The sequence below is a fragment of the Piscibacillus sp. B03 genome (assembly GCF_052246295.1).
Classification (GTDB): Bacteria; Bacillota; Bacilli; order Bacillales; family Alkalibacillaceae; genus Piscibacillus.
In genome coordinates, this window is record NZ_JBQQCO010000019.1 from 1 (window position 1) to 56913 (window position 56913).

The 56913-nt window shown below is 38.8% G+C and carries 62 protein-coding genes and 2 riboswitches (1 of these 64 only partly in view); of the genes, 44 read left to right on the top strand and 18 right to left on the bottom strand.

Annotated elements, in window-relative coordinates:
- Window positions 1-147 precede the first annotated feature (147 nt).
- Window positions 148-1218 carry an NAD(P)H-dependent flavin oxidoreductase gene (locus ACTWQB_RS12510; protein WP_443139528.1) on the top strand — a complete coding sequence of 357 codons (1071 nt, stop codon included), beginning with the start codon at window positions 148-150 and terminating at the stop codon, window positions 1216-1218.
- A 141-nt stretch (window positions 1219-1359) separates the two neighbouring features.
- Here ACTWQB_RS12510 and ACTWQB_RS12515 read toward each other — a convergent pair whose 3' ends face one another.
- Complete coding sequence (locus ACTWQB_RS12515; protein WP_443139529.1) at window positions 1360-2394, bottom strand: nuclease-related domain-containing protein; 1035 nt, start codon at window positions 2392-2394, stop codon at window positions 1360-1362.
- A 289-nt stretch (window positions 2395-2683) separates the two neighbouring features.
- On the opposite strand from ACTWQB_RS12515, the gene panD reads away from it, so the two are divergent.
- Window positions 2684-3079 (top strand): aspartate 1-decarboxylase, encoded by a 396-nt coding sequence (gene panD / locus ACTWQB_RS12520; protein ID WP_443139530.1) that lies wholly within the window; start codon window positions 2684-2686, stop codon window positions 3077-3079.
- 44 nt (window positions 3080-3123) lie between these two features.
- Here panD and ACTWQB_RS12525 read toward each other — a convergent pair whose 3' ends face one another.
- Together ACTWQB_RS12525 and argH are read right to left on the bottom strand one after the other, a co-directional pair.
- Window positions 3124-5622 (bottom strand): NEW3 domain-containing protein, encoded by a 2499-nt coding sequence (locus ACTWQB_RS12525; RefSeq protein WP_443139531.1) that lies wholly within the window; start codon window positions 5620-5622, stop codon window positions 3124-3126.
- A gap of 161 nt (window positions 5623-5783) precedes the next feature.
- Window positions 5784-7199: an argininosuccinate lyase gene (argH, locus tag ACTWQB_RS12530; RefSeq protein ID WP_443139532.1), complete on the bottom strand. Its 1416-nt coding sequence runs from the start codon at window positions 7197-7199 to the stop codon at window positions 5784-5786.
- Window positions 7200-7409: 210 nt separating this feature from the next.
- Between argH and ACTWQB_RS12535 the strand changes: the two genes are divergently transcribed.
- The 6 genes from ACTWQB_RS12535 (at window position 7410) to nfsA (ending at window position 13368) form a co-directional block, all read left to right on the top strand.
- The gene (locus tag ACTWQB_RS12535) at window positions 7410-8576 is read left to right on the top strand and encodes an ROK family transcriptional regulator (protein WP_443139533.1); all 1167 of its coding nucleotides are present in this window, start codon (window positions 7410-7412) and stop codon (window positions 8574-8576) included.
- Between the two features lie 16 nt (window positions 8577-8592).
- Entirely contained in the window at window positions 8593-9897 is a 1305-nt protein-coding gene (locus ACTWQB_RS12540; protein WP_443139534.1) for an extracellular solute-binding protein, read from the top strand.
- A gap of 65 nt (window positions 9898-9962) precedes the next feature.
- The gene (locus ACTWQB_RS12545) at window positions 9963-10913 is read left to right on the top strand and encodes a carbohydrate ABC transporter permease (protein ID WP_443139535.1); all 951 of its coding nucleotides are present in this window, start codon (window positions 9963-9965) and stop codon (window positions 10911-10913) included.
- Window positions 10914-10929: 16 nt separating this feature from the next.
- Window positions 10930-11739, top strand: a complete 810-nt coding sequence (locus ACTWQB_RS12550; RefSeq protein WP_443139536.1) for a carbohydrate ABC transporter permease — start codon at window positions 10930-10932, stop codon at window positions 11737-11739.
- Window positions 11740-11758: 19 nt separating this feature from the next.
- Window positions 11759-12472 carry a glucosamine-6-phosphate deaminase gene (gene nagB, locus ACTWQB_RS12555; protein WP_443139537.1) on the top strand — a complete coding sequence of 238 codons (714 nt, stop codon included), beginning with the start codon at window positions 11759-11761 and terminating at the stop codon, window positions 12470-12472.
- A 158-nt stretch (window positions 12473-12630) separates the two neighbouring features.
- Window positions 12631-13368, top strand: coding sequence for an oxygen-insensitive NADPH nitroreductase (nfsA, locus tag ACTWQB_RS12560; protein WP_443139538.1), 738 nt, complete (start codon window positions 12631-12633; stop codon window positions 13366-13368).
- Here nfsA and ACTWQB_RS12565 read toward each other — a convergent pair.
- Window positions 13360-13566, bottom strand: coding sequence for a hypothetical protein (locus ACTWQB_RS12565; protein WP_443139539.1), 207 nt, complete (start codon window positions 13564-13566; stop codon window positions 13360-13362). The two genes, nfsA and ACTWQB_RS12565, sit on opposite strands and share 9 nt — an antisense overlap.
- A 281-nt stretch (window positions 13567-13847) precedes the next feature.
- Here ACTWQB_RS12565 and ACTWQB_RS12570 point away from each other — a divergent pair, with 281 nt between their 5' ends.
- The 11 genes from ACTWQB_RS12570 (at window position 13848) to ACTWQB_RS12620 (ending at window position 23779) form a co-directional block, all read left to right on the top strand.
- On the top strand, window positions 13848-14531 hold the full coding sequence (locus tag ACTWQB_RS12570; RefSeq protein WP_443139540.1) for a CoA transferase subunit A: 684 nt from the start codon (window positions 13848-13850) through the stop codon (window positions 14529-14531).
- Window positions 14521-15171: a 3-oxoacid CoA-transferase subunit B gene (locus tag ACTWQB_RS12575; RefSeq protein ID WP_443139541.1), complete on the top strand. Its 651-nt coding sequence runs from the start codon at window positions 14521-14523 to the stop codon at window positions 15169-15171. The genes ACTWQB_RS12570 and ACTWQB_RS12575 overlap by 11 nt, the downstream gene beginning before the upstream one ends.
- A 14-nt stretch (window positions 15172-15185) precedes the next feature.
- Window positions 15186-16031 carry a 3-hydroxyacyl-CoA dehydrogenase gene (locus ACTWQB_RS12580; protein WP_443139542.1) on the top strand — a complete coding sequence of 282 codons (846 nt, stop codon included), beginning with the start codon at window positions 15186-15188 and terminating at the stop codon, window positions 16029-16031.
- Window positions 16032-16043: 12 nt separating this feature from the next.
- Window positions 16044-16823: an enoyl-CoA hydratase/isomerase family protein gene (locus tag ACTWQB_RS12585; protein WP_443139543.1), complete on the top strand. Its 780-nt coding sequence runs from the start codon at window positions 16044-16046 to the stop codon at window positions 16821-16823.
- Window positions 16824-16837: 14 nt separating this feature from the next.
- Complete coding sequence (locus ACTWQB_RS12590) at window positions 16838-17989, top strand: acyl-CoA dehydrogenase family protein (protein WP_443139544.1); 1152 nt, start codon at window positions 16838-16840, stop codon at window positions 17987-17989.
- Window positions 17989-19191 (top strand): thiolase family protein, encoded by a 1203-nt coding sequence (locus ACTWQB_RS12595; protein WP_443139545.1) that lies wholly within the window; start codon window positions 17989-17991, stop codon window positions 19189-19191. Before ACTWQB_RS12590 ends, ACTWQB_RS12595 begins: the two co-directional genes overlap by 1 nt.
- A gap of 57 nt (window positions 19192-19248) precedes the next feature.
- Window positions 19249-20223, top strand: coding sequence for an NAD(P)-dependent oxidoreductase (locus ACTWQB_RS12600; RefSeq protein ID WP_443139546.1), 975 nt, complete (start codon window positions 19249-19251; stop codon window positions 20221-20223).
- A 14-nt stretch (window positions 20224-20237) separates the two neighbouring features.
- On the top strand, window positions 20238-20639 hold the full coding sequence (locus tag ACTWQB_RS12605) for a PaaI family thioesterase (RefSeq protein ID WP_443139547.1): 402 nt from the start codon (window positions 20238-20240) through the stop codon (window positions 20637-20639).
- Entirely contained in the window at window positions 20636-21604 is a 969-nt protein-coding gene (locus ACTWQB_RS12610) for an NAD(P)H-dependent flavin oxidoreductase (RefSeq protein ID WP_443139548.1), read from the top strand. Before ACTWQB_RS12605 ends, ACTWQB_RS12610 begins: the two co-directional genes overlap by 4 nt.
- A 145-nt stretch (window positions 21605-21749) precedes the next feature.
- Entirely contained in the window at window positions 21750-22958 is a 1209-nt protein-coding gene (locus ACTWQB_RS12615; RefSeq protein WP_443139549.1) for a hypothetical protein, read from the top strand.
- A 62-nt stretch (window positions 22959-23020) separates the two neighbouring features.
- Entirely contained in the window at window positions 23021-23779 is a 759-nt protein-coding gene (locus tag ACTWQB_RS12620) for an IclR family transcriptional regulator (RefSeq protein WP_443139550.1), read from the top strand.
- Between the two features lie 73 nt (window positions 23780-23852).
- On the opposite strand, the gene ACTWQB_RS12625 is transcribed toward ACTWQB_RS12620, so the two are convergent.
- The 3 genes from ACTWQB_RS12625 to ACTWQB_RS12635 form a co-directional block, all read right to left on the bottom strand.
- On the bottom strand, window positions 23853-24353 hold the full coding sequence (locus ACTWQB_RS12625; RefSeq protein WP_443139551.1) for a hypothetical protein: 501 nt from the start codon (window positions 24351-24353) through the stop codon (window positions 23853-23855).
- Between the two features lie 381 nt (window positions 24354-24734).
- The gene (locus ACTWQB_RS12630) at window positions 24735-26090 is read right to left on the bottom strand and encodes a hypothetical protein (protein ID WP_443139552.1); all 1356 of its coding nucleotides are present in this window, start codon (window positions 26088-26090) and stop codon (window positions 24735-24737) included.
- 66 nt (window positions 26091-26156) lie between these two features.
- A complete protein-coding gene (locus ACTWQB_RS12635; RefSeq protein ID WP_443139553.1) occupies window positions 26157-26885 on the bottom strand; it encodes a Crp/Fnr family transcriptional regulator in 729 nt (242 codons plus the stop codon).
- A gap of 93 nt (window positions 26886-26978) precedes the next feature.
- Window positions 26979-27066: riboswitch (cyclic di-GMP riboswitch) on the top strand.
- A gap of 1 nt (window position 27067) precedes the next feature.
- Between ACTWQB_RS12635 and ACTWQB_RS12640 the strand changes: the two genes are divergently transcribed.
- The 4 genes from ACTWQB_RS12640 to ACTWQB_RS12655 all read left to right on the top strand — a co-directional run bounded on the left by ACTWQB_RS12640 (window position 27068) and on the right by ACTWQB_RS12655 (window position 30515).
- Window positions 27068-27217 carry an anti-repressor SinI family protein gene (locus ACTWQB_RS12640; protein ID WP_443139554.1) on the top strand — a complete coding sequence of 50 codons (150 nt, stop codon included), beginning with the start codon at window positions 27068-27070 and terminating at the stop codon, window positions 27215-27217.
- Between the two features lie 83 nt (window positions 27218-27300).
- Window positions 27301-28245: a nucleoside hydrolase gene (locus ACTWQB_RS12645; RefSeq protein WP_443139555.1), complete on the top strand. Its 945-nt coding sequence runs from the start codon at window positions 27301-27303 to the stop codon at window positions 28243-28245.
- A gap of 71 nt (window positions 28246-28316) precedes the next feature.
- Window positions 28317-28838, top strand: coding sequence for a hypothetical protein (locus tag ACTWQB_RS12650; protein ID WP_443139556.1), 522 nt, complete (start codon window positions 28317-28319; stop codon window positions 28836-28838).
- A gap of 498 nt (window positions 28839-29336) precedes the next feature.
- Window positions 29337-30515 carry an MFS transporter gene (locus ACTWQB_RS12655; RefSeq protein WP_443139557.1) on the top strand — a complete coding sequence of 393 codons (1179 nt, stop codon included), beginning with the start codon at window positions 29337-29339 and terminating at the stop codon, window positions 30513-30515.
- Between the two features lie 397 nt (window positions 30516-30912).
- Here the strand turns inward: ACTWQB_RS12655 and ACTWQB_RS12660 are convergent, their stop codons facing one another.
- The gene (locus ACTWQB_RS12660) at window positions 30913-31173 is read right to left on the bottom strand and encodes a hypothetical protein (protein WP_443139558.1); all 261 of its coding nucleotides are present in this window, start codon (window positions 31171-31173) and stop codon (window positions 30913-30915) included.
- A complete protein-coding gene (locus ACTWQB_RS12665; protein WP_443139559.1) occupies window positions 31174-31827 on the bottom strand; it encodes a peroxiredoxin in 654 nt (217 codons plus the stop codon).
- 318 nt (window positions 31828-32145) lie between these two features.
- Here ACTWQB_RS12665 and ACTWQB_RS12670 point away from each other — a divergent pair, with 318 nt between their 5' ends.
- On the top strand, window positions 32146-32397 hold the full coding sequence (locus ACTWQB_RS12670) for a DUF2188 domain-containing protein (protein ID WP_443139560.1): 252 nt from the start codon (window positions 32146-32148) through the stop codon (window positions 32395-32397).
- 36 nt (window positions 32398-32433) lie between these two features.
- Here the strand turns inward: ACTWQB_RS12670 and ACTWQB_RS12675 are convergent, their stop codons facing one another.
- Together ACTWQB_RS12675 and ACTWQB_RS12680 are read right to left on the bottom strand one after the other, a co-directional pair.
- Window positions 32434-32637, bottom strand: a complete 204-nt coding sequence (locus ACTWQB_RS12675) for a zinc ribbon domain-containing protein (RefSeq protein WP_443139561.1) — start codon at window positions 32635-32637, stop codon at window positions 32434-32436.
- A 1-nt stretch (window position 32638) separates the two neighbouring features.
- A complete protein-coding gene (locus tag ACTWQB_RS12680; RefSeq protein ID WP_443139562.1) occupies window positions 32639-33475 on the bottom strand; it encodes a YitT family protein in 837 nt (278 codons plus the stop codon).
- A 100-nt stretch (window positions 33476-33575) separates the two neighbouring features.
- Between ACTWQB_RS12680 and ACTWQB_RS12685 the strand changes: the two genes are divergently transcribed.
- The 10 genes from ACTWQB_RS12685 to ACTWQB_RS12730 all read left to right on the top strand — a co-directional run bounded on the left by ACTWQB_RS12685 (window position 33576) and on the right by ACTWQB_RS12730 (window position 42755).
- On the top strand, window positions 33576-34025 hold the full coding sequence (locus tag ACTWQB_RS12685) for a DUF2188 domain-containing protein (RefSeq protein WP_443139563.1): 450 nt from the start codon (window positions 33576-33578) through the stop codon (window positions 34023-34025).
- A gap of 121 nt (window positions 34026-34146) precedes the next feature.
- Window positions 34147-35757, top strand: coding sequence for a gamma-glutamyltransferase family protein (locus ACTWQB_RS12690; protein ID WP_443139564.1), 1611 nt, complete (start codon window positions 34147-34149; stop codon window positions 35755-35757).
- A 256-nt stretch (window positions 35758-36013) separates the two neighbouring features.
- Window positions 36014-37012: a LacI family DNA-binding transcriptional regulator gene (locus ACTWQB_RS12695; protein WP_443139565.1), complete on the top strand. Its 999-nt coding sequence runs from the start codon at window positions 36014-36016 to the stop codon at window positions 37010-37012.
- 13 nt (window positions 37013-37025) lie between these two features.
- Window positions 37026-37703 carry a ribose-5-phosphate isomerase RpiA gene (gene rpiA, locus ACTWQB_RS12700; protein WP_443139566.1) on the top strand — a complete coding sequence of 226 codons (678 nt, stop codon included), beginning with the start codon at window positions 37026-37028 and terminating at the stop codon, window positions 37701-37703.
- A 36-nt stretch (window positions 37704-37739) separates the two neighbouring features.
- Window positions 37740-38705, top strand: coding sequence for a sugar kinase (locus ACTWQB_RS12705; RefSeq protein WP_443139567.1), 966 nt, complete (start codon window positions 37740-37742; stop codon window positions 38703-38705).
- An 18-nt stretch (window positions 38706-38723) separates the two neighbouring features.
- The gene (locus ACTWQB_RS12710) at window positions 38724-39716 is read left to right on the top strand and encodes a C-terminal binding protein (RefSeq protein ID WP_443139568.1); all 993 of its coding nucleotides are present in this window, start codon (window positions 38724-38726) and stop codon (window positions 39714-39716) included.
- 96 nt (window positions 39717-39812) lie between these two features.
- Entirely contained in the window at window positions 39813-40385 is a 573-nt protein-coding gene (locus ACTWQB_RS12715) for a chromate transporter (RefSeq protein ID WP_443139569.1), read from the top strand.
- The gene (locus tag ACTWQB_RS12720) at window positions 40382-40915 is read left to right on the top strand and encodes a chromate transporter (protein WP_443139570.1); all 534 of its coding nucleotides are present in this window, start codon (window positions 40382-40384) and stop codon (window positions 40913-40915) included. Before ACTWQB_RS12715 ends, ACTWQB_RS12720 begins: the two co-directional genes overlap by 4 nt.
- A gap of 144 nt (window positions 40916-41059) precedes the next feature.
- The gene (locus tag ACTWQB_RS12725; protein WP_443139571.1) at window positions 41060-41887 is read left to right on the top strand and encodes an aldo/keto reductase; all 828 of its coding nucleotides are present in this window, start codon (window positions 41060-41062) and stop codon (window positions 41885-41887) included.
- 22 nt (window positions 41888-41909) lie between these two features.
- Entirely contained in the window at window positions 41910-42755 is an 846-nt protein-coding gene (locus ACTWQB_RS12730; protein ID WP_443139572.1) for a fumarylacetoacetate hydrolase family protein, read from the top strand.
- Window positions 42756-42857: 102 nt separating this feature from the next.
- Here ACTWQB_RS12730 and ACTWQB_RS12735 read toward each other — a convergent pair whose 3' ends face one another.
- A complete protein-coding gene (locus ACTWQB_RS12735) occupies window positions 42858-43139 on the bottom strand; it encodes a hypothetical protein (RefSeq protein ID WP_443139573.1) in 282 nt (93 codons plus the stop codon).
- Between the two features lie 93 nt (window positions 43140-43232).
- Window positions 43233-43595 carry a response regulator gene (locus ACTWQB_RS12740; protein ID WP_443139574.1) on the bottom strand — a complete coding sequence of 121 codons (363 nt, stop codon included), beginning with the start codon at window positions 43593-43595 and terminating at the stop codon, window positions 43233-43235.
- 98 nt (window positions 43596-43693) lie between these two features.
- Window positions 43694-43785: riboswitch (cyclic di-GMP riboswitch) on the bottom strand.
- A 221-nt stretch (window positions 43786-44006) separates the two neighbouring features.
- On the opposite strand from ACTWQB_RS12740, the gene ACTWQB_RS12745 reads away from it, so the two are divergent.
- Window positions 44007-45071, top strand: coding sequence for an N-acetylmuramoyl-L-alanine amidase (locus ACTWQB_RS12745; RefSeq protein ID WP_443139575.1), 1065 nt, complete (start codon window positions 44007-44009; stop codon window positions 45069-45071).
- 272 nt (window positions 45072-45343) lie between these two features.
- Here ACTWQB_RS12745 and ACTWQB_RS12750 read toward each other — a convergent pair whose 3' ends face one another.
- Together ACTWQB_RS12750 and ACTWQB_RS12755 are read right to left on the bottom strand one after the other, a co-directional pair.
- Window positions 45344-46807, bottom strand: coding sequence for a gluconokinase (locus ACTWQB_RS12750; protein WP_443139576.1), 1464 nt, complete (start codon window positions 46805-46807; stop codon window positions 45344-45346).
- Between the two features lie 12 nt (window positions 46808-46819).
- Window positions 46820-47677, bottom strand: coding sequence for a MurR/RpiR family transcriptional regulator (locus ACTWQB_RS12755; protein ID WP_443139577.1), 858 nt, complete (start codon window positions 47675-47677; stop codon window positions 46820-46822).
- A 191-nt stretch (window positions 47678-47868) separates the two neighbouring features.
- Between ACTWQB_RS12755 and gnd the strand changes: the two genes are divergently transcribed.
- The 9 genes from gnd to ACTWQB_RS12800 all read left to right on the top strand — a co-directional run bounded on the left by gnd (window position 47869) and on the right by ACTWQB_RS12800 (window position 55434).
- A complete protein-coding gene (gnd, locus tag ACTWQB_RS12760; protein WP_443139578.1) occupies window positions 47869-48765 on the top strand; it encodes a phosphogluconate dehydrogenase (NAD(+)-dependent, decarboxylating) in 897 nt (298 codons plus the stop codon).
- A gap of 33 nt (window positions 48766-48798) precedes the next feature.
- Entirely contained in the window at window positions 48799-49857 is a 1059-nt protein-coding gene (locus ACTWQB_RS12765; RefSeq protein WP_443139579.1) for a DctP family TRAP transporter solute-binding subunit, read from the top strand.
- Window positions 49858-49969: 112 nt separating this feature from the next.
- Complete coding sequence (locus tag ACTWQB_RS12770; RefSeq protein WP_443139580.1) at window positions 49970-50530, top strand: TRAP transporter small permease; 561 nt, start codon at window positions 49970-49972, stop codon at window positions 50528-50530.
- The gene (locus ACTWQB_RS12775) at window positions 50505-51785 is read left to right on the top strand and encodes a TRAP transporter large permease (protein WP_443139581.1); all 1281 of its coding nucleotides are present in this window, start codon (window positions 50505-50507) and stop codon (window positions 51783-51785) included. Before ACTWQB_RS12770 ends, ACTWQB_RS12775 begins: the two co-directional genes overlap by 26 nt.
- Before the next feature lie 141 nt (window positions 51786-51926).
- Window positions 51927-52574, top strand: coding sequence for a bifunctional 4-hydroxy-2-oxoglutarate aldolase/2-dehydro-3-deoxy-phosphogluconate aldolase (locus tag ACTWQB_RS12780; protein WP_443139582.1), 648 nt, complete (start codon window positions 51927-51929; stop codon window positions 52572-52574).
- Window position 52575: 1 nt separating this feature from the next.
- A complete protein-coding gene (dgoD, locus tag ACTWQB_RS12785; RefSeq protein WP_443139583.1) occupies window positions 52576-53724 on the top strand; it encodes a galactonate dehydratase in 1149 nt (382 codons plus the stop codon).
- A gap of 24 nt (window positions 53725-53748) precedes the next feature.
- The gene (locus ACTWQB_RS12790; RefSeq protein WP_443139584.1) at window positions 53749-54009 is read left to right on the top strand and encodes an HPr family phosphocarrier protein; all 261 of its coding nucleotides are present in this window, start codon (window positions 53749-53751) and stop codon (window positions 54007-54009) included.
- Window positions 54010-54105: 96 nt separating this feature from the next.
- A complete protein-coding gene (locus ACTWQB_RS12795) occupies window positions 54106-55002 on the top strand; it encodes an AEC family transporter (RefSeq protein ID WP_443139585.1) in 897 nt (298 codons plus the stop codon).
- A 126-nt stretch (window positions 55003-55128) separates the two neighbouring features.
- Window positions 55129-55434: a cytochrome-c oxidase gene (locus ACTWQB_RS12800; protein ID WP_443139586.1), complete on the top strand. Its 306-nt coding sequence runs from the start codon at window positions 55129-55131 to the stop codon at window positions 55432-55434.
- Here the strand turns inward: ACTWQB_RS12800 and ACTWQB_RS12805 are convergent.
- The 3 genes from ACTWQB_RS12805 to ACTWQB_RS12815 form a co-directional block, all read right to left on the bottom strand.
- Complete coding sequence (locus ACTWQB_RS12805) at window positions 55418-55798, bottom strand: hypothetical protein (RefSeq protein ID WP_443139587.1); 381 nt, start codon at window positions 55796-55798, stop codon at window positions 55418-55420. The genes ACTWQB_RS12800 and ACTWQB_RS12805 overlap by 17 nt on opposite strands.
- 66 nt (window positions 55799-55864) lie before the next feature.
- Window positions 55865-56860, bottom strand: coding sequence for an ABC transporter permease (locus ACTWQB_RS12810; protein ID WP_443139588.1), 996 nt, complete (start codon window positions 56858-56860; stop codon window positions 55865-55867).
- On the bottom strand, window positions 56841-56913 hold the 3' end of the coding sequence (locus tag ACTWQB_RS12815) for an ABC transporter ATP-binding protein (protein WP_443139589.1). The gene runs 887 nt beyond the window's last position; the window shows 73 of its 960 coding nt (coding positions 888-960); the start codon falls outside the window, past its right edge; its stop codon occupies window positions 56841-56843. Before ACTWQB_RS12815 ends, ACTWQB_RS12810 begins: the two co-directional genes overlap by 20 nt.

Here is a 56913-nt window from a genome sequence, read left to right on the forward strand (position 1 = left end):
AAAAGATGCAAAATGCCTGGAACGCATCACCTTGATACATTGTGAACATAAGGGTAAGCCGTATGCCTTAATAGGGCACGTACGGTTTGATAAGGGGGAAGCTACGAAAGTAGTTTCCCTACTTTATACTTAGAAGGAGGTTTATTTATGATTCAGTTAAAAAATGAGCTTTGTGATAAGTTAGGAATTGAATATCCTGTCATTCAAGCAGGGATGGCAGGTGGTTCGACTACACCCGAGTTAGTTGCGGAAGTCTCAGAGTTCGGCGCGCTTGGAACACTTGGCGCTGCGTATATGGAACCAGAGGCGATTCGTGAAACAGTCCGAGAAATCCAACAGAAAACCGATAAACCGTTTGGTGTGAATGTGTTTTCGTTGAGTGGGTCAGCCGAGCAGTCATTTAAGACTAGTGAGGTTGATGCGTTAAATAAAGTTCGAGCAGAGGTTGGTTTAGAACCAGTTGAGGATGTAGACTTTATGTGGGTGAACCGGGTAACCGAGCAAGTAGAAGTTTTATTAGAAGAAAATGTTCCTGTTATTAGCACTGCATTCGGCGTATTACCTAAGGAATTAGTGGAGCGTGCTAAGGAGGCAGACGTGGTACTAATTACGATGGTGACCAATGTAGAAGAAGCGATTGAAGCTGAGAAAGCAGGAGTCGATGTGATTGTCGCTCAAGGCAGTGAAGCCGGTGGACATCGAGGAACATTTGATGTTGAAAAATATCCAAGTGGTGCGAATGTCGGGACTTTCTCGTTAGTGCCACAGGTGGCCTCGTCTGTTGGTGTACCCGTCGTTGCAGCAGGTGGCGTTATGGACGGAAAAGGATTAGTTGCCGCGATGGTCCTAGGTGCTTCTGGCGTTCAAATGGGAACACGCTTTTTGACAACTCGCGAATCAGGCGTGCCAGCTGAGTATAAACAAGCACTATTTGAAGGTGACGAAACGGATACTGTAATCACGAAAAATATCTCTGGACGTCCAGCACGTGCGCTTAAAAATAAACTCGTGCGCTCATTTGATGATCAGACGCGCTTTCCATACCCTTTTCAAAACATGGCGACCAAAGCCGTGAGAACCTCTGCAAAGGAACGGGGCGACGCTGAGTACTTGTCGTTGTATGCAGGGCAAGGTGTGCGGTCTGTGGTAGAAGAAGAGAGTGTGCGAGACGTGTTGGAGAGTGTCGTTTCGGAGGCGAAAGCAATCATGTCAAAGTAAGTAGGTTTCGCCAGAGTGAGATGATGTTTCGCCAAAAATGGGCCAGGTCTCGCCAAACTTAGGTTTACTTTCGCCAAAGTGGGATGAGGTTTCGCCAAAGTAGGGCGACGTTTCGCCAGAATAGCGCAAACTCTCGCCAATCTACCTTGAGCTTTCGCCAATAACAGGTTTCTTTTCGCCAAATCTCATCCTTTGATAATAATCTAGTAAGTATTTAGCTTCAGTTTGTAAGTCCGCATCAATAGTATAATAACGGTTGCTGGTTTCTCCATGCGAGGTGAAGCCAGCTCTTTTTAATAACTTCTGGACAGTATGGATCGACTGGATGTTCAACAAGTTACGTGCGGTGCTATTATTAATTGTCCGTGATGTTAGTAAGGCGTGTTCATAGAACGTTCGGATATGCGCTTCTGCCCGAGACGTCTCCTTGCAAGTTCCACAGAACCAACGACCGTGCTTTCGTTCCATGGGAAGACTAAGACAATGCGGACATATCACACCATTACGGAGCTCTTCTAAGTGAATGCCTAGGTGTTTTAGCATGTCCAGCTTGAGTGGTTTGTGCTGACTCAAAATTTTCTGGCTTAATGCATTGACCTTAATAGGATTCGATGATTCATACTTTCCTTTTAACTCGTCAAAGCGTTGTTTTAGTTGAAAACCGTAAATCACTCTACTATCGCGTTCCTCTGACAAAGAAGCCCGCTGATTAACAAAAACAATTAACGACTCAATTGGTATGTGAGACAACCCGAGATTATAAAGGAAAGATTTGAATTGGTGGGCTTGAGTGCTCACTTGAAGCAGAGGGTCTTGGTAGGATCGCTCTTCATGGTCCATATACTGATACAGTCTCCCCATATCATGATTAAAGCGTATGTTTCCAGTTAAATTTTTCACTTCAATGATCACGATAAAATTTGGAGTCAAAATAAGCGTGTCAATCTGAAAGTAATTATTCATAAAAGGTAAGCGAACGTCATGCAAGATAATATAATCCTTCTGGTCAATAAATTTAATAAAATAATCTAAAGCTAATTCACCCTTATAGCCTGAGTAATAGTTAGCAGCAAACTGGTGGCTCTTAGAACTCATAGGGTGAGAATTAGTTAATCTCAATATGATAACTATAATAGAGAGTAAATTATAAGGGATCTCATGTGATTTTAGGATCAAAAAGCTCACCTCCATAAAAAATATAAAATGAAACGAACATTTCATCAAAAACCGGAAAACAAATTTTTTTCGAAATATTAACGAAAATCTATTAAAATCTGATGAATTTAATAGAATAATAAATAAAAACTTCTAATTTTAAAGTTCTTAAATAAGAGGTCTCGCCAAAATGACTCGATGTTTGCCAAAGTAAGGAGATCTAGAGTAGGCACCATCCTAAGAACACTAATTTGTCTAATCTATAACACTGTTTTATACTAAACCTAACACGAAACAGGAGGGGAAAGAGATGCAACGCAAGATGTGTAAAGGGAAGATCCACCGCGCGACTGTGACTGAAGCGGATCTGGATTATGTAGGAAGTATCACGATAGATTATAAACTTATGAAAGAATCGAATATCAAGCCTTATGAAATGGTGCAAATTACGAATGTGCGTAACGCAACGCTTTGGAAAACATATGCGATTCCAGCGCCAGAAGGTTCGGGTAAGATTTGTCTAAATGGGCCGCCTGCACACCTTTTCTCACCTGGCGACCTCGTCATTATCTTAAGTATGGGATGGTATGATGAAGAAGAAATCAAAGACTTGAAGCCGAAAGTGGTCTTTGTTGACGGTGAAAACCAAATTACGAGTGTTGAAAAACACGATCTTCATTGGCCAGAAGAGGTTGAGGTGGAGTAATAATATTCAAAAAAACCAGCTACATCGCGTAGCTGGTTTTTCTCTTACTCGTGCCCGTAATATAATAGATTTGTAAAGATTCGATAACCTCCAGGCACTTGGTTATTTAGTTGACGATAGAATACTAAGTTTGTATAAATGTAGCTACCTTCACCATAGTCTGTGACTAAGATACCACCATCGAATGGTTCTTCTCCTGGGTCTGCCATAGAGACTAACGTTTCGTATTGATTGCTCCAATTCATTGGGAAGTATAGGCCTCTTTCTTGAACCCAATGATTCCAATCAGCATCTGTAATATTATTTGGATAGTTAAATACTTTGTGATCAGGTTGAGTCATAGTAACATCGGCCTCTTCATCAGTCACTCTCCACTCTATGGAAGGCTGACCAATTTCAAGGTAGTATGGCGCATGCGCATTAGGGTCCCAATTGTCCCATGGTTTATGGTATTGAGCGACTAAGTGCCCACCATTTTCGACATATTCCATTAAACGGTCGTAATTTGCTAGTAAATCGTCTCGTGAAAGGTTGGCTCTAATTCCAGTTACAATTGTGTCGTACTGAGATAGATTGCCACTTTCTAGGTCTTGTTCATCTAACTTTGTTACATTAAAACCAGTGTTCACTAGTTGGTCTGCAATCTCGTCGAAACCACTTTCTACATAACCAATTTCAAGGTTATCTGGTTTAAGTAGTTCAAAAGCTACACCTTTAACATTAGCAGGATAAATGTAGTAAGAGTCTTTAATATGTTCGTATGAAATTTCTTGTACTGTTCCGCTTATGATCTTACCCTTAGATTCTGCTAGTGCAGTAATATTAAATTCGCCTTCTTCAACTTGATCTGGTAACTCAACTTGGAATGTTACTTCTTTTTCCTCAAAGCGTTCAGAGAAACTCACTTCTTGATTAGTTGGTGAGCTAGACCAGCCATCCGGTATATCTAATGAAATTGATGCAACATTCTCGCCATTATAATAGTTTTTAGCTAATACTTTAACTTCTACCTGATCTTGTTGATCTGCTGTATTGACAGTTAGGTTCGAAGGAGAAGGGTTAACACTAACTTCAGGTAAAACAGAAACCGTGTTATCAAAGTTTAATACTTTTGAAGTTTCAAAACCACGTTCTTTAAACGTTACTTTACTTTGTAAAACTGGCTCATTGTATGGTTTGAAATGCTCAGCATCTTCAGCGACTTCTACGTTAAATGATACTTCTTTAGTTTCATTAGGTTTTAAGTGTTTGACTGAAATATTTTCTTCATGCTTCCAACCTTCAGGACTTAATAATTCAACCGTTACGTGATGTAGTTTGTTTGGTCCATTATTCGTTAGAGTTAATGTAACATTTGTTTCTTCACCTTGAGTTAAAACGTTGGATTGTATAGATTGTTCAACCTGCAAGCTAGAAGATACATAACTTACTTCTTGCAACTGTTCATCTTTCAATTCAAGTTTATGAGTCAACTCATTTTTAGTTGCTTCATCTAAGTTTAATTCTTTTACTAAAGATAATAGTTCTTGAGTTTGTTTAAGTGCTTGTTGTGATTTAGGTAAGATATCGCTTCGGTCTGGGTATAGTTCAATGATGTTATCAAGTTTGTTTTGGTAATTTCTCAATTCTTCTGAAAGTGTTTCATCTTCTACAACATTTGCCCATTCATTAAAGTCATAAGGCACACCTTTAAATAGGCTATCTTCTTCAAATTCTTCAACTGAATTGATTAGCTCTAAATTAAACCGTCTCGGTTCGACTGGGATGTCATTGCCCATACCTTGACTTTTGTGCATATAACGAGATTCTTCACCTAATTGTGGATATGTCATTCCATAAATAGGATCATAATCTCCAATTTCTAATGAGGTTGTTGCTTGTTTTTCAGAAGCAGTTAAGTACAATTTTTTGATTTGAAAAGGATTTAAACCGTCTTCTTCAATTTGATTAGGGTAGACATTAGGGTCTGCAGCATCTTCAAAAGCTTGCTTACTCAGGATGGTAATGGCTCTATGGTGTCCGTGCTGGGAAGGGACGTCTCTGAATGAAGGCATAACAATGTCTGGTTGGTAAGTTCGAATAAGTCTTATTAAACGTTCATAAGTAACGTCCTCACCCCATTTTTCTAGTGTTTCTTCAGGTGACTTAGAAAATCCAAAATCATAAATATCATCTGATGTTTCTTCGCTTAAGTGGTAAGCCTTCACACCAGTAATTTTGGATGCTTCAACCATTTCATTCGATCTAATGATGCCAAGTGCGTTTCCTAGTTCACTACCAATTTCATTTTGTCCACCTTCGCCTCGATTGGCAATTAGGCTGGCAGTTTTAACTCCAAGTCCTCTTGATAAATAAGCCAGTAAGTCACTTCGCTCATCATCAGGGTGTGCACCTGTGTTTAGAAATGTCACTGTTGTATCTAGAGGTTTAACGGCGTTCCAGAGTTCAACATCATGGTCTTTCGTCTCGACCGCCATACCTTGTGTTCCAATCATGGAAGTCAATAGCAATACTGATAGGAAAATCGCTATGATTTTCTTCATTGTGAAACCCCTTTCATAATTTGGTATAAACAAAGCAAGATAATTAGTTAACTTTACTAACTAACTATACAAGCTTTGTTCATGTAAAATATACCATAAGACAAAATATTGTAAATATTACGAAAGTTATATTTGGTTCTCACAATTATAGTTAATTAGTATTACAAGTGTATGGAATGGTTCTGACGTTTTTGGATCATGTCCTTAACAACCTTAGGGTTCGTGCCACCAGTTACATTCCTGCGTTCAACAAATATTCTTGGATCAATAATTGATTGCCAATCTTCTTCTTCTAGTTTTATATCCTCTAGTAGATTATTAATTCGTTCAACATCTAGTTCATATAATTCAATTCCTTGTTCAGTGGCGAACTTGGATACCATACTAGCCGCCTTATGAGCTCTTCTGAAAGGGATTTTGTAATCTCTTGCTAGAACATCGGCTAATTCAGTAATGGTAATCATATTTTTCTTGGCCTCTTGATAGGCATGGTCGTGATCAAAGTCCATTGTTAATATAACCGCTTTCATTATTTTAACGACTCTCACAGCTTTTTCGTACCCTTTATAAAGATGGGGTTGTAAATCATCTTCTGTATCATTAATATCACCATATGGTGTGTTATGAATCATGTGAATGACCGCAAGTCCTTCAGAAGCAGCACTACTTGCAATGGCCCTTGAATGTTCTATTGATACAGGGTTTCTTTTTTGTGGCATGATGCTACTAATTTGTACATAAGCATCGGATACTTTTATTAAACCAACTTCTTTTGAACACATTCTTAAGAATTCCTGCAACCAGCGTCCCATGTTTGTCATAGCACTAATTAATGCTTGCGCAGATTCTATTAGATAATCACCAGTTGCAATAGCATCGTATGAGTTCTCAACTAATCCATCAAAACCAAGTAATTCTACCATTCTTTCTCTATTAATAGGAAAGCCAGAAGTTGTAATCGCTGCAGCTCCCATAGGGGATTGGTTTACTGTATTATAAGCTTGTTGCAACCTTGTAACGTCTCTAGATAAGTTATCATAAATTGCTACTAAATAATGTCCAAAGGTCGTAGGTTGAGCTGGTTGTGTATGCGTGTGGGCAGGCATGATTGAGTCAACGTGTTGATTAGCTTGGTATAATACTGCTTCTCGTAATTGGTTCATTTCGTTTATTAATTCCTGTATGTATTGTCGAATGATTATTCTATACATACCTTCACCTAAATCATTACGACTCTTAGCTATATGCATCTTGCCAGCTAGTTCATCTCCAATTAATTCTCCAAGTTTAGACTCTACTAAAAAAAATAAATCCTCAAATTGTTCTGAGTAAGATAGGGAAGAAGGGTTTAATGTTTTAACTTCCGTGATTGCGCCCAGGATTTGTTCTTTTTCATTTTCGGATAAAATTTTCTGTTCGCTTAACATAATTGTGTGTGCTTCGTGAATGAGAAGCATGGCATCTAAAAGGTATTCTTTCTGGTCTTCAAATACGTGTTTTAAAAGTTGATTTACGTAGGTTTTTCCAGGGAATCCTGTGCCATCTTCCAACTGAAATTGTTCTTTTAAATTTGTCATTAAAGTACACCTCACCATTGTTAATAAATTAAACTTACCAACTAGTAATCATTGTAAGTAAAGGAGTGTAAGAAGTAAAGATTATTTATAAACAATTTTGAAAATTTAAAATGTAAGCGTTGACATATAAAATTTGCAATAGTATGATATTGATTAGTTAGTAAAGTTAATTAACAAATTAGTTGGAAGGGAGGGAGACAGATTAATAACGTGAGACCCTACATACAAGAATATTCTTCTAAATTTTATAACAAAAAGAGAATTCTCCATTACATTCAAAATAACCCTGGGAATTCAAGAGCTGATATATCGAAGTCTTTACAAATTAGCAAGCCTACTGTATCAAGTTTAGTTGATGAATTAGCAGCAGAGCGCTGGGTTTTTGAAAGAAATGGCTCAAAGGCTAGCTCTTCAGGTGGACGTAAACCAATACAAGTTTTTTTTAATAAAGAATCCTACTACATAGTAGGTGTGGATATTGGTGGAACAGTAGTAGAATTAGCGATAATGAATTTAGATGGCGATGTCTTATCAAAGTCTTTTTTTAAGACGCAAGATCACGTCGGTGACTATTTTGTTGATAAGTTAGCAACAGAAATAGCTCATCTAATTCAGAGTAATGGTAAAGAATCTAGACAAGTACTAGGTGTTGGGGTTGGAGTTCCTGGTATTACTGACATAGATAACGGGGTTGTCATTGATGCCCCAACCATCAAATGGAATAACTTTTCTTTAACTAGTGCTTTAGAGTCTTTATTACCGTTTCCAGTGTACATAGATAATGATGTAAACGTAGCGGCTTTAGGGGAGCATTGGAAAGGTGAAGGACAGTATGAAAAAGATTTTGTCATGATTACGTTAGGTACGGGAATTGGTAGCGGCATTATTATAAATAATCAGTTATTTCGTGGTCATGCATATTCAGCTGGAGAAGTAGGCTACATGGTCACTGACAAAAGCCTAGCAGAAGGAAATTACGAGCAAGCGTTTAAAGGGTTTGGGTTCTTAGATAATCATGTAGGAGGCCCCTCCTTCACGGCTAGAATGAATCAGTTAACTAATGAAAATTTAACAGCAAAAGATATTTTTATACGTGCGCAAGAACACAATCCAAACGCTTCATCTGTGGTTGATGATGTCGTAAGTCACTTAGCTGTTGCTTTAGTTAATATTATCTCAATCATTAACCCTAAAAAAATAGTGATTGGTGGTGGTATATCGAAGTCTATTGGTCCATACTTACCTACTTTAGATCAAAAGATTAAAGCTCATATACCTATGGATTTTGAATTAGCTGTAACAAAGCTAAAAGATGTGTCGTTAATAGGAGCTGGAAGATTATTTTTAAAAGAACATGATTCAATTTTAAAATTTTAAAGGGGGATTTATGAGAATGCTTAAGAAATGGCGAATTTTAATGTGTTTAGGGTTAATTACTTTAGTCCTTTCTGCTTGTAGTGATGCAGAAGAGGGGAGCGAAGGTGAGAGTGAGAATGGCGAAGATGATGTTATTACATTAGAGTATTGGCAGTATGCCTTTGATGCTAAAGTTACTCTAATGGATGAATTAATCGAAGAATTTGAAAGTGAAAACCCAGGAATTAAGATTGAACAAACTAATTTCCCATATGATCAGTATAATGAACAAGTCGCGGTGCAAGTACCAGCAGGGAACGGACCTGATATCATTAACTTATTCTACGGTTGGGTTCCTATGTATGTTGATTCGGGTTACCTACAACCATTACCTCAAGATGCTTTCCCACATGAAGAAATTGAAGATGAATTTTTCCCATTAGTTGAAGCAACAAAATTAGATGGTGAGTATTGGACAATTCCAACGTCCGTGAGAACTCTAGCATTACTATATAATAAAGATTTATTTGAAGAAGCAGGTTTAGATCCTAATAGTCCACCAGAAAATTGGGATGAATTACAGGAGTATGCACAAGAATTAACAATTTCTGATGATAGTGGTCGTATTGAACAATCAGGCTTAGCTTGGGAACCTTCTCAGCAAGGACACCATTGGTTACGTGACGGCTTAACAATTCAAAATGGTGGTCAAGTGCTAAGTGATGATCGCCGTGAAGTAGTTTGGGGTGAAGGGGATGCCGGTTTAGAAGCATTCAAATACTGGTTAAGTTTCCCTGCTGAACTAGGTACTTCAGAAGTAGGGTTCTATACTGATGATGTCACAGCGTTTATGACTGAAAAAGCTGCCATGAATGTTGACGGTTCATTCAGAATTGGAACACTTAAGAAGGATGCTCCAGATCTAAATTATGGAGTTGCTCCATTACCTGGTAATGAGGAGAATTCAACTGGTGCGTCATTCTGGACAAATGGTATTACTGCAGATGTTGAGGGTGAAAAGTTAGATGCTGCTGTTAAATTTCTTGAGTTCTTAACAAGTAAAGAAGTTATGGAAAAATGGTTAGATGGTACAGGTGAACTACCAGCTCGTGAAGATGTAGCGATGCAGGATAAATATACTCAAGATGAAATCTATGGTCCATTCATCGAATCTCTACCATTCGCTAATGCTCACTTCTTTATTGATGAGACTAAAGAAAGAGAACTAGTTATTGATGCGGCGGACCGAGTGTTACTAGAAGACATGGGTCCAGAAGAGTCATTTGAAATTTTAGTTGAAGAGACTCAAGCGTTATTCGACGAATATTGGTCAGAAAGATAATTTAATTGTTAATGAAAGGATCTAATTAGGTCCTTTCATTAACTTTTTGAAAAGGAGGGGGATTAATGGGTGCTCTAAAGAAAGAAGCTAGTCACAATCAGAAACCAAGTAAATTTAATAAGTTACTAAGTAATTATAAGTTCCAACGAAATGTATTTATTATTGTAAGTTTACTTTTACCTATTATATTTTACTTAGGGATTCGTTTATTCCCAACATTATATACATTTAATATTGGGTTTCGTGACTGGAATTTATTATCTGCAGGACCACATCCTTTTATTGGGTTAGATAACTTTGTTGCATTATTTAATGACTCGGTGTTTATAAAGTCGGTCATTAATACCCTTATATACATAGTGTTAGGGGTAACAGGTCAGTTATTATTTGGTATTCTTGTTGCTTTGTTGTTACATAAGATTAATAAGTTCGTTGGTATATTTAGAGTGATATATTTTATACCTTACGTTACAAGTATTGTTGCGATTAGTTGGGTGTTCCAGTGGATCTTAATGAAAAATGGTGTCATAAATGATTTGTTGATCATGATTGGTCTTCAACCACAGCCATTTTTGAACTCACCTGATCAAGCAATCTATTTAATTATTAGTGCTATGATTTGGCAATCGATTGGTTTTCAGATGGTGTTATTTTTAGCTGGTTTAGAGAATATTCCAGAGATGTTATATGAGGCTGCTGATATTGATGGAGCAAGCGGTTGGCAGAAGTTTTGGAAGATTACGGTACCATTACTAAATCCTACAATCGTATTCTCAGCTGTTATTGGTACGATTAACTTTATTCAAATCTCTTTCACACAAGTTGTTAATATGAGTGTTAACGGAGCAGGTGGTCCATTAAACTCTACTACATCCGTTGTCGTTTATATTTATCAGCTTGCATTTAAGCAATTTGATTTAGGAATGGCATCTGCTGCCACAGTGTTGTTATTCTTATTTATCTTAGCCTTAACTATTTTCCAATTGAAAGTACTAACTAGAAAGTTCGATTATTAGGAAGGGGGAGGAACTTATGAAATTCGGAAAATCTCTACCCTATATAGCGTTAATTATAGGCTCTGTTATTATGTTATTCCCGTTCGTATGGATGCTTTCAACTTCTTTTAAAGCACCTATGGATATTTTTAGTCTAGATATCATACCTGAAAATCCAACTCTTCAAAACTATATCACAATTTTTGAAGAGAGCTTGTTTTTACGTTGGTTCTTAAACAGTTTAATTATAGCCATTATTACCACTATTAGTGTTGCGTTCTTTGACTCTCTTGTTGGTTATATAATTGCTAAGTTTGACTTTGTTGGTAGAGGTGTTTTATTTATATTAATCTTAAGCACCTTAATGGTTCCGACAGAAATGCTAATTATTCCATGGTATTTAATGAGCTCTGAGTTAGGGTGGACGAATAGCTTTTGGGGAATTTTGTTTCCAGGGCTGATGACTGGTTTTGGAGTATTTTTGATGAAACAGTTTATGGAGCAAATACCTGATGATCTATTAAATGCTGCAAGAGTAGATGGGATGAGTGAGTTTGGTATTTTCTTCAAGATTGCTATACCACAAGTGTGGCCAGCATTATCGGCATTGGGTATATTTACTTTCCTAAGTAACTGGAATGCATTCTTGTGGCCATTAATTGTCATTGAATCACCATCTTTAAGAACTTTACCTGTTGGTTTGTCCTTCTTTTCTTCAGGAGAAGCAGAGTCTCAATGGCACCTGATCATGACAGGTGCTGCCATTTCAGTAATCCCATTAATAATTGTTTTCTTTATTTTGCAGAAACATATTATAAAAGGAATTACATTGACTGGAATGAAATAATACGTATTAGGTGATTTGTGTGGATATTGTACAAGTGAATAGTTACGAAAAATTAAGTAATCTTGCAGCAACTTATATATTATCAACCATTCATTCGTATAAAGAGCCAGTGCTAGGTTTAGCAACTGGCTCTACTCCTATAGGTATGTATAATAGACTAATAGAGTTATACATTAACGGAGAAATCTCCTTTAAAGATGTCACGACTTTTAATTTGGATGAGTATGTGGGAGTTAGTCGAAATAACGAAAATAGTTATTACTACTATATGAATGATGTATTATTCCGGCAAGTAGATATTGAAGATCGAAATATACATTTGCCAAATGGAAACACACAGGATTTGCAACAGGAATGTATCAGTTATGAAAGTAAGATTAATAGTAAGGGTCCTATTCATTTGCAAATACTAGGGTTAGGCGCAAATGGACATATTGGTTTTAATGAACCTGGAACTAGTTTCGAAAGCGAAACACATGTCGTTAAGTTAGATCATACAACACGTGAAGCCAATTCAAGATTTTTTAACAGTATTTATGAAGTGCCTGACTATGCTATTACAATGGGAATTGCGACAATAATGCGCAGTCAAAATATATTGCTCTTAGTTTCAGGAGAGGAAAAAGAGAATGCGTATTATAATTTATTAAATGGAGATCTATCAGAAACATTCCCAGCGTCTATTTTGCAGAAGCATCCTAATGTTACTGTGATATATAATAGTAATTCATAAAAAAGGTGGATTCCAAATTTCGGAATCCACCTTTTATAATGGGGAGATTACTTAGTTTTAGTATACCCATTCCCCTATTTCGTTAAACATATTATTTGTTTATTTCGTTAAAAATTAGTTAACTTATACATAGAGAAAAATATGAAAGGTTGATTTTGATGAACGAGGTTACAGAGTTACTTAAGAAGCATACATCAATTAGGAAGTATAAAGAGGAACCGATTCCTGATGAGGTTCTGTATGAAATGATTCATGCCGGTCAACATGCAGCGAGTTCGAATTTTGTTCAGGCATACTCGATTGTGCGTGTGACAGATGCTGATAAAATTGAAAAGTTAGCTGAACTCAGTAATAATCCAACGCAAATCAAGTCTGCACCAGTCGTGTTGTTGTTCTGTGCTGATTTAAAATGTCTTGAGTATGCTTGTAAAGAGCAGGGAGTTCAACTTACGACAGAAGGAATAGAAAACTTCATTGTCTCAACGGTTGATACGGCGTTATTTGCCCAAAATTTTGTCGTAGCGGCGGAATCGATGGGTTATGGTATTTGTTATATCGGCGGTGTCCGTAATAATCCAGAGCAGATCAGTGAGTTAGTGTCACTACCAGATAAAGTTTACCCAGTTTTCGGTCTAACTGTCGGCGTGCCTGATGAAGAACATGAAGTCAAACCTCGCCTGCCAATAGAAGCAATTTTACACGAAGATGAGTACGATGAATCGAAGTATGAGAACATCATTAAAGATTATGATCAAAAGATGAGCGACTACTACCAGTCTCGCACGGCCAATCGTAGGAATGTGACATGGTCAGAAACAATGGCTAAGATGATGGGACAGCCACGACGTAAGCATATGAGAGAGTTTGTAGAAAAGAAACAATTTGATTTAAGTTAATGAATGAATCGGTCTCGTTGCGGGGCCGTTTTTTTGTGTGTTTAACCGCACATCGGCGAGAACACGGCGCACATCGGCGAGATTCCGACTCACTACGGCGAGAACATGCCACACTTCGGCGAAATCACGGCGCACTTCGGCGAGAATACGGCGCACTTCGGCGAAATCACGGCGCACTTCGGCGAGAATACGGCGCACTTAGGCGAGAACATGCCGCACCTCGGCGAAATCTCTGACCACTTCGGTGAGATCCCACACCACTAGCAAAACCCCCTCTCAAGCAGGCGAACCACTTAGTTGAGTAAGTCCACTCCAACCCGTCTCCGCCCAACAATATTAATAAAATAGCACCAATTTTAAAATATTCTGAAAACACATTGATATTTCATTTTCTATTCAATAAACTATAAGTAAGTCATATTTGAAACAGCAATTCCGTATAATGGAATTAATTAAAGTCCTAGGGGGGATTTTTACTTGTGGAGAAGTTGATTGGTGTTTCTGAGGCGATAGGCAACATTCGCAATGGTGACACGTTATTAGTTGGAGGGTTTGGTCTTTCGGGGACTCCGTTAACGTTAATCGATGCGCTAGCGGGTTCCGATAAGAAAGATTTGACAATCGTGAGTAATAATTTGGGTGAGGCTGGGCGTGGGCTCGGTAAGTTACTAGATTCTGGCTGTTTAAAAAAGGCGAAGGGATCCTATTTTACAACGAATCGTGAGGCGGTTCGTGCTTGGTCTGAGGGTCGCCTTGAGATTGAATTGGTACCTCAAGGGACGTTAGCTGAAGCGGTTCGTTGTGGTGGTGCTGGAATCGCTGGCTTTTATACAAAAACTGGTGCAGGGACAAAGATTGCGGAAGGTAAAGAGGAGAAGGTGTTTGATGGTGAAACGTATATCCTTGAACGGGCGATCCGTGGAAATGTTTCGCTAATCAAAGCTTTGAAAGCGGATACATTAGGTAACCTCGTGTACGATCATACCGCACGTAATTTCAACGTGGGCATGGCGACGGCTAGTGATATTGTGATTGCAGAGGTTGATGAGATTGTCGAAGTTGGCGAGATCCCACCTGAACAAGTGGTCACCCCTCATTTATTCGTGGATTATGTCGTCATGAATCGTTACGTAAAAGAAGGTGGTGTTTACGTTGAACGATGAGTTGAGAGTAAAGATTGCTAAGCGTGTAGCGCAAGAGTTGAACGATGGGGACATTGTGAACTTAGGGGTTGGCATTCCAACGTTGATTCCAGATTATTTAGGCGATAAAAAAGTGTTTCTTCACTCAGAAAATGGTCTGCTTGGGATGGGACCGACTCCTTCAGAAGACGAGATGAATATGGATTTAATTAGTGCGAGTAAAAAACCGATTACGATGGAGACTGGAGCATCGTTATTTGATAGTGCGGCATCATTTGTGATGATACGAGGTGGCCATATTGATATGGCGGTGTTAGGAGCGCTTCAAATTGATGAAACCGGTGAGATTGCGAACTGGGCAATACCTGGTAAGACGATCCTTGGTGTTGGTGGCGCGATGGATTTAGTGGCTGGCGCTAAGAAAATTATCATTGCTTCGAGTCATCTGGCAAAGGATGGCAGTCCTAAGTTGGTTAAAGCATTAAAGTTTCCAAGCAGTGGTGCTAGAAAGGTAGATATGTTGGTCACGGAGCATGCGGTTTTTAATTTTGAAAATGGCCAATGTGAATTGGTTGAGGTCATGAGTGATTTAACGATTGACGAATTGCGCGAGATCACAGGCGGACATTTTACAGTGAATAACACTTTATTGAACTATTAAAGGAGGAAATAAATATGCAACAAATCACAGTAGTCGGTGCTGGTGTTATGGGAAAAGGGATTGCTTATTCCAGTGCCATATCAGGATTTAAAGTGTTCTTAAATGATATTAGTGAAGAGGCGTTATCTAAGGCCAAGAGTGATATTGAAAAGTTACTTTCTGGCAGTGCCGAAAGAGGGTTTATCACCCAAGAACAGCATGATTCGGCTGTTCAAAATTTAGTGTACACAACAGACTTAACCGAAGCGGGAAAAGATGCTGATTTAGTGATTGAAGCTGTATTAGAGAAAATGGATTTAAAAATTAAAGTGTTTCAACAATTGGATGAGATTTGTAAAAAGGATGCCGTGTTAGCGACGAATACGTCAACTATGAGCCCGACTGAAATCGCAGCTCAAACGTCACGTCCTGGGCAAGTGGTCGCGATGCACTTCTTTAACCCAGTCCATAAGATGAAGTTAATCGAAGTGATTAAAGGTCTTGAAACTTCAGAAGAGACGGTCGCTTATGTGCGTAAAGTTACTGAACAGTTGAATAAAGAAATGGTGGAAGTGAATGAATTTCCTGGTTTTGTGACATCTCGCATGAATTGTTTAATCGGGAATGAAGCGATGAACATGTTAATGGAAGGTGTTGCGAGTGCTGAGGATATCGATAAGGCGATGAAGCTAGGTCTGAACCATCCGATGGGGCCTTTAGAGTTGGCAGATCTAGTTGGGCTAGATACGAGACTTAGAAATATGGAATATTTACATGCAACATTAGGCGAGAAATACCGCCCATCACCGTTGTTAGTAAAATACGTCAAAGCCGGTCGTCATGGACGTAAATCTGGTAGCGGTTTCTATGATTATTCTTAAAGGGGTGATTCGTTGAGTACTTACCAAAACGTCGATGTTCATAAAGAAGAAGGTATTTTTTGGCTGACTTTAAATCGCCCAGATGTTCGAAATGCATTAGACCAAACGATGCTTACGGAGATTGGTCAGGCCTTAAATGAAGCGGAGTCAGACTCGGATGTTAAAGTGATTATTTTTAAAGGTGCAGGTGGCAGGTCATTTGCGGCGGGTGCTGATATCAAGCAATTAAGTGAGCGTGAACCGTTAGAAGCATTAGTGCCTGGTATGCAAGGGCTGTATAAGAAAATAGAGGAATGCTCTAAAGCAACGATTGCGGTTGTCGAAGGCTATGCACTTGGCGGAGGTTGCGAGTTAGCATTGGCATGTGACATCAGAGTTGCGACAGAAAATGCCAAGTTAGGCTTACCTGAGTTAAATCTAGGAATTATTCCTGGAGCTGGCGGTACTCAACGTTTGTCTCGAATCGTTGGTAAAGGTCATGCGTTAGATATGATTTTAACCGGAAAAATTGTTAAAGGTGAAGAGGCAAATCGAATCGGGCTCGTTCAATATTATGTTGTAGAGGAAGAGCTTGACGAGCAGATTGATAACATCACCAAGAATATCCTCAAGAAAGGCCCTGTTGCGATCAAGCTTGCTAAACAGGCAGTTCATCACGGGTATGATTTATCGAGTGATGCGGCGATGTGGATCGAGAAACTATCACAAGCTGTCGTCTTTGGTACAGAAGATAAGCAAGAGGGCACGAGTGCATTTTTAGAGAAACGAGAACCAGAATTCAAAAATAGATAAGGGAGTTGTCGTCATTGGATTTTAATTTATCAGAAGACATAGAATTTCTTAGATCAAACGTGCGTAAATTCGTTAGGGATGAAGTGGAACCATTAGCGATGAAAATTGAAGAAGATAACGAAATTCCTAAAGAAATCGTTGAAGCATCTAAGGAAATGGGGCTTTTCAGTCTTAGTATTCCAGAAGAATACGGTGGCTTGGGGCTTGATATGGTTGGTAAGTGTGCCATCTATGAAGAGCTTGGTAAAACTCATAATGGTTACACGACATTGATCGGGGCTCACACAGGCATTGGTTCAGTAGGTATTGTAGAGCTTGGCACGGAAGAACAGAAACAAAAGTACTTACCTAAAATGGCAACTGGAGAATATATTGGTGCATTTGCTTTAACGGAACCTAGTGCAGGGTCGAACGCGGCAAACTTGAAAACAACGGCTGTTAAAAAAGGTGATAAATATATTTTAAATGGTTCTAAGCATTACATTACCAATGCTGTGGATGGGCAAGTGTTTACGGTTATGGCTGTCACTGATCCAGAAAAAGGCGCAAAAGGGATCACATCTTTTATCGTCGAAAAAGACTTTCCTGGATTTAAGCTTGGAGCTGTTGAAGAGAAAATGGGTCTTCGTGGCTCACACTCGGCGGAGTTATTTTTCGAAGACATGGAAGTACCTGAAGAAAATGTGTTAGGTGAAGTGAATCGTGGTTACGTGAACGCTCTTAAGATTCTAGCAAATGGTCGTGCAGGATTAGCTGCTAGAAACCTAGGTTCTTGTGAAAAATTACTAGAACACTGTCTAGAGTATGCAAATGAACGCACACAGTTCGGTAAGCCGATTATTGAGATTCAGGCGGTACAGCATATGTTATCTGAAATGACGATGATGATTGAAACGTTGCGCTCATTAACTTACCGAGTGGCTTGGATGACAGATCAGGGCAAGCGTGTTGTGAAAGAAGCAGCAATCGCAAAATTATATGGATCTGAAGTTTATAACAAAGTAGCTGATTTAGCCGTACAAATCCATGGTGGTATTGGTTACATGAAAGATTATCCGATTGAGCGTTATTTCAGAGATGCTCGTATTACAAAAATCTATGAAGGTACATCAGAGATTCAGAGAAACATTATTGCTGGCGAATTAATTCGTGAAACACGAAAATAATGGAGGTGGCGAACGTGCAAGAAGCTTATATTATTGATTCCGTCCGTACAGCAGTTGGCAGAATGGGTGGTGCCCTTAAAAATGTTGAAGTAGATTATTTAGCTGAGAAAGTCATCCGCGAAGCACTAAAGCGTACGAATCCCGACATTGATGTTGATGAAGTAATACTTGGTCAGGCCAAGCAAAGTGCTGACACATCGAACTTGGGACGTCTAGCTGCATTACGTGCGGGTCTACCTGAAACTGTAACAGGATATACGGTACATCGTCAGTGTGGCTCTGGTTTGCAGGCGATTAATAATGCGGATATGCAAATCAAACTTGGCCTTTCTGATGTGATTGTAGCTGGTGGGGCTGAGAGCATGAGTACGGCTCCATACTATATTCGTAATGCGCGTTATGGTTATAAGGCAGGAAATGGCATGATTTTAGATCCGAATACCGAGAGCCAGCCATGTTCACAGCCACGTGAAAAATACGGTGACTTAACGATGGGTTACACAGCGGAAAATTTAGCAGAACAGTATAACATTTCACGTGAAGAACAAGATGAATTTGCTCATCGTAGTCAAGTTTTAGCTGATGAGGCAATTAAATCGGGACGTTTTGAAAAAGAAATTGTACCTTATGAAGTTAAAGAACGAAAGCAGACGGTCGAATTTAAGGTGGATGAACATCCGAGGTTAACGTCGGTTGAGAAACTTAGCACGTTACCAGCTGTCTTTAAAGAAGGTGGATCAGTCACGCCGGGTAATGCGTCAGGTCGTAATGACGGGGCTGCCGCAGTCGTAATGATGAACGGGGACAAAGTGAAAGAGTATGGGTTAAAGCCTAAGGCCAAAATCATTGCACAAGCTGTAAGTGGTGTTGGCCCTGAGGTTATGGGAATCGGTCCTGTTCAATCGACTCAAAAGGCTCTTAAGCAATGTGGGTTATCAATTGATGACATCGGATTGATTGAGTTAAATGAAGCTTTTGCAGCTCAAGCTTTATCAGTTATTAGAGAAGCTAACATGGATTTAGAAAAAGTAAATGTCAATGGAGGAGCCATCGCTCTTGGACACCCAATTGGTGCAACAGGTGCCATCTTAATGACAAAGCTTTTACATGAAATGGAGCGCCGCGGTGAGAAATATGGCCTTGTGACATTGTGTATCGGTGGCGGTCAAGGCATCTCTACGATTGTTGAATATTTAGATTAAGATAAAAGCCAGTAATCATACATTACTGGCTTTTCTTAAAAGGTAGGAGGAATTGATATGCAAGATCAACCTCAAGTTGTACAGATTTTACCGATGTACCACCCGAAAGGTGAAGAAGTTCTCAAAGATTTGGCTGGTGTCAAAAAGTTTAATGATTTTGACGAGGCAACCATTATTAACTATCTAGAAAATAACCATGTTGACGGTATTATTCTACGTGCTCCTGCTAAGATTACGCCTGCTATTATAGACGCTGGTAAACATTTAAAGGCTATATCAGGAGCAGGAATTGGCGTAGATAATATTGATGTTGACCACGCCACTAATAAAGGTATTAAAGTATTACATGCACCTAAGATCAACAGTCAAGCAACCGCAGAACATACAGTCGGTCTCATCATGGCCGTCATGAAAAACATTGTACCTTTCCATGAAGAAATGAAAAAAGGAAATTTTGGTTATCGAGATGGCCGATTCACTTTTGAATTAAAAGGCAAAACTCTAGGTTTGGTTGGCTTTGGCTCTATTGCACAAAAAGTTGCATCCATTATGGCAAGAGCATTCGATATGAACGTCATGGTTTACGTTAGAAGAATGACAGAAGAGAGGGAGGAGATTCAAAAAGAACTAGGCTATCAATTTACTATGGATGTAAATGAGGTTTTTGAAAAGTCGGATGTGATAAGTGTCCACATCCCATTAAATCAAAACACTCAACAGTTTATAAATATTAAACATTTTGAGCTAATGAAACCTAATGCCGTATTTATTAATACAGCAAGAGGTGGTGTTATTAACCAAGACGATCTCACTCAAGTTTTACGAGACAAAAGAATTTTAGGTGCAGGGGTTGATGTCTATGACCCAGAACCACCCATTAGCAATCATCCATACTATGAACTCGATAATATAGTAATGACACCACATATTGGTGGTATTAGTGAAGAAGCAGCGAGAGAAACAACTGAAACAATAACGAGGAATTTAATTAAAGCTATTAAAGGTGAACAGGTTGAAACAATCGTTAATTAAAGAAGGTGAATAGGATGAATGTTGATCATAAAGAAGCATTTGAGAAAAGTCCTTTTTGGAATTTCGTAGGTTTAGAGCTACATGAAGCAAATACAGGGAACGTAAAGCTGAAGTTACCTATTAAAGAAGAGTTTACAAATGTTAGAAACACCGTCCATGGTGGTATTCTTGTATCAATGGTAGACACAACGATGGGTTTTACATGTAAATCACTCGACTACGATGAAGTGGTGACTCTTCAACTAAATACGAATTTTATTAAATCGGTATCGAGTGGAGCATTGTATTCGGAAGGTAGAATTATCTCACGAACCAAATCAACTGCCATTGTAGAAGGTCAAATTTTCGATGAAGAAGGTGACCTCGTGTTACATGCGAATGGTTCATTTAAATTAATTAGGAAAGATTCTGTATGATTCAGACAAGAGTTACTGAATTATTAGGCATTCAGCATCCTATTATTCAAGGAGGACTACAAGGTCTAGGGACATCTGAACTTGTTTCACGAGTGTCTGAAGCGGGTGGTCTTGGCTTGATTACAGCAGGAAGTTATGAATCAAAAGAAGAAATGCTAGCAGACATCAATCGAGTTCGCGCTGTTACCGAACGTCCATTTGGCGTTAACATCGCAATCGGGATCCGTAAACCAATGGATGAATTTGTAGAAGGCGTGGTTGAAGCAAATGTTCCAATCGTCTTCACATCTGGCAACAATCCTGAGCCTTACATGAATAAGCTTAAGGATAATGGTACGATTGTCGTCCATGTTGTTCCAAATTTAAAGTTTGCTAGAAAGGCTGAGGCATTAGGATGTGATGCGGTTGTTGTTAATGGATATGAGGGCGGGGGACACCCAGGTACAGAAGACACAACAAGTCTCATTTTAGTACAAGAAGTAGCCTCCAAGATTTCCATACCGGTCATTGCGGCTGGAGGGTTTGCAACTGGTAAGTCTATTTTAGCTGCTCTATCATTGGGAGCTGAAGGAGTTCAGATGGGGACTCGCTTTTTATTATCTAAAGAAATTATCTTGCATCAAACAATTAAAAGAAAGTTAGCCGAACTAGATATAGATGACACAACCATTGTCAAAAAATCGATTGGTAAGCCAAATCGTGTGTGGAAAAGTGATCATGCGCAAGAGTTGGTTCGCTTAGAAACGAAAGGTGCTTGCTTTGAAGATATTTTCCCTTACATAAGTGGAGAGTCTTATAAAGAACTAATCTATAAAGGTCATATAACTAAAGGGGTTATGTCTTTAGGCCAAACGGTAGGTTTAGTTAGTGAGATTCAGTCGGTTGAAGAAATATTTAACCAATTACTAGATGAGTATAAAATAAGCTTGGAGAAAGTTAATCAGTTTAGTTACAAGTTGAGTTAATGAATTCATTTAATGGAAGCCGGGATTTTTTGTGGTCTATTTTATTTTTGTTTTCTTCATGTGTTTATATTATATTTTTCAAAGTTTTGTAGATCATCCGTTAATAACATATGGATACATGCTTATATGTTTATTAGTTTTTATAATGGCTTTCAATAAATTGAGGGTTAAAACAAAGGTATTTACTGGATCATTATTTTTATCGGGTGTCATTATACATTTTCTATACGGAAACACAGGGATCTATATATTAGATGGGATTACACAGAATTTAGCTCTGTTATCAATCATTCTATTAGCTCCTCTTATTTCAATTCCGTTGAAGCAAGAAGGTGTTATAAGAAGTATAGTATCAGATTTGAAGGATATGAAAGATGACTTGAAGCGGACTTATTATGGTGTATTTCTATTTGTATTTATGTTGTCACCAATATTAAATATGGGTTCATTGCGTATCGTTCATAGTTTTATCTCTGAATTAAATGTACCGCCCAAAATACTGTCTAACGCATACTATAACGGATTTACACCTGCCGTGTTATGGTCACCATTCTTTGCCTCGGTAGGAATTGTATTATATACTGCAGACTTATCCTTTAAAGCTTATCTTCCTATAGGTCTATTGTTTTCGTTTGTTCAGATTGGTATAGCTTTGTGGATTTTAAGAGATGTGACAATAACCGATATAAACAAAAGTGAAAATAAGCATAACTACCAAGTGTTACTTTCTTTTATTTTATATGTGTTATTTATTCTTATTACACTAGTTGTACTAGAAAGTTTAACAGGTTGGTCGATGTTATTATTAGTGAGTATTTTATGTCTAGCGATTCCAATGGCTTATCAAGTCTTTCGATTTAATCTACAATCTATTAAGACTGAAATTATGGCTTACATAGAACAAATAAAGCACCATTCAGGTATGGAAGTCGCATTATTTTTGAGTGCAGGTTTATTTGGGAACGCATTGCTACACACGCCAGTAGTTGCTGGTTTAAGAACGATCATCTTATGGTCATCTGAAATATCGATTTTTTTACTATTTTTATTGATTATTTTATTTGTTACGTTATTGGCTATGTTTGGTATTCATCAAATTGTTAGCGTTCCAATTGTTTTAACGATTATAGTTACATCAAATGTAGACGTTAGCGTGTTTGCGGCGGCTTTTATGTGTATATTTACATGGATGTTATCTGCTAGTATAAGCCCTTTAAATGCCTTAAATATTATTATTAGTTCTTGCGTTCGAACTAATGGGATTAAGGTAGCGTATAAGTGGAACGGTCAATATTTTGTCTTATTGACATGTGCAGCTATGATTTACGTTTATATCATTAATATCATGACTTAAAGCATTTCTGTAAGTGGATTATAATGGTAATATAGAGTTTAGAATATTAAGGAGTATTAATAATGAGTAAAAGTTTAGTCAAAGCGATTAATTTACTAGATTGTTTTAAAAATCAATCATCCTTGACCTTATCTGATTTAACAGATATCTCAGGGTTACCTAAGACAACTGTATTTAGACTTATATCTTCATTAGAGGAAACGGGATTAATCATTAAAGATCGGAATTCTCAACATGAAGTGTCATATCGTTTAGGGTTAAGGTTATTACAATACGGTAATATGGTGAAAGAAGGTTTAACATATAATAAAATAGCTCTTCCATATATGGAAGAATTAAATGAACAACTTGATGAATTAGTTCATTTAACAATTGAAGAAGGCGATCAAGCTGTTTATGTTGAAACAATGGGGAGTAAGAAACCTGTTCGTCTAGTCGTGAAAGTAGGGCAACGAGCGCCATTATATGCTGGGTCCGCTCCTAAGGTTTTATTGGCATATAAGAGTGAAAAAGAGATTGAACATTATTTAGATCATATCGAAATTAAAAAGCTAGCTCTTAATACCATTACTGAAAAAGATGATATTAAGAAAGACTTAAAAATTATTAGAGAACGAGGTTATTCGGTTTCCCGTTCCGAGCATTTCAAAGATACGGTCGGATTCTCTGCGCCTATTTTTGATTACAATGGAAATGTAGTTGCAGCACTGGGAGTTAGCACGCCTATGCGTGAATTAACTGAGCAAGACGAGGAAGAGATTTTAAAGAGTGTGATTGAGAATAGTGAAAAAATATCTAAGGAGCTTGGGTATCAAGGATAAAAAGAGGACAGGTAAGACACTGCTTAAAAGGAATTTCACACAAAAAAGCCAACGAGTTTTTACCCCGTTGGTTTCAGTTAAGGGTTGTTATGTTGGAGGAAGTAGATAATACTTGTCCTATTTTATTATCTAAGTGTCGATCAAGTGACAGATATGGAAGAGAGGTTTCGAAGTCATTAGAGTGGTAGAATAGCTTGACTAACTCACTATGTTCATTGAACGTTAATAGCAGGTAGAGATCTTTCTTGAGGTTTCGGTAATAATGCTGTTGCTTATCACTCATCCACGATTCGCAAAAATAGTCGTACAAGTAATAGTCATGCCTGATCTTAATCACACCAAGCCCTGCGCTAAATGCATTGGAAACATGAACAGGGTGTTCTTGTATTTTAAAAAGGTAGTTGTTTATACTGAATTCATTTATGACTGGGTAGAGTGCGCGATAAGGTTTGCCAGTTTGATTTAAATGGCCTTCTAATATATTGTAATTGATTTTGATAAAATCAGTGTGCGGGATATTAGTATATTCATAGATCGGCACAAACACAGACCCAGTATCTACCATGTAACTCACATTGGTATAATCAACATTTTCTTTGAGTCTGTAGGCTGGCTTAAAGCTTTTTAGTGTGTTCATTTATTCCACACCTCTTTCGGGGAAATTTGTTGCTCTAAAGCACCCACTCTGCAATAATTGTCGATTTTTTTGTTTTTAAGTATTTTATCACAATAATATATACAAGTAAACAATATATTTTGAAAAATCTGATAATTAATGTTTTTTAACTTTTAAAACATCAAACCAGATTTGAGCGACACATGAGGCGATTACACGATCACAACAGTGTGTTTAAACGACACACGAGGAAATATTGCGATCATTTAAGTGAATTTAAACGACATTCGGGTGAAGGTGTTAAATGAAAAACCGTTCATGGCGACGTGAACGGTTTCCTTATACAATATAATACATCCCTACCATCAATAGATAGAAGACGCCATATAACATGAGTGCATATTGCCAGTTCATTTTCATCCCAACGTGGACGGAGTTTGTGTTAGTCAAGTTTCCGACCATTAAGTTCGTTGCCGATAGTGGCGAGACAAGAATCGTAATCATCCAACCTGATAGTAATCCGATACTTAGTAATAGATGATCACCTGCGAACAATGGGCTTGAGCTTAGCGTGATTGCAAGTGCCGTGTTCGTGATGATAGGGTGAACGCCTATAAATGATAGTAGGTTTACGACTAATGCCAACACTGGTAACAAGATTAACAAATGATTGATGCCGCTTACTTCAATTAAATAAATAATCCACTCGCTTGCCCCAGCATCGAGAATCGCAACGCCAAACACACCAGCTGCGATAAACAACGACAATTCGTTACCCATTTTCGGAAGCCTGCCTTGTGTGTAATCGAGTAATTCTTTTCCGAACGCTTTAGGTGATTGGTAAAACAATGACCAAACCGTTGATACGACAATCGCCATGATTGGAATAATCGTTAAAACCGATAAGTCAACAAAATGTTCAATGGTCATTGTAATGACAGTCATTCCGATGATAATCATCAACAATTCGATTAATTTGCGCTTAGCTTTTCCAATCGGAACTTCGCCTTCATTTTCTACAATTTTAATCGGCTCGCTAATTTTTCCCATTGTGAAGAGTCCAAGAATGAATCCTGCCAATGCAAAAACAAATCCATAAGGGAAGAGCTGCGCCCAGGTCACGTCAAAGTAAGATAAGATAAGTGCGATCGAAATAAAGTAAGGCGACCATAAGAAGCATAAGGAAAATCCTCTAACGAGTGCTCGGATTCGCGTATCACGATAGTCGATGAAGGAGGACGTTTCCGTTAAGTGATACATAATCGGGATGGTCCCGAGATTCATGACAGAGCCAATACTTAATAGGGTTATTTTTAAGTATGTATAGAGCTGCCTTGATGTTTTAATGTAGTAATTAAACACCGTGTTCATATAGTTTAAGTATTGGCCTGTCCGAATTGGAAGCGAGATTAATGGAACAAAGATAAAAATCGCCAGTAAGCCAACATTCTCTCGCATCCCATGGAAGAGCGTAATCAATCCATCACCATTTAAAAGCATCAGAAAGCTTGAAATGAGTAGTGTGCCGATTAAAATCATGGGTGTTTTTCCTAAATAAGGGATATAGGAAATGACGGTAATCGTGGCGAATAGACTGACGAGTATTGGTAAAAGTTCAGAATCTAAGAATTGCGATGTTAAGTAGGTTAAACCCATGAGTAATGCTGCAACGGGTCTAATGATGATCCACTTCATGTTGATACTCCCTTTTAGTTCAAGTTAGTTAATATTATAGGTGTTTTAGTAGCTCTTGTCATGGCGTTAACTCGGGTCCATATATAAGGCTTGAATATAAGGTGGGTTTGGATCGTGTTCGACTAAGGAGTGATGGACATCGATTTGTTTTCGTTTAGGAAATTTCACAAGACCTTCTTCAGCGAGTTCATTTAAAACGGTGGAGACTGACTCTCTGCTTGCTCCAATCATGTTGGCTAATTCTTGTTGGGTGATGGGTAATGTAATGGTGTAATACTCTTCATCTTGAGATGGCTTGTTGTATCGGTTGTGTAGAGACTGAAGAAGATGAATCACTTTATCTCGACAGTTGTCTAAAGCCATCATTTTAAGGCGTTGTTCACGTTCTTGGAGGCGTTCGCTTAGTGTTTCTAATGCTTTTTGAAATAAAGCTGGGTACTTGCTGGCTAGGGACATGAAGCTTTGTTCATCGATGGAACAAAAGTGGGTTGGTTCGATTGCCTCGACATAAGCGTCATCGCAGTTAAGGGAAATAGACTTCATTTTTCCAAAAGTACTGCCGGGACCTAAAATACTATACGTAAACTGTTTTCCCTCATCGTTCATTGTATAAATTCTCACGGAGCCTTCTTTGATGAAACATAACTCTTGTTGTGTGGCGTCAGGTGTTCTAATGATATCATTTCTTTTGAAATGAGTGTGTTTAATACACTTAACCACATCTTGACTTGCAGGAGGTGTAACCTGGTCCAAAAAACCGATTTTCGATAGATACCACATCTCGTCGTATTTCATCAAAGTTCCTCCTAAAAATTTTTTATAAATGTTAAGTATCTAACAGAATTATATAATATTTTAGAATAGTATTAAAGATAAGTTATATGGGTTTATTAGAAAAGGCAAACTACTTGAAAGGGTGGGACGCAAAGCTAGTGGTCTAAGGGTGTGGGGAACCTATGATGGCACGGCTGCCTCTTATGAAGTGGGGAGGAAAACGAACGGTGACGCTTTCAGAAAAAAGTGAAGTTGTTTTGTTGGATCGAGAATGGGTTGAGCTTATAAGAGAGGCAAAGAAGTTAGGGTTAAGCGTTAAGGAAATTGAGACTTTTATAAAAGATAAAAGTTAATATTTTCCTGTATATTCTTAACAACATTTTAGATGGCCTTCAATAAAATGGAGTAAAATCTATTTTATATTGGAGGTTTTTTTGTGGCGAAAATTCCAGTCATTATTGATACGGATCCTGGCATTGATGATTTCATGATGCTTATTGTTGGATTGGCACATGAAAAAATCGATGTTCGTTTAATTACAACAGCTGCTGGCAACCAAGAACAGGATAAAACTTATGAAAATGCCTTAAGGATGGTTAGTTATCTAGGAAAAGATGTGGAAGTTGCTCGTGGCTTGGATCGGCCGATTTTTAAGGAGTTAGAAACTGCGCCAGATTTTCATGGTGAGACGGGGACTGGGAAAGTGCTTTTTCCTGATCCTGTCATCGAAGGAAGTCAACGACCAGCCATTTCAGCCATGTATGATGTTATTATGACTTCTGACGAACCGATTACGATTGTGACGAGTGGACCTTTGACCAATGTCGGAATGCTTCTAAATGCTCATCCTGAGGTAAAATTTAATATAAAGAAAATCTCGATTATGGGTGGAGCGGCAATGGGAGGGAATGTCATTCCGACAGCGGAGTTTAATATTTATGCCGACCCTGACGCTGCAGAATTGGTGTTTCGCTCAGGTGTACCAGTCGTCATGAGTGGGCTTGATGCCACAAGGGAAGCTTACTTACTAGAGTCAGAGATTGAAGCGATTCGTGAAATTGGTACGGATTTAGCGGAAAAAGTGTATAAGATGTTGAAGTTTTATCAAGAAGCGGCAGAAGGATCACCATTTAATGTACCTTACTTTGAAGATGTGGTGAGGCTTCATGATGCGTGTGCCATTGCTTATGTGATTGACCCTAGTTTGTTTAGAGGAAATTTTTATTATGTCACGGTTGAGAGGGCGTCACCATTAACAGCTGGGACCACATTTGTGGATTATTTAAACACATTAGATATGCAGCCAAATGCATATGTGTTATATGATGTGAATCGCGATGAGTTAGTTAATTTGTTTTTCGATGCGCTTCACCAATACTAGGTTGCACAGTGAGTGAATCTCTAGTATAATGCCCAATTGTGTGTTTGAGTTTTAAAAGAAAGGGGCATTCGATGAGTTTCCCAAGATTATTAGAGTTGGAGTCTGAGAAAACTCAAGAAGAACGTCAAGATGAACTTGAGAATATGGAGTTTCAAGTCTTTCGAATGCGTGAAAATATGAAAGAAATCTCAAAGAAATATGAAATCGTCGGCATTGATCAAACGAAACAAGACCATTGGGTGATTGTGTTTAAAGATGCGGATGATGAACAGGCACAGCTTATGGTAAATGATTGCGAAGGGCCGTTTAAAGGACATTGGGATTCTTGCATGCAACTAGAATTTAAAGATGAACGTACAGTTCATATTAATGATATAAAAGGGCCTGAAGATCGAGGCTATGGTTCAATTTTAATGAACCATTTAAAAGATTTAGTAAAAGAATTTAATTATCAATATATTACAGGTGATTTGGTCGAACGTGATTGGGATCATTTGAACCGTTTGACGCACTTTTATGAAAAGCATAATTTTGATGTTGAGGTAGATTACGACCATCAAAAAGGCGAAATTATTTGGTATGGTGATTTATAATGGAGTAGTTCAGTTTTAAACTGGACTGCTTTTTATTATAGGTTGTCATGTTCGTATCGTTATAGAAATTTTTTGGACTGTAAGTAATTTGAGTGCGATGAGCGAAGGTGGCGACTCCAGGTCGGCTAAAAGCGGCCACGTCCTGCACCTGCGATTACTCGGCGCAAACTTAGTCAATGAAGTAGTGCAAGTAGCATTTGTGGCCAACGCCGACACTAAAACGTCCAGTTCGTCGCGGGAATAGCACGAGCTGAGGGGCCACAGGATGTGGGTCAGTTCGGCGTTGCAACACGGATGTTGCGAACTTAGCCGAACATCAATAATACCCGAACGAGTTGTACGAGTTCGGAGAAGTTGAAGTCGTGCCCACGGAAAGCGTCCACCGAAAGCGAATCACAGCAACAATCAAAAAAACGGCCGATAATCTCGCGACTGGAAGGAAATTTTAATCATTTGATAAAATAATACAATACATATAACACCGAAAGAAGGGTAACCATGGAGGAGACAGCCTATTCATTTAGGGACAGGCGTTTTTGGCAGTTGTCACTTGGGTTAATGCTGGCATCTGTGTTTGTGTTTTCGAATTTATATATTGTTCAGCCAATCTTGCCTATTTTGGCTAAAGAGTTTGATGTTTCGGCTACGGAATCGAGTTTGCTATTTTCGGTAGCATCTTTTTCATTAATGATTAGTTTACTAGCGTTTGGATTTATATCTGATCGAATTGGACGTTTAGGTATTTTAAAATGGACGATGCTGTTATCAGTCGTGCCGCTCTTCATCATGCCCATGGTGGATTCGTTTTATGCGTTGGTGTTTCTAAGGTTATTGGTTGGCATTTTTGCCGCAGGATTACCGGCTGTAGCGGTTGCTTACATCTCAGAAGAGGTGTCACCTGGCAGCCGTGCACTAGCTGTGACGATTTATATTGCAAGTAATGCTTTAGGTGGTATGGCCGGACGAGTTTTTGGAGGCTTTTGGGCAGAGACATTTACGTGGCAATCGAGCTTTTATGTGTTAGGGATTTTTGGAGTGATTATTTCCTTACTATGTGTGTTTGTTTTACCAAAGTCACAGTACTTTATTAGTTCATCGAAGCCTTACTCAGAAGACCTTAAAGGCATGTTTATACATTTGAAAAATCCGAAGCTTATTTATGCATTCGTCTTCGGCATGATGATTCAGGTCAGTTTTTCAGGTGTATGGGTTTACTTGCCGTTCTATTTAGAAGGGGATCCATTTTTCTTATCCATTCAAGTCATTTCGTTACTTTTTTTAACGTACTCAATGGGGGTCGTTGGCTCGCCAATTGCAGGAAAGCTTGCGGATTTATATGGTACCGTCAAAATCTTGTTCTCTGGGCTGATCATTATGGTGCTTGGCGTGTTGATCACAGTCATTCCAAATGTCATTGTGATTGTCTTTGGGTTAGCCGTCATGTGTTTAGGTTTTTTCACAGCCCACTCATTGACATCTTCATGGGTTGGAGCAGCAGCTCAACACCACAAAAGTGGCGCAACCAGCATTTATTTGTTTAGCTATTATATTGGTGTAACCATTGGCGGTACAGGGGTCGGAGTGATTTGGACTTCCATGGGCTGGACTGGCGTCATTTTGGTTTCGGCTATTTTGCCGTTAATGTCAGGTTGGTTTTTTTATAGAAAAATTCAATAAAAAGGGAAGAGGCTGGGACAAAAGAAAAGTAGCTTAACAAAAAACGAATATTGAGTTTTATTAGCGTAGTCAAAATGCGCAGACTCCTGGTCGGCTAAAAACGGCCACGTCCTGCGCCTGCGATTACTCGGCGCAAACTTAAGCAAAGATGTAGTACAAAAAGCATTTGTGGCCAACGCCGACACTAGACCGTCCAGGTCGTCGCAGAACAGCACGAGCTGAGGGGCCACAGGATGTGGGTCAGTTCGGCGTTGCAACATGGATGTTGCGTATTTAGCCGAACATCCTTAAACTCCGAACGAAAGTGAGTTTGGGGAAGTTGAAGCCGTGCCTGCGGAAAGCGAAGCATTTTGACGCAGCTAAAAATTGAAGACGAATATTAGGAGTCAAGTTACTCCTAATATTCGTCTTCTCTAAGGATAAGATATCTTTTGTCCCAGCCTCTTCCTTTTTCTGTTAAAAAATATTGATTTTGTTGTTCTTCAATGAAGTTTGCTTCCTCGAGTTCACGTAAGGCACTTTTTACTTTGAAAACAGGAAGCTTAACACCTAACCGTATGTCTTGAAAGGTGTGGTCATGTTCAATAACTGATAAAAATAACTCGAGTTGAGATGGTGCTAAAGACGTTTCGTTTTTACCGCATGGCATTGCGTTCACCTATAATTTTTTCTTAGCTAAATACCAGTCAATCACTTCGACGCTGTCATCGTTTGCGCGTTCTTCTGCTTGTTGTTGTGAAGCTGGTGGTGGAACTAAAACATCATCACCTGGCGTCCAGTTGGCTGGTGTTGATACTTGGTGCTTAACATTTGTTTGTAACGCTTCGACAAGTCGAACGATTTCTGCCATGTTACGACCTGTTGTTAACGGATAATAAATAATCGCTTTGATGACTTGCTTGTCGTCAATTACAAAAACTGCACGACTTGCTTCAGTACCACTATCATTTGGATGAATCATACCGTATTTCGTTGCCACGTCTTTACTTAAGTCCGCGATCACTGGAAATTCAATTTTTGTGTTGAAGTTTTCTTCAATATTACGAACCCATGCAATGTGCGATTGATTGCTATCCACACTTAAGCCTAATAGTTCCGTGTTTAATTCTCTTAGTTTCGGGTAAATTTCTTGAAAAGCCACAAATTCTGTTGTGCAAACTGGTGTGAAATCAGCTGGGTGTGAGAATAGTACTAACCACGACCCTTTATAATCTTCTAATTTCACCGGGCCATGTGTCGTAGTCGCTTCAAAATTTGGTGCCGGATCCCCAATACGAGGTAAGCTTACTGGTTGCTGTTGTTCTTCTGACATAAACGAATTCCTCCTTAACTTATAATTCCTATAAGTTTAGTATGATTTATTATATTCTTATCATAACAAAAGTGAACCAACATTCCAAAATGATTTGCATTAATTTTTGGAAAACTCTTTATGTTGAGGTGTAATGTCTCATAAATTTAGTTGCGATGTCCTATAAATGTCTCAAAATACCCTAAAACGACAACGCAATGCCTTGTTTCTGCAAAATTCGATTCCGAAAAATCAAAGCTAATGTCCAAAAAAAACATAAAAATTCCTCTTTTCAACCATATTATGAAAAGGATTAATAGAAGTAGAAGGAGGTTTAACATGTCTAAAGAGAAGAGCCAATATGGCGGTGGCCGTCCCGTTATGAAGGAAAATGGAGTGATTGTCCGTCGTAAAGGTGATGATTGGATTGTTCACATGGTGAATCAAGAAGATGACTATGAAACGTTTGATACAGAGAGACAAGCGTTAAAACGTGCTGATGAAATCTCAGATGAATACGAGTCGTATGTACAAGTTCGAGATGAAGAAGGGGACGTAGATGAGAATTATAATTATGACGATGTACAGTAAAAGAGCAGTGGACAAAGTTTCCACTGCTCTTATCGTTTAACCGCCAAAGAAGAAGTCGACAACATTTCCTGCGGTTGAAGAGTTTTTGTTATAGAATTCGGAGTAGCCGCAGTTTTTACAGAAGACCACAATAAACTTATTGTGCTGAACATCAAACATTTTGGATAAACCAGTTCCAGTCATGGCTACTTCTTTTTGTCCAGCTTCAGTATGACCACATTTTATACAACCGTATGCCATATTATTTTCCCCCTTTATAACCTGTTTTAAATATCTCTTGTACTCGATGTGTCGTGACATAGGCTTCAGGATCTAGTTTTTCAATAATTTTTCTAAGTTGAACAATTTCTCGTTTGTTAATGACGATATAGAGGACTTCTTTATTCAAGTTAGAATATCCACCGCGTCCTTCGAGCACCGTCACCCCACGAGCCATTCGTCTAGTAATATCATCTAGGACTTTTTCGCCTTCGCTTGAAATAATCATGACGGCTGTACGTTGACTAGCACCCTCAACTACTAAGTCAATGACTTTCGAGCCGACGTATACTGCGATTAGGGTGTACATTGCTTTTTCCTGACCGATGACAAATGCTGAGGCGAGAATAATGATGACATCTATGACAAAAATTGTTGGTCCGACATCCCAACCTGCTATTTTATTTAACATTTTAGCTAAAATAGTTGTCCCGCCGGCTGTACCACCTGATCTGAACATTAGTCCTATTCCAAGACCAACAAAAATTCCAGCAAAAAGCGCTGCCAGAAGGGTGTCTCCAACAATTTCCTGTCCCCAGCCCTCAGTTAAATAAAGGAAGAAAGAAGACATTCCGAACGATAAAATTGTATAAATGGTTGCACGTTTCGTGAAAAACTTATACCCAAGTGCTAGTAAGGTGGCATTAAGTAAAAAGTTCATTAAGGCAGGGGACCATTCAAATAAATAGAACGTAATGATGGTAATCCCAATGACGCCACCTTCTGATAACGTATTTGGAATCGCAAAATAGTTGATTCCAAAAGCGAATGAGAACGCACCAAATAATATAAATGCAAGATCTTTTATATTACGAAGCATTGAATGACCCCCATAGATTTGTATTATTTTTATTTTAGCAATGTTTGAATGTGGTTAAAAGTGGAATAGCTAAAGTAAAGCATATATGGAGGTGTTTAACATGCCTTATGATCGAAATGATTATCCAAGTTCATTGAAAAACTTAAACGAAGCAACACGACTAAAGGCTATTGAGATTATTAATGCCATGTTGGAAGAAGGCTATGAGGAGGACGAAGCTATTCCAATTGGAACGGAACAAGCTAAAGAATGGTATGATAACGCAAACGATCAAGATCGACAGGAGATGCGTGATAAGTCTGCTAAGGAGTTAAAGGACCATGACGATCATAATAGTCGACCTGAACTGATGGGCCGAGGTGTGATGGTGACTAAGCATGAGGATGGTTGGGCTGTACAGACTAAGACAGCTGATCAAGCTTCGGATGTGTTTGAGTATAAGGAAGATGCTGTTGAGAGAGGAAGCGAGATTGCAGAGAATAAAGGGACGTATTTAGAGGTGCAGGATTCTAATGGAAAGGTTTTGCGTACACATTCGTATGAAGATTAACAAAATCCGCTGTCATGGCGGATTTTAATTTTTATTTCAGAAAAATTCCTTTCGTATGTTATAATCTTTAAAAAGTTTTCTTAAAAATTAGACAGATTTTGATAGAGTGGGAGGAGACAACATGAATTTTGATAGCATGTATTATCCGTACGCGTCGAGACGTAATGCGGTTTATAGTAAAAATGGAATGGTGGCAACATCTCAGCCACTTGCAGCTGAAGCTGGGATTGAGATGATTCGTAAAGGTGGAAACGCAGTGGATGCAGCGATTGCAACTGCTGCGGCCTTGACGGTTGTTGAGCCGACATCCAATGGTATTGGGTCTGATGCGTTTGCGATTGTATGGGTTGATGGAAAAATTCATGGACTCAATGCAAGTGGTTACGCTCCACAAAACATTTCGATAGATAAGCTTAAAGCTGAAGGGTACGAAGAGGTGCCGACGTTTGGAAAAGTGCCAGTGACCGTGCCGGGAACACCGGCTGCTTGGGCGGAGCTTTCAGAACGTTTTGGCGTGCTGCCTTTTGAGGACTTGTTTGAACCAGCGATTCGATACGCAGAAGATGGCTTTCCGCTCAGTCCAACGCTTGCGTTTCATTGGGAATCAGCTTTTAAAAAATTTAAAGAGATTTTTAAAGATGAGATTTTTGAGAACTGGTTTAAGACGTTTGCACCAGAAGGACGAGCACCTAAAGCAGGTGAGATGTGGAAATCTCCTGGGCATGCGCGTGGATTAAGAGAAATCGCGACTTCGAAGGCAAAATCGTTTTATTCAGGAAACTTAGCTAATGAAATCAATCAGTTCTTCAAGGAACATGATGGTTACTTAACGAAAGAGGATTTAGAGACGTATCAACCTCAATGGGTGGACCCTATTAAAGTTAACTATCGTGGATATGATGTATGGGAAATCCCGCCGAATGGTCAAGGCATTATTGCCTTAATGGCATTAAACATTTTGAAAGGTTATGAGTTTACCGAAAAAGATTCGGTTGATACGTATCATAAGCAAATTGAGGCTATTAAGTTAGCTTTCACGGATGGATTAGAGTATATTACTCAACAGGACCACATGGATGTATCGGTTGAGCAGTTATTATCAGATGCATATGCTGATGAGCGACGTGAGTTAATTGGGGATAAAGCACTTGATCCAACCCCTGGTGAGCCGCAACGGGGTGGAACGGTATATCTATCAACTGCGGATGGCGATGGAAATATGGTTTCATTTATCCAGAGTAACTACATGGGATTCGGTTCAGGCGTTGTTATTCCTAATACAGGTATCGCGATGCAAAATCGTGGCCACACGTTCCAGTTAGATGAACAACACGTGAATGCGTTGAAGCCAGGCAAACAAACGTATCATACGATTATCCCTGGATTTTTAACAAAAGACGATCAAGCCGTAGGTCCTTTCGGGGTCATGGGTGGTTTCATGCAGCCTCAAGGGCACGTTCAGGTCATCATGAACACGATCGATTTTGCTTTAAATCCTCAAGCATCACTTGATGCACCAAGGTGGCAGTGGATGAAAGACAAAGTCGTACATGTCGACCCACTATTCCCAGAGCATCTAGCTCAAGCGCTGCAACGTCGAGGCCATGTAATTAAGCGTAGCTTATATCACAGCGAGTTTGGCCGCGGGCAGATTATTTGGCGAGATCCGGAAACAGGTGTGTTATGTGGTGGAACAGAACCACGCACGGATGGTCATATCGCGGTTTTATAAAAATGAGAGAGGCTACAGCGCTGATTTGGTGCTGTAGTTTTTTTATGTGTAGATTTCTGCCAGAGATTGGCGAAACCTAATCAAAATTTATCGAATAGCCAGATCATGAGAAGGGTTTCGCGCTCATCAAATGGAATTTTTTATTGCAAAGCGATTGGAATCCTTGTACGATAGTATTAACGTAAACGATTACGTAACTATATTTTTTTATTGAACTGAGTAATCGATTACGTAACGAAAGTGATAGGTGAAAACGATGGCGAAGGTGACCATTAAAGAAATTGCGAATATGTTAGGCGTATCGACTGCGACGGTTTCACGTGTTTTAAACAATTCTGGAGGTTATTCCGAAGAAACAAAGAAGCGCGTTTTGGAAGTTCTGAAAAAACATAATTACCAAACGAATGTCGCTGCGAAAAGTCTAAGAACCAAGAAAACGAATAGTGTTGGGATTGTTCTGCCTGATCTGACCAACGAGTATTTTGCTAAAATTGCGGTCGCGATTGAACGTGTTTTAATGAAAAAAGGTTTCTCGATAAATATTTATAACATGAGTGAGGATGCTAATAAGGAGCAATTGATCTTACAGGATCTTCAATCACGTGGTGTGGATGGACTAATCTATGTTTCAGGTTACAGGGAGTTAGTGAAAAAAGTTAGGGCACTACATATTCCAGTTGTATGTATTAACCAACTAGAAAAAATGGATCTCGTCGTACCTGTAATTGAATCCAATCATCAAGAAGGTGGCTATTTGGCGGCTAAAGCTTTGCTTGAACGTGGAGCTAAAAAAATCGTCATGCTTAGGGATGAGCGTGATATTTTACCGGTTAATAAAAGGGAAGAAGGCTTTGTTCAAGCCTTAAACGAGTATGGTTACGAAAAAGATAGAACACTAATTCAGAGTATTCCTTTTGATGTGACGTTAGCAAAAGAGGTTATTATCGATTTGATTAAAAACAAAGTTTCATTTGATGGAGTTTTTGCTAGTTCGGACACGTTAGCTATAGGTGCGTTAAAAGCTCTACAACTTAATGGCAAGAGCATCCCCGATGATGTTCAAGTTGTTGGATTTGATAATGTGACCTTTAGCCAGTATAGCTCACCGGCTTTAACTACGATTCATCAAGCGACCGATCAATTAGGTGAACAAGCTTCCGAATTGTTGTTGAAATTAATGAATAAACAGAAATTGGATTATGATGAACAGTTGGTAGTTCCGGTACATTTAGTGGAACGCGAAACGACACGTTAATGGAGGGCTAATGATGGAACATGTTGATCGTAAAAAACAAGCAGTTGGTGAACAGGCAGCAGAGTGCATTCAGGATGGTATGTTAGTTGGTCTTGGTTCTGGTTCGACGATGTTTTATGTGTTGAAAGCATTAGGTGAACGTGTGAAACAAGGGATACAAATTCGTGGTGTTCCTTCGTCAATAAAGACAGAGAATTGGGCTAAAGAGTTTGGTGTTCCGTTAACGGATTTCTCAGAGGTGGAACGCCTTGACATCGCAGTGGACGGTGCTGATGAAATCGATCCTGAGTTCAATTTGATTAAAGGTGGCGGAGGTTCGTTATTAAGAGAAAAAATCGTCGATGCAGCTGCTGACCGTTTTATCGTGGTTGCGGACGATCGTAAATTGGTGGACCGTCTTGGGGCTTTCCCGTTACCAGTTGAAGTGGTCAAATTTGGTTGGCAATTAACGAAAAATAAGATTGAGTCGTTAGGTTGTTCAGCCGTTTTAAGAGAGAAAGATGGGGATGTATTTGTTTCGAACAATGATAATTACATTTTGGATTGTCAGTTTGATGTGATTAGTAACCCGAAAGAGCTTCATGATGAAATTAAAAGTTTATTAGGTGTCGTTGAAACTGGGTTATTTTTCGACATAGTAGATGAAGTGTTGGTTGCTCGAAATAAAGGCGTCGATATAATAAAAAAATAAAAAGATAGCGTATTTGTATATAAAGGTGGATTTTTTATGAGTCAGATTGATGTATTTACGTTAGGTGAAACGATGGTGCTTTTTCAGCCTGAACAGATGGCTCCTTTAGATTATGTAAGTCATTTTCCTAAAAAAATAGGTGGGGCGGAGTCGAACGTAGCAATAGGACTTTCTCGTCTAGGTCATCAGGTAGGTTGGTTTAGTCAGCTTGGCGATGATCCGTTCGGGCGTTTTGTCTTAAAGACGATTCGTGGTGAAGGTGTTGATGTGTCATCGTGTCAGTATACGAGTGGTGCGCCTACGGGTCTTATATTTAAGGAGCAACTGTCACCTGAAGATTTAAATGTTTATTATTATCGTAAAAATTCGGCTGCAAGTATGATGAGACCTGAACAATTAAATGAAGATTATATTAGTCAGGCAAAAGTTTTGCACGTTACGGGCATTACACCTGCGTTGAGTGAGACAGGTTATCAAACGGTAAAAAAAGCAATTGAAATAGCCAAAAAACATGGTTTAATGATCGTTTTTGACCCTAACTTGAGACTTAAGCTCTGGTCTGAAGAGAAAGCGAAGCAGGTTTTAAATGAAATCGCTAAAGAAGCGGATGTTATTTTGCCAGGGCTGGATGAAGGTCAATTCATGACAGGTATAGATAAGGTTGAAGACGTGGCAAGCGAATTAAGTGAAGATGGAAGCAAAACGGTCATCATTAAATTAGGTAGTGATGGCGCTTATGTTCATTCGAAAGATAAACAAGAATATGTGAGTGGTTTTCCAGTGGCGCAAGTTGTTGATCCAGTTGGGGCTGGGGATGGCTTTGCGGCTGGAATTATCAGTGGTTTGTTACGTGAAGAGCCTCTACAGAAAACCGTTAAACGCGCCAATGCGATAGGAGCAATGGTTGTTGGTATGAAAGGTGACATTGAAGGCTTGCCAACGTTAGATGCCGTTAAGCGCTTTATGGAGCCAAACCAAGAACAGCGAGATGTGAAACGTTAACATAAAGGAGTATGTCTTATGAGTCAATTTAAAGTAGTCGTTACAGATTACAATTATCATACGTTTGCACCTGAAAAAGAAGTGTTTGACCAAATGGGGATTGAATTGACACTTGAACAGTGCCAAACAGAAGAAGAAGTCATCGAAAAATGCCGGGATGCTGACGCAATTTTAAACCAATATGCACCTATTTCTCGAAAAGTCATTGAGAGTTTAGATAATTTAAAAGTTGTTGCTCGCTACGGAATTGGTTTTAACACAGTTGATTTAGAAGCCGCAACAGAGAATGGTGTTGCAGTTGCTAACGTAACGGATTATTGTTTAGATGAAGTGTCGGATCATGCGATGGCGCTATTACTTTCAAGCGTTCGAAAAGTGACACTAATGAATAATGAAGTAAAAAAAGGTAACTGGGATTACAAAGTCGCGATTCCTGTCTATCGAATGAGAGGCCGAAAGTTAGGCTTAATCGGATTTGGTAACATTCCGCAGCGCTTAACAGAAAAAGCCCAAGCATTTGGTATTGATGTCATCGCTTATGATCCATTTGTCCCAAAAAAAGTTGCAGACTCTATGAATGTGGAGCTTGTTGAATTGGAAGAGCTTTACGAGCAATCGGATTATGTGTCAGTTCATCTTCCGTTAAATGATAAAACAAAAGGAATCATTAGCCATGATGCATTTAAAAAGATGAAAAAAGAAGCTTTCATTATCAATACATCACGTGGTCCTGTAATTGATGAGCAAGCTTTAATTGAAGCATTAGAAAATGGAGAAATTGCAGGGGCTGGACTGGATGTTTTAGAAACTGAACCGATTGAAGATGGGCACCCGTTCTTAAACATGGATCAAGTCATCCTAAATCCTCACTCTGCATTCTATTCTGTCGAAGCGGAAGCAGAATTAAAAAGAAAAGCAGCTCAAAACGTAGCAGATGTTCTTTCAGGCTATTTCCCAACGTACTTAGTCAATAAAGATGTTAAAGAAAACGTAAATTTAAAAGAAAAATAATGTCGATAGCTACCGAGTTTAGGTAGCTATTTTCATTTATTAAAATTTAAATCGCCTGATTCGCGTGGTATAATTTGTGAGGATGAGGTGAAAGACATGAATTGGAAATTACAGAAAGATATTTTTATTAGTTTCTTTAGATCAAGCATGCTTGGCTATGGTGGTGGGCCATCTACCATTCCATTAGTTTATAAAGAAGTGGTCGATACATATAAGTGGATGTCAGATGAAGAATTTAGTGATTTACTCGCTATTACGAATACACTGCCAGGCCCAATGTTAACAAAAATGGCGGGGTATATCGGTTACCGTGTTGGCGGTGTTGCCGGGATGATTTCAGCACTCATTTCAGCGGTTCTTCCAACAGTTTTAATTATGATTTTTCTAATAGGTTTCTTAATAAAATTTCGGGATTCAAACATTGTGCAAGGTATGACAGCTGCAATCACACCTGTCGTTGGGGTGCTACTTTTAACCTTAACCTGGTCATTTGCGAAAAGATCTAAACAAGACCTTGGTTGGGTATATGCAAGTCTATTAATCGTTGGTGGAGCTATCTTGTACACGGCTGTTGGTGTTCATCCAGCTATTATCATAGCAACACTCATATTATTTGCTATTTTTAAATCGCCTAAAACAGCAGAAAAAAAGGCGGGTGAAACATCATGAAGGAACTATGGGAATTATTTGTGGCCTTTTTAATTCCGGGAATTGTCGGATATGGAGGCGGCCCTGCTTCAATTCCGTTAGTTGAGCACGAAGTTGTCAAAAACTATGAATTTATGACGACAAATGAATTCGGAGAAGTTTTAGCTTTAGCAAATGCGCTGCCTGGGCCAATAGCGACAAAAATGGCTGGATATATAGGCTATGAAGTGGCTGGCACATTAGGTTCGACAATAGCGCTTTTTGCAACAGTCGTGCCATCTTTACTTGCGATGATTTTTTTACTTGGAATATTGACGAAATATAAAGACTCGCCAAAAGTAAAACGAATTACAATTTACGTTCGACCCATCATTGCTGTTTTAATGGGGTACCTAACGTTTCAGTTTTTCGATTCATCAGTTGAGTCTGCTGGTTGGACACAAACGGTGCTCTTAGTAATCGTCAGTTTAATTTTATTAGAGAGATTTAAAGTACACCCTGCGTGGGTCGTTGCTGGTTCATTGGTTTATGGAGCCGTTATCTTATCTTAAAATAGTGTCGAAAACACAATTTCATATTTCTACAATATTTCCAAGGAAATATTTCAAAATTCTCCATGATGTCGAGTGGTGGATGATATTTTTTCAAAAACGTATCAGCTTTCGATATAATTAGATTTAAAAGGAGGATGACTAATGATTCAATCTCTACAAGATCGGATAAAATTAAATAACGGTGTCGATATGCCAGGGTTCGGACTTGGCGTTTACAAGGCTGAGGATGGTAAGGAAGTTGTCGAAGCTGTTCGAACAGCCGTAGATAATGGTTATCGTCTGATTGATACGGCGTCTTTTTATGAAAACGAACGCGGTGTCGGTGAAGGCATTCGTGAATCAAGTGTCTCTCGTGACGATCTTTTTATTACGACCAAGGTATGGAATGATGAACAGGGCTACGACGAAACGTTGCGCGCCTTTGAGAGAAGCTTAGAGCGACTAAAGCTAGACTATTTAGATCTTTACTTAATACATTGGCCAGTTAAAGAGCGTTTACAAGATACGTGGAAAGCGATGGAACGTCTCTATGAAGAAGGAATTATCAAAGCAATAGGCGTCAGCAACTTTCACGTACATCATTTACAAAAACTATTCACAAAAGCTAATGTGAAACCAACAGTGAATCAGATTGAATTTCATCCACATTTAACACAAAACGATGTAAAAGCATTTTGTGAAAAGGAAGCAATTCAAATGGAGGCTTGGTCTCCAATGAAGAAAGGCCGACTTTTTGATGATCCAACGATTGTTGAAATTGCGGAACGTCATGGCAAATCACCTGCTCAAATTATATTACGCTGGGATGTTCAACACAAAGTTATTACGATTCCGAAGTCTGTGACACCTAGTCGTATCAGGGATAATGCTGATATATTTGACTTTTCGTTATCTCAAGATGAAATGGAACAAATTGATCGTTTAAACAAAAATGAACGAACAGGAATGAACCCAAACGAATTCGATTAAGAGGAGAGGGGCGTTATAGCCTATGAAGTTGTTATCGTTTAATTATCAAGATACGACTTATTGGGGAGTTTTAAGAGAAGACGGCATTTATTATTCAGATCATCTTATGACGTATTTTCCAAATCTACTTTCGGTCATCGAGAATTTCCATCATCTAAGCTTGGGAAATGACTTAAATAAGTTCGTGGAATGCGATGAGGTTGAGATTTTACCGCCTTATAAGCCCAATAAAAACATTATGTGTATCGGTAAAAACTATCGCGAGCATGCGATGGAGATGACAAATGATCCAAAATCAGTGCCAAAGGACCCTGTTGTTTTTACCAAATCACCAACGTGCGTGGTTGGTGATGGGAAACCAGTTAAGGCTCATCAAGCTGTTACTGAACAATTGGATTACGAGGGTGAACTTGCTGTTATAATTGGTAAAAAGGGGATTAATATTGCTGAAGAAGAGGCTTTAGACTATGTTTTCGGGTATACGATTATGAATGATGTTACAGCCCGTGATCTTCAGAAGAAACACACACAGTTTTTTAAAGGTAAATCATTAGACACATTCGCACCAATTGGGCCTCATATTGTGACTGCTGATGAAATCTCAGATGTTCAAGGTCTAAATATTCAAACGCGTGTTAACGATGAACTTAGACAAAACGGTAATACAAAAGACATGATTTTCTCAGTCGCAAAGCTGATTGAAGTGCTTTCGCAAGGTATGACACTTGAGCCTGGTGACATTATTGCCACAGGTACGCCAAGTGGTGTTGGAAAAGGATTTAATCCGCCAAAGTTTTTAAAGTCTAACGACACGGTTACAATTATGGTTGAAGGAATTGGAACGCTAAGAAACTTCATCGTGGAATAAAAGGTAAAATGAAGACAAGTTAATCCTATGAATCTAATAATGCCCTCTGTCAATTTGACAAAGGGCATTATTATTACTCATTAACATTATTGTGTAACTATACTAACCTATAACTTTTGTTTTTAATACAATTTGGTCAAGGTGTTTACGATAATCTGGAGATGATGTTTTATAAGCATAATAGTGGCGATGACATAACCCTAAACTCTTAATATCAAGATCGCAATTTTTAACTGCACATGTACGAATTTTTCTTCTAGGTTTATATGTTATATGAACATTACCATGCCTTCTTAATCTAGTGTAATGCATTTCACAAAGTTGTTTAGTTTGGACCTTAATAGGATTTGAACAACCTTCTACACAACATTTGTCTTTATTCATCATTCACCCTCCTAGTGTTTAGTGCTGATATCAACCGATTTGAGTTTCATTTGGCAAACCTAACGCATCATAAAACCTTACTTATAAATGAATCTAAGTTGAAGTAATAGTTTTTCTTAAAACTAGATCTAATTGTTCAAAGTATGGTTTAATAATGAATCCTTTGGCGCCTATCTGATTGGCTTCTTCAATATTATTATGTGTTGCCATAGAAGAACACATAATAATATTGGCATGGGAGTCATAATCTAAAATCTCCCTTAATGCCGTTAAGCCATCAACTTTAGGCATGGTGATATCTAAACACACAAGGGTTGGATGTCTTTGTTTGTACAAGTCAATTGCTTCTTGTCCATCAGAAGCTTCTACTATCACTTGATACCCACGTGCTTGAATAAATCGCTTTAACCACTTTCGCATAAACTTAGAGTCATCTGCAATCATAACAGTTACCATAATAATGAGGACTCCTCATTAAAGGTACCCTTAAAACATGACTCCAAATTCAATGTTGAAAATAACTCAACTTGAATGGAATTCATTTGATATCCTCCTTCGGCGACTAGGCTACCATGACGTTTAGTTATAACGTTTTAGGCCCTTAGTTTTGCGTCCTTACCTTTCGATAAGTTTGCCATTATCGGTTGGAATAAAATATAGAACTATTTTACCATATAACTATTCAGATAGCACCATCTGATCATCGAATAAAGTTTAATCTAGCATTGATGTGAAAACTTTTCACGAACTAGGCTACACTACGCCTACCTATTAAACTATTTAATCTATAAATTTTTGTTATAAGTGTTTAATAGTTTAAAAGATTGGACATAACTAGAATCAACTCATTAAAGGGAGGGTTTATAGATGAAGTTATATACGAAAGTTTTGCTGGTGCTCAGTCTAGTATTGATATTTTCTATGTCACTGACGGTTCAAGCGGACGAAGCTCCAATATATGAAGTTACAGCAGATTATTTGAATGTGAGAGAGGAGCCTTCATTAGAAGGACGTATTGTTGCTGTATTGGAGAAAGGTGATCAAGTAAGAGTTTTTGATGAAAATGATGGTTGGGTAAAAACGTATTACAATGAAGAGGAAGTATGGATTTCGACAGCGTATTTGAAGGAAGTAAAAGAAGATGTAGAGGTTAATGAAGATACTGAAAAGGTTAAGGTAAACGTTGAGAACGCACATATTCGATCAGGTTCAAGTGTGGAACATTCTGTTGTTGGCTATGCTCAGTTTGGAGATACTTTTTATTTACTAGATTCTGAGAATGATTGGCATAAGATTAAGTTAGAAGATGAAAAAGTAGATGCAGGATGGATTGCTAGTTTTTTAACGGAACGAGTTGACGAAGAGGAAGTAAGTGAGGAAGAGGTTGAACAATTAGTTGAGGGTGCTTTTGATAATATAGAAGTTGTACTAGACATTGGGCATGGTGGAAAAGATGGAGGTGCTGTTAGTGGCGGTATTCTTGAAAAAGACTTACTACTTGATACCGGACTAGCAGTGGCTGAAAAGTTAGAAGAAGCAGGGATCTCAGTCACATTGACAAGGGACGAGGACCAATACGTATCGTTAGATGATCGCGTGGAAATTAGTCGGAAACAAGACCCAGATGTGTTCATTAGCTTGCATTATGACTCTTACCATGATTCTTCAGTCAATGGTACAACTGTGTTCTATCATCAAGATAAGGAATTAGCTGAGTCATTTAAAAATGCTATGAGTGAGCATACTTCGCTAAAAAGTCGTGATTCAAAAAAGGCGCTTTACAAAGTGCTGACAAATAACCAAGCACCATCGGTATTAATGGAATTAGGTTTTGTCACAAATGCTAATGACTTATCAATCATTCAAACAGAAGAGTATTATGATCAAGTTGCTGAAGCAATCAAGCACGGATTGATGGATTATTTTGAGTAGATTAAGGGCATTACACGAAAACTTTGTTGCTCTAGAGCGACAGTAGGGATTGTTTCATGAACAATTGAAGGTATTATAGCGAAACTTATACTAACTTCAAGTGCACACGACCTAGTTTCATGTGCACTTGAAATCATTTTACGTACAATTGACAGGATTACACGTGCACATAATGTGATTTCAACGACATTTGCGTAAAATATGGAGCCATACAATATGGAAAAAGCTGAATATTAGGTGTTAGATCACACCCAACATTCAGCTTTTTTTATTTAATTTAACTTCCTAAACGTCTCTTTTAGTTGATCATACAATCCTTGATAAATATCAAATTGTTCTTGATAAATTTCGTGGTTCGTCATGTAAGGTTCGATTTCGGCTTTCATCGGAATCGAATTTTTTATATCTTCTAACTTATAGCCCTTCACGGCACCTAAAGCGAGCCAAGCAGCTCCCCAGGCTGAGCTCTGATGACTTTCAGGAACTTTTACAGGTTTTCCAAACGTATCGGCTAACATCTGTAACCATAGACTTGAACGGGCAAAGCCACCACTTGCGAACAATGTCTTATGATGATTGCCTAATCGCTCTAAAACATGGCCTATATGATAAATAGAAAAGATGACACCTTCCATACTAGCGCGAATTAAGTGCTCTTTATTATGCTGTGGTTGTAAGCCAATGTAACTTCCTTTAGCTTGTGCATCCCAGAATGGGGCACGTTCGCCGTTTAAGTAAGGTAAGAATATAAGCTTGTCAGAACCTGGCGCTGCTGACTCGGCTAACCGGTTCATTTCATCCATTGAGTATTGGTGATGTTCACTTGAAATTAGATCTTGAACCCATTTTAGAACGATGCCTCCGTTATTTGTCGGCCCGCCTGTAATCCATGAATCATCGGTGAATGAATACGAGAAAATCTCTTGTTTTGAATCAATAAGTGGTTCACTTGAAAACTGACGAATAGCACCACTCGTTCCAATGGTGATGGCTGTCTCACCTGGATTGATTGCTCCAATCCCAAGGTTGGCTAATGGTCCATCACTACCTGCTAGTACTACTGGTGTTTGTTGATTTATGCCCATTTGTTCGGCAATTTCTGATTTCATATTTGTTAGTTTTGTAAAAGGTGAAACAGGTTCAAATAACTGCTCTTTTGATATATGAGCTTCAACCAATGCTTGTGGGTCCCATTTTAAGTCATGAATATTGAACAGTCCTGTTGCGGCTGCCATTGAGTAGTCGACGACTTTTTCACCAAACCAGCGATAAACTAAATATTCTTTGACCGAGACGAAGTAATTCGCTTGATGAAAATAATCAATTTTATGATTGCCCATCCATTTTAGTTTAGCTAGTGGGCTCATCGGATGAAGTGGTGTTCCCGTATTTAAGTATACGGTTGACGAAATCTCAGAAGCTTCTTCTGTACTTCTTTTATCCGCCCAGATAATCGCATTTGATAAAGCATTACCTTCCTGATCAATAGCGATTAAGGAGTGCATAGCTGTAGAAAAACCAATCCCAAACAATTCTCCTGAATGACCTTGTATCGCTTGTCTAATAGCTGTTATTGTCGCTTCTTCGATTTGTCTTGGATCTTGCTCGGCCCAGCCTGACTCAGGGTGAATGATGGGATAAGGTTGTTCGTTCTCCGCTAACACTTTCCCGTCTAAGTTAAACAAAACTGCTTTGGCACTGGTTGTTCCGATGTCTAAACCTAGTATGCTTGTCATTCTTAACATCCTTTACAAACGTTTTTTCGAAATTGCTTGTCTCATGCGGTTAACAGCAGCAGTGGAATCGGCTGATGTTTTAATATGATAATTCACATATAACGCGTCAATAATACTTAATTCTGCGATTCTTGAAGCTAGTGCCTCCGTGCGATACTCTGTTTCTTCAGATACTGTATATAATGATAGGTCAACAGCTTCAGATAATGGTGATTTCGCAAAGTTGGTGATCGCTACAGTAAACACTCCGCGTTCTCTAGCCAATTCAACCACATCTAAAATGTCAATGTTGGCACCTGTATGGGATATGAAAAAAGCGATGTTATTTTCCGTAAGTTGAGATGTTGCCATCAGTTGTAAGTGGGTGTCACAGTATGCATGTGCATTGACGCCAAGGCGTAGAAACTTATGCTGTGCATCCTGTGCAACGATTCCAGAGCCTCCATTACCAAAGAAGTAGACTCCGTTTGACTTTACTAATTGTTCCACCACTTGATCAATTATTTCCCCGTTTTGAATTTCTTTAGATCGTTCAATTGCTTGGATATTAGATTGAAAAACTTTTTCCGTAATCTCAATGGCGGAATCATCTTCACTAATCTCTTCATGAATATCTTCAATTGGTGCTACAACCTCAGCAGCTAAAGCTATTTTTAATGCCTGATAACCTTTAAAACCAAGTCTTCTACAGAAACGAAAGACCGTGGCTTCCGCAATGCCTAAATCATCTGCTACTTGGTTAATCGTTGTATGGATAATTAGCTGTGGATTACGCAAAATATATGTAGCTATTTGTTTTTCTTTTTCACTAAATTGAGTCATGGACCCTCTAATACGGTTGAGTACGTGTTTTTGTGTTGTCTCTTCCATGGCAAACCCTCCGACCTATAACTTTACTACTATAATAATAGACTAAATGAAAAAAAATTCAAATTGAAGAGGGAATTATGAAAAAAAATTTAAAAAAACATATTGATGTCAGAAAAATTTATTGTATAATCAAAGTTGAGAAAAAAATTTTCATAACTTTTCTAATCATGAATTAAGAAAGGAGTTACCAAATGCAAGTTGGATTAATTGGTCTTGGGAAAATGGGATATAACTTAGCATTAAATCTCATGGACCATGGACATCAAGTAGTAGCAAACGACGTAAACAAAGACCAAGTCCAGAGCATCGCTGAAGCTGGCGCTCAACCAGCTGACAGTTTGGACGAACTGGTAAGCCAGTTAGAGAAACCTAGAACCGTTTGGGTCATGGTGCCTGCTGGGGAAATTACAGATCAAGTAATCGACCAGTTAAAGAATGTTTTAGATGAGGGTGACCGAGTGATAGATGGTGGTAACTCCAACTACAAGGATAGCCTTCGTCATACAGAATCACTACAAGAAAAAGGAATTTACTTTTTCGATGTAGGCACAAGTGGTGGGACTGAAGGTGCTCGTCATGGTGGAAACTACATGATTGGTGGGGACCAAGAGCAGTTTAAACAAATCGAGCCGATCTTCAAAGACACTGCAGTTGAAAACGGTTACCTGTACACAGGTCGTAATGGAAGTGGACATTTCTTGAAAATGGTTCACAACGGAATTGAGTACGGCATGATGCAAGCGATTGCCGAAGGGTTTGAAATCCTTGAAAAAAGTCCATTTGATTATGACTATGAAGCGGTATCTAAAGTATGGAACAATGGTTCTGTCATCCGTTCATGGTTAATTGAATTAATGGAACATGCATTCTCTAAGGATGCTAGCCTTGAATCAATCAGAGGTGTGATGAACTCTTCTGGTGAAGGTAAATGGACTGTTGAAAGTGCCATTGAATTCGAAATGGCTGCTCCAGTGATTGCGATGTCACTTATGATGCGTTATCGCTCTCAAGAAGATGACACGTTCTCTGGAAAAGTTGTGGCAGCTTTACGTAATGAATTTGGTGGACATGCTGTTGTTAAAAAATAATGCAATTATAAATTTTAAAAGGGGTTGTATAAAGTGAAAAAGTTAATGACTTTATTTGCTTTATCACTACTAGCGTTCGTTTTAGTCGCTTGTGGTGGTGGAGACAGTAACGAAACAGAACAGAATGGTGAAAATGAAAGCGCTTCAGAGTCTGAAGGTGGCGAAAAAGTAATTCGTGCTGGTATTGGTCTAAACCAAAACCACCCACAGTATAAAGGTTTACTTAAGTTCAAAGAGATTGTTGAAGAAGAAACTGGCGGTGAAATCACAGTTGAAACTTACCATAGTGGTCAGCTAGGTGACGACCGTACGATGACAGAAGCTTTACAATTAGGTACTCAGGAAGTAACAATTCCTTCTACAGCACCGATTGCAAACTTCGTACCTGAGTTCAGCGTATTTGATATTCCGTTCCTTTTACCAAGTGAAGAGGTTGCAGATGAAGTATTAGCTGGTGACGTTGCACAAGATTTACTAGCTAAGCTAGAAGAAAAAGATTTAGTTGGTTTATCTTATTGGGAAAACGGATTCCGTGACTTAACGAACAGTGAGCGTCCTGTTGAAACATTAGAAGACTTTGATGGATTAAAGATCCGTACAATGGAAAATGACCTACACTTAGAAGCGTTCAAAGCTTTAGGTGCAAACCCAACACCAATGGCATTCACTGAGTTATTCACTGCAATGCAACAAGGTACAGTTGATGGTCAGGAAAACCCATATGCAACAATTTATTTAGAAAACTTCTATGAAGTACAAGATTACGTGTCAGACACGCATCACGTATATAGCCCATTCGTATTCTTAATGAGCAAACAGTTCTATGATGGTCTAACTGAAGAGCAACAAGAAATCGTTCGTTCTGCAGCTGAAGAAGCTGGAGAGCACCAAATCAAGTTAAACCGTGAAGCAAACGCTGAGTACCTTCAAAACTTACAAGATGAGGGCATGGAATTCTCTGAAATTAGCGATGAAGAGCGTCAAAAAATGGTTGATACAGTACAACCAGTTATCGAAGACTTCAAGGATGATATTGGTCCAGAAGTTGTAGACGGTATCATGGAAGCTGTTGAAAACGCTCAAGGTGAATAATAAATTATAGGCCCCCACCTAAACTCTTGCTGCCCAAATGGGTGGCAAGAGTTTTGCCTTATTATAAAAACATTAAATAATTGGGGAAATCGGTAAGCATTGAGGTGAAGACATGGTCATTTTAAAGAAAATTGAACAACATCTTGAAGAATGGTTGTTAGTCATTTTTGGTAGTGTCATGACAGCTGTCATTTTTCTACAAGTTGTGATGAGGGAGATGGGGAATTCACTCTCTTGGTCGGAAGAATTAGGTCGATATTGTTTTATATGGCTTGTTTATATAGGTATTAGTTATGGTGTTAAAAAGCAACGTCATATTAAAGTGGATGTATTGTTAGTTTTATTAAAAGATAAATGGAAAGTTGTTTTATCGCTATTTGCAAACCTTTTATTCTTAGTGTTTGCTGCATTAGTCGTGTATTACGGTACAGAGATCTCATCTAATCTTTTAAGGTTGGGTCAAAAGTCTCCTGCCTTACAAATTGAGATGGGGATTGTGTATTTAGCAGCCCCTATAGGTATGGGACTTACCATGTTCCGCCTTGTTCAAAACATGTATAGTCAAGTTTTAATGTTAATCGGTAAAAAAGAAATGGATGTAGCGGACGAGAGAGAAAGAATATTAGAGGAAGAGGAGGAGTTGACAGATGACAGTAGCGGTCCTGTTCGGTAGTTTCGCGTTATTATTACTTCTAAGTGTCCCGATTGGAATTGCTTTAGGGATCTCGACGTTATTAACGATTGTATATTCTGAGTCTGTTCCAATTCTCTTCCTTATGAAAGAGCTTATTACGTCATTAGATTCTTTCCCAATTATGGCGGTACCATTCTTTATCCTAGCAGGTGAAATCATGGGTAAAGGTGGTATTTCGGAAAGATTATTCAATTTCGCCAACTCGTTAGTCGGAAGTAAAACTGGTGGATTCGCGATTGCTACGATTGTAACGTGTATGTTTTTTGCGGCAATCTCTGGCTCTGGTCCTGCAACGGTTGCAGCGATTGGTTCAATCATGATTCCTGCTATGGTTCGTAAAGGGTATGATAAACCGTTTGCAACAGCAACAGTAGCAGCTGCAGGTTCCATTGGTGTTATCATTCCGCCAAGTATCCCGATGGTCATCTATGGTGTAACAGGTGGAGCTTCAGTTGGTGATATGTTTATCGCAGGTATTTTACCTGGAATCTTAGTTGGTGTAGCACTTATGGCTTGGGCTTATATCTACTCTAAGAAAAAAGGTTATAAAGGTACGCTTGAGAAAATCACAATCAGTCACATTCTAAAATCATTTTGGGATGCCAAGTGGGCAATGGTGATTCCAGTTATTATCTTAGGTGGTATTTATGGCGGTATTTTTACACCAACAGAAGCTGCTGTAGTAGCCGTTGTTTATGGTTTAGTTGTTGGTCTATTCTTACACAGAGAGCTTAAGATTAAACACTTACCAAAAATTATTGCAGATTCATCTCTAACAACTGCAACGGTATTAATTATCGTTGGTACAGCAAATGCGTTTGGTAAACTACTTACGATTGAACAAATTCCAAACCAAATCGCAGAGTGGATGCTTGCGTTAACGGAAAGTAAAATTTTACTGATTTTACTCATTACAGCTCTATTATTATTAGTTGGTTGTTTTATGGACACAATCGCAGCGATTATTATTTTAACGCCAATATTATTACCGATTGCGTTGAATATCGGATATGACCCGATTCATTTCGGTATTATTATGGTCGTTAGCTTGGCGATTGGGTTTATTACGCCTCCTCTTGGGGTTAACCTATTCGTCAGTTCGGGGATATCAGGGCTTTCGATTGAAAGGATATCAAAAGCTGTCATTCCATTCTTCTTAGCTATGGTATTCTCTGTCTTGATGATCGTGTTTATACCTGAAATTTCATTATGGTTAATCTCGCTAGGAGATTAATCACATGCTGGCAGAGTGGTCGGCCATTCTGTCAGTTGCTTTTTTATTTAGTTAATCATGTGACATCACTTTCGGTGACGCTTGCCACAGAAAGCGTCCGCGGTTAGCGATATTTTATTTAACATCTAAGGAGTGCATGAGATGAGTAAGATTAAAGATTTGGAGCGTCTGAAAGAGTCTGGTGTTGTAGCCGTTCTAAGACGTGTTCCGAAAGAGAAGTTATTTCCGTTAGTTGAAACATTAGTTAGTGCTGGCGTGAACGTCTTAGAGCTTACAGTTGATAGTGAAGATGCTTATCAATCAATTAAAGAGCTGCGCAAACAATTCAGTGACCAGGCATTAATTGGAGCTGGGACCGTTTTAATAACTGATGAGGCAACAGAAGCCATTGATGCAGGAGCTCAGTTCATTTTCTCACCATCTTTTGATGAAGACGTTGTAAAATTAAGTGTAGATCGTGACGTCATTTCGATTCCAGGTGTTATGACACCTACAGAAGTCGTCAAAGCTCATCAGGCAGGTGCTGATGTTGTGAAAATTTTCCCTGCTTCTGCTGTTGGACCAAAATACTTAAAAGATCTACAAGGTCCATTAGGGCATATTCCAATGATCCCAACAGGTGGTGTTAGTGTTGATAATACAGCGTCATTTATCCGAAATGGGGCTGTGGCAGTTGGAGTCGGTGGCTCGTTAATCGATAAAAAACTAATTGAACAAGATGATTGGTCAGCAATGAAAGCAAAAGCAGAAGCGATTAAAGCAGAAGTTGAAAAAGGAAGGCGTGCATAACTTGAAAATAACGAAGCTGACAACTTATGTCGTGCCACCAAGGTGGTGCTTCCTTAAAGTAGAAACTGATGAAGGGCTTGTCGGTTGGGGTGAACCTGTCATTGAAGGGCGAGCGGAAACCGTTCAAGCTGCTGTTCATGAATTAGAAGACTATTTAATCGGAAAGAATCCACTTCATATTGAAGATCATTGGAATGTCATGTACCGTGCTGGTTTTTATCGTGGTGGACCGATTATGATGAGTGCAATCGCGGGGATTGACCAAGCACTTTGGGACATAAAAGGAAAATATTATCAGACCCCTGTCTATGAATTAATGGGTGGTGCTTGCCGAGATTCGATTAAAGTATATTCTTGGATTGGGGGCGACCGTCCTTCTGATGTGGGGCAGTCTGCTAAAGACGTAGTGGATAAAGGATTCCATGCGATTAAAATGAATGGGACTGAAGAGCTTCAGTATATTGATACGTACGATAAAATTGACCAAGTCGTTGAACGCGTACAGGCGGTTAGAGATGCGGTTGGACAAAATATTGGAATCGGTATTGATCTTCACGGACGCGTTCATAAACCGATGGCGAAAATTTTAGCAAAAGAACTGGAACCTTATCGTCTAATGTTTATCGAAGAGCCTGTTCTACCAGAAAACAATGAGGCATTAAGAGATATTGCGACTCATACGGCAACCCCTATCGCAACTGGTGAGAGAATGTATTCACGTTGGGACTTCAAGCCATTATTAGAAGATGGATACGTGGACATCATTCAACCAGACTTGTCACATGCAGGTGGTATTACAGAAGTTAAGAAGATCGCTAGTATGGCAGAAGCTTATGATGTTGGACTGGCGCCACACTGTCCACTAGGTCCAATTGCGCTTGCAGCTTGTTTACAAGTGGATGCGACAAGTCATAATGCGTTTATTCAAGAACAAAGCTTAGGAATTCATTATAATAAAGGCAATGATTTGTTAGACTATATTGAAGACCGATCTGTTTTCGATTATCAGGACGGCCATGTTAAATTGCCTAAAGGTCCTGGATTAGGAATATCCATCAATGAAGAATATGTTAAGGAAATGGCTGAGAAAGGCCATCGTTGGCGTAACCCTGTATGGAGACACCAAGACGGAACTGTTGCTGAATGGTAATGAAGTTTAAATGGAGGTGCTCTTATGTCAGAGTCCATTAGTGAAAATATTCGTATTCAATTAAGTGATGCTCAAACAATCATGGATTTGAGTCAGTTAATTCAAAAGTATGATGCTGAAATTTTTCTAAAAAAGAATGTTCATGGTAGTATGAGAGAAGCGAACTTAAAAAGTATCTTAGGTTTAATTAACCTTCAATTGTCTGGTGATGATCAAGTCACCATTATTTGTGAAGGACCTGAAGCTAAAGATGCTTTAGAAGCAATTAAAGATTTCTTGAAATAAGTAAGATGTTAAAGCGTCTGTTTACAGGCGCTTTAGTTTTGACTAATATTGACAACATAGATATGAAAGTAACAACAATAGGAAGCTGGTGTACTTATGGGGATTTTCCTTCAGGTTGTATTGCCGATTGTTAGTGTATTCGCAATCGGTTTTATATTACAGAAGTGGAAGAAGCTAGACGTTAAACCAGTCTCAGCTGTGACCATTTATATTTTTATACCATTTTTAGTGTTCCAAGCTTTTTACGGTGAAAAGTTTGGCGGAGAGTTTTCGATTATTGTCGCTGTTAATTTTATATTATTATTCGCAATCATCGCAGTAACGAAAATATCCTCCTTGTTAAGAAAATGGAATCGCGGTGAAGAAAGTGGTATGATTCTGGCGACGGCATTTATGAACTCCGGGAACTACGGGACCCCAATTGTCTTATTCGCGCTAGGTGAAGAGGCATTTCGTTACGCCATTTTGTTTATGGCAGTTCAGACAATCGTTATGAATTTATTTGGTGTTTATTATGCATCTCGTGGAAATTATGAAATTCGATATGCCATTTATGCTGTGTTTAAAATGCCGACCACATATGCAATTATTGTAGCGCTTGGCTTAAACTTTTTAGGTGTAGATTTACACTCGCGCGTGATTGAAATGGTAGACTTTATGGCAGCTGTTGCACTACCACTTATGATGATTGTATTAGGAATGCAGCTAGCTAATATTAAGTTTGATCAGTTTGAAACAGGGAAAGTAGCCCTTGGAACAGTTATAAAATTAGTGCTTATGCCGGTCGTGGCGTGGTTATGCGTCATGCTTTGGCCAATGCCAGATTTGCTAGGAAAAGTCTTAATAATCTTAGCAGCAATGCCAACTGCAGCTACAACAACCATGTTCGCGTTAGAGTTTAGATCTCGACCAGACCTTGTTTCAAGTGTCACCTTAGTAACAACCTTGCTAAGCATTGTGACCCTGTCGGTTTTACTCATCTTTTTGGTATAAATTAGGATTTTCTTTCATAGGTTTAATAAGTTTAAACCCTTATGAAAGAAGATGAAATCGATGGTCGTATGGATGTTTAGGTTTCGGTCTTATATTTTTTAGTCGGCGTATTGATGATGGCAATATATGTCACAAGCTCATGATTATACGTTAATAGGTGTACACGTTCATATTAATTTGATAGGGTGGGTATCTTTTGCTTTAGCAGCTGTTATCTATAAGCTTTATCCAAACGCAGCTAAGAGTTGGATGGCAAAAACACACTTCTGGTTACACACAATTGGCCTCCCACTCATGATGTACGCGTTAGCCCAGTACATTCAAGGCGCTGAGTTTGCCGGATTCGTCGCATTTGGCATGATGATGTCATACGCCATTATTCTAGGCGTGATCTTATTCGTGATAAATGTGTTTGTTAATGTGAGGGATTAAGTAAAAACCAGAACCTGTTGAGCAGGTTCTGGTTTTTGATTAGAAGTATACGGAGCAGGGTTTTGGTGATAGGAACAGCGTGAATGTTGATAGAGAGTGCGGTTTTGTCGATAGGGACAGCGCGAATGTCGATAGAGTGTAGACTTTTATCGGTTGGGACAGCGCGAATGTCGATAGAGAGCGCGCATTTGTTGATTGAGACAGCGCCAATGTCGATAGAGAGCGTAGTTTTGTCGATAGGGACAGCGCGAATGTTGATAGAGAGCACGGTTTTGTCGATAGGGACAGCGCGAATGTCGATAGAGAGCGCGCTTTTATCAATTGGACACGTTCCGTCGTTGGTTGAGCCGTCACGACTCACCAAAAAAGATTACAACATTATCGATAGAATAGGAAACCCCACTCACAAAAGTGAGCAGGGTAGGGGAGGTTAACTTCTGATTTCTTGTCGCATGAATATGGTGTAAGCAATTAAGAAACAAACCATACTCATAGCAAGTATTCCGATAAATTGTGGCCAAACAATCATTAAGCTTTCGTTAATCGCAAGTGGACTTGGGATGGCGCCACTTGCTTGTTCCATCGTGACTGGGCCTAACGTTCTGAATCCTGGGTTTAATAAAACCATTGTAATTTCAGAAAACAAGTAGCTAGGTGATAGCCTCATGAACGAGGTTATTCTTTCCTGGTTATTGGCCTGTGCTTGTGTATCTTGGAAAAGCTGATCCGGCATACTTGCTGTTACGAGTATGTTAACTAAAATTGAATAGAAAACGCTAAAAAATAGCCAAAATGCAATTCCCGATAGTGCAGATGTTGCTGCTTGTTTAAAAACTATTGAAAACAAGATTGATAGTGCGAGCCAAAATCCAATGTAAACGATAATCATAACCAGATACACGAATACTCGGATAAATTCATCAAACGTCGGTGGAATTCCCATAATTAAGATTCCTAGTGAGAAAATCAACGTTCCAAGAATCAAGACTAAATAAGAGATGACCGCGATACTTCCAGTAAACTTGGCTAAAATTAAGTAATCTCTTGGGATTGGTTGCGACATAATTCTTAAAAGTGTTTTATTGTTTTTCTCTGAATTGATGGCATCAAAGCCCATTGCGATTCCTAATAACGGCCCTAAAAAGCTCATAAAGGTGACGAATGGTGGTAGAGTTCCGTTTTCACCAGATATGGTAAAAATCTTTAAGTATAGATATAGCTCTTCACCTGCATCGAGGTTGCTTGCGGCCTCTCGGACCTGAGTCAGAGCAGCATATAATGAACCGATACATGTTAATAGGATAATGACCATTAAGATGTTAAAACGAATACTCTTCATATGGTCGCGGATTTCTTTTCCCACTAACACCCAAAAAGGGCTATTAATGAATTTTTCTAAAACTAGATTAACTTTCTCTCGATCCAAGGTCGTCACCTCCTTGGAAATATTGCTGGTAAATATCGTCTAACCCGAACGAT

Excerpts from the sequence above, each read along its gene's own strand:
- ACTWQB_RS12510 (WP_443139528.1), top strand. The coding sequence starts at position 148 with ATGATTCAGTTAAAAAATGAGCTTTGTGATAAGTTAGGAATTGAATAT.
- panD (WP_443139530.1), top strand. The coding sequence starts at position 2,684 with ATGCAACGCAAGATGTGTAAAGGGAAGATCCACCGCGCGACTGTGACT.
- ACTWQB_RS12525 (WP_443139531.1), bottom strand. The coding sequence starts at position 5,622 with ATGAAGAAAATCATAGCGATTTTCCTATCAGTATTGCTATTGACTTCC.
- argH (WP_443139532.1), bottom strand. The coding sequence starts at position 7,199 with ATGACAAATTTAAAAGAACAATTTCAGTTGGAAGATGGCACAGGATTC.
- ACTWQB_RS12540 (WP_443139534.1), top strand. The coding sequence starts at position 8,593 with ATGCTTAAGAAATGGCGAATTTTAATGTGTTTAGGGTTAATTACTTTA.
- ACTWQB_RS12545 (WP_443139535.1), top strand. The coding sequence starts at position 9,963 with ATGGGTGCTCTAAAGAAAGAAGCTAGTCACAATCAGAAACCAAGTAAA.
- ACTWQB_RS12550 (WP_443139536.1), top strand. The coding sequence starts at position 10,930 with ATGAAATTCGGAAAATCTCTACCCTATATAGCGTTAATTATAGGCTCT.
- nfsA (WP_443139538.1), top strand. The coding sequence starts at position 12,631 with ATGAACGAGGTTACAGAGTTACTTAAGAAGCATACATCAATTAGGAAG.
- ACTWQB_RS12580 (WP_443139542.1), top strand. The coding sequence starts at position 15,186 with ATGCAACAAATCACAGTAGTCGGTGCTGGTGTTATGGGAAAAGGGATT.
- ACTWQB_RS12595 (WP_443139545.1), top strand. The coding sequence starts at position 17,989 with ATGGAGGTGGCGAACGTGCAAGAAGCTTATATTATTGATTCCGTCCGT.
- ACTWQB_RS12600 (WP_443139546.1), top strand. The coding sequence starts at position 19,249 with ATGCAAGATCAACCTCAAGTTGTACAGATTTTACCGATGTACCACCCG.
- ACTWQB_RS12605 (WP_443139547.1), top strand. The coding sequence starts at position 20,238 with ATGAATGTTGATCATAAAGAAGCATTTGAGAAAAGTCCTTTTTGGAAT.
- ACTWQB_RS12610 (WP_443139548.1), top strand. The coding sequence starts at position 20,636 with ATGATTCAGACAAGAGTTACTGAATTATTAGGCATTCAGCATCCTATT.
- ACTWQB_RS12615 (WP_443139549.1), top strand. The coding sequence starts at position 21,750 with ATGGCTTTCAATAAATTGAGGGTTAAAACAAAGGTATTTACTGGATCA.
- ACTWQB_RS12620 (WP_443139550.1), top strand. The coding sequence starts at position 23,021 with ATGAGTAAAAGTTTAGTCAAAGCGATTAATTTACTAGATTGTTTTAAA.
- ACTWQB_RS12630 (WP_443139552.1), bottom strand. The coding sequence starts at position 26,090 with ATGAAGTGGATCATCATTAGACCCGTTGCAGCATTACTCATGGGTTTA.
- ACTWQB_RS12635 (WP_443139553.1), bottom strand. The coding sequence starts at position 26,885 with ATGAAATACGACGAGATGTGGTATCTATCGAAAATCGGTTTTTTGGAC.
- ACTWQB_RS12640 (WP_443139554.1), top strand. The coding sequence starts at position 27,068 with ATGAAGTGGGGAGGAAAACGAACGGTGACGCTTTCAGAAAAAAGTGAA.
- ACTWQB_RS12650 (WP_443139556.1), top strand. The coding sequence starts at position 28,317 with ATGAGTTTCCCAAGATTATTAGAGTTGGAGTCTGAGAAAACTCAAGAA.
- ACTWQB_RS12655 (WP_443139557.1), top strand. The coding sequence starts at position 29,337 with ATGGAGGAGACAGCCTATTCATTTAGGGACAGGCGTTTTTGGCAGTTG.
- ACTWQB_RS12665 (WP_443139559.1), bottom strand. The coding sequence starts at position 31,827 with ATGTCAGAAGAACAACAGCAACCAGTAAGCTTACCTCGTATTGGGGAT.
- ACTWQB_RS12670 (WP_443139560.1), top strand. The coding sequence starts at position 32,146 with ATGTCTAAAGAGAAGAGCCAATATGGCGGTGGCCGTCCCGTTATGAAG.
- ACTWQB_RS12675 (WP_443139561.1), bottom strand. The coding sequence starts at position 32,637 with ATGGCATACGGTTGTATAAAATGTGGTCATACTGAAGCTGGACAAAAA.
- ACTWQB_RS12680 (WP_443139562.1), bottom strand. The coding sequence starts at position 33,475 with ATGCTTCGTAATATAAAAGATCTTGCATTTATATTATTTGGTGCGTTC.
- ACTWQB_RS12685 (WP_443139563.1), top strand. The coding sequence starts at position 33,576 with ATGCCTTATGATCGAAATGATTATCCAAGTTCATTGAAAAACTTAAAC.
- ACTWQB_RS12690 (WP_443139564.1), top strand. The coding sequence starts at position 34,147 with ATGAATTTTGATAGCATGTATTATCCGTACGCGTCGAGACGTAATGCG.
- ACTWQB_RS12695 (WP_443139565.1), top strand. The coding sequence starts at position 36,014 with ATGGCGAAGGTGACCATTAAAGAAATTGCGAATATGTTAGGCGTATCG.
- rpiA (WP_443139566.1), top strand. The coding sequence starts at position 37,026 with ATGGAACATGTTGATCGTAAAAAACAAGCAGTTGGTGAACAGGCAGCA.
- ACTWQB_RS12705 (WP_443139567.1), top strand. The coding sequence starts at position 37,740 with ATGAGTCAGATTGATGTATTTACGTTAGGTGAAACGATGGTGCTTTTT.
- ACTWQB_RS12710 (WP_443139568.1), top strand. The coding sequence starts at position 38,724 with ATGAGTCAATTTAAAGTAGTCGTTACAGATTACAATTATCATACGTTT.
- ACTWQB_RS12715 (WP_443139569.1), top strand. The coding sequence starts at position 39,813 with ATGAATTGGAAATTACAGAAAGATATTTTTATTAGTTTCTTTAGATCA.
- ACTWQB_RS12720 (WP_443139570.1), top strand. The coding sequence starts at position 40,382 with ATGAAGGAACTATGGGAATTATTTGTGGCCTTTTTAATTCCGGGAATT.
- ACTWQB_RS12725 (WP_443139571.1), top strand. The coding sequence starts at position 41,060 with ATGATTCAATCTCTACAAGATCGGATAAAATTAAATAACGGTGTCGAT.
- ACTWQB_RS12730 (WP_443139572.1), top strand. The coding sequence starts at position 41,910 with ATGAAGTTGTTATCGTTTAATTATCAAGATACGACTTATTGGGGAGTT.
- ACTWQB_RS12735 (WP_443139573.1), bottom strand. The coding sequence starts at position 43,139 with ATGAATAAAGACAAATGTTGTGTAGAAGGTTGTTCAAATCCTATTAAG.
- ACTWQB_RS12740 (WP_443139574.1), bottom strand. The coding sequence starts at position 43,595 with ATGGTAACTGTTATGATTGCAGATGACTCTAAGTTTATGCGAAAGTGG.
- ACTWQB_RS12745 (WP_443139575.1), top strand. The coding sequence starts at position 44,007 with ATGAAGTTATATACGAAAGTTTTGCTGGTGCTCAGTCTAGTATTGATA.
- ACTWQB_RS12750 (WP_443139576.1), bottom strand. The coding sequence starts at position 46,807 with ATGACAAGCATACTAGGTTTAGACATCGGAACAACCAGTGCCAAAGCA.
- ACTWQB_RS12755 (WP_443139577.1), bottom strand. The coding sequence starts at position 47,677 with ATGGAAGAGACAACACAAAAACACGTACTCAACCGTATTAGAGGGTCC.
- gnd (WP_443139578.1), top strand. The coding sequence starts at position 47,869 with ATGCAAGTTGGATTAATTGGTCTTGGGAAAATGGGATATAACTTAGCA.
- ACTWQB_RS12770 (WP_443139580.1), top strand. The coding sequence starts at position 49,970 with ATGGTCATTTTAAAGAAAATTGAACAACATCTTGAAGAATGGTTGTTA.
- ACTWQB_RS12775 (WP_443139581.1), top strand. The coding sequence starts at position 50,505 with ATGACAGTAGCGGTCCTGTTCGGTAGTTTCGCGTTATTATTACTTCTA.
- ACTWQB_RS12780 (WP_443139582.1), top strand. The coding sequence starts at position 51,927 with ATGAGTAAGATTAAAGATTTGGAGCGTCTGAAAGAGTCTGGTGTTGTA.
- ACTWQB_RS12790 (WP_443139584.1), top strand. The coding sequence starts at position 53,749 with ATGTCAGAGTCCATTAGTGAAAATATTCGTATTCAATTAAGTGATGCT.
- ACTWQB_RS12795 (WP_443139585.1), top strand. The coding sequence starts at position 54,106 with ATGGGGATTTTCCTTCAGGTTGTATTGCCGATTGTTAGTGTATTCGCA.
- ACTWQB_RS12800 (WP_443139586.1), top strand. The coding sequence starts at position 55,129 with ATGTCACAAGCTCATGATTATACGTTAATAGGTGTACACGTTCATATT.